The sequence below is a fragment of the Piscinibacter sp. HJYY11 genome (assembly GCF_016735515.1).
In the GTDB taxonomy this organism is placed as follows: domain Bacteria; phylum Pseudomonadota; class Gammaproteobacteria; order Burkholderiales; family Burkholderiaceae_C; genus Rhizobacter.
In genome coordinates, this window is record NZ_JAERQZ010000002.1 from 511970 (window position 1) to 556868 (window position 44899).

The window sequence follows — 44899 nt, forward strand, 5'->3', positions numbered from 1 at the left end:
GGGCACCAGCGAGCCCATGGGGAAGAGGTCGATCAGCCCACCGCGCACCGCGTATTCACCCGGCGACACGACCTGGCTCACATGCTGGTAGCCGGCGAGCGTGAGCTGCGCCTTCAGCGCCGCTTCGTTGAGCTGGGTCTTCTGCTTGAAGTGGAAGGTGTAGCCGGCGAGGAAGCTCGGCGGTGCGAGCCGCACGAGGGCGGTGGAGGCCGGCATCAGCACCACGTCGACCTCGCCCTGCTGGATGCGCCAGAGTGTGGCCAGGCGCTCGGAAATCAGGTCCTGGTGCGGCGAGAAGGTGTCGTAGGGCAGCGTCTCCCAATCGGGGAACACGGCCACCCGCAGTTCGGGCGCGAAGAAAGGCAGCTCGCCTTCGAGCCGCTGCGTGTCGGCCGGCTCGGCGGTGACGATGGCGGTGATGTGCCCTTGTGCCTTTTGCGCCTGCGCGAATCGCGCCAGCAGCAAGGCATCGGCCGAGCCGAGGGGGCGGGGCAGGGTGAAGCGTTTTCCAGGAGCGAGCGAGGGAATCTGCATGCAGGGACACGACACAAAACGAACACGCCCCGGTTGGGCGGTCCCCCGGGGCGATGCGAGGCCGAATTATAGAATTCGCACCCTTTTCAGCCTGCTGACATGAGCGCATCTCCTGCCGATCTGTATGCCTTGGTGCCCTGCGCTGGAATCGGCGAACGGGCCGGTGCGGGCGGGCCGAAGCAATACGCCGAGGTCGCGGGCAAGCCGATGGTGCAGCACACACTGGATGCGCTGGCACGGGTGACGCGACTGCGCCAGACCCTCGTGGTGCTGAGCCCGCGGGATGATCAGTTCCAACAGCACCTGTCTGGCACGACCGCCTGGGTCGCCAAGGTCGGCGGCACGAGCCGCGCGATGACCGTGGCCAACGGCCTGACCCACCTGCGCGAGCGCGGTGCACAGGCCGAGGACTGGGTGCTGGTGCACGACGCCGCGCGTTGCCTGGTGCAGCCCGCCTGGATCGATGCGCTGATCGATGCCTGCGTGAACGACCCCATCGGCGGCCTGCTCGCGCTGCCGCTCGCCGACACACTGAAGGCCGAGACGGCCGGCCGCGTGAGCGCCACCGTGGACCGCGCCCGCAAGTGGGCCGCACAGACTCCGCAGATGTTCCGCATCGGCCTGCTGCAGGACGCGCTGGCGCATGCCGGCGACGCCGTCACCGATGAAGCGAGCGCCATCGAAGCCCTCGGCCACGCGCCGCTGCTCGTGCCGTGCTCGATGGAAAATTTCAAGATCACCTGGCCGGCGGACTTCGCCCTGGCCGAACGTTTGTTGAGGACACGCCCATGACGCTCAAACCCCAAGTGCCGCGCTGGCGCATCGGTGAAGGTTGGGACACGCACGCGCTCGTGACGGGCCGCAAGCTCATCCTCGGCGGCGTGGAGATCCCGCACACGCACGGGCTGCAAGGCCATTCGGATGCCGATGCGCTATGCCACGCGATCACCGACGCGCTCTTCGGCGCGGCGGCACTGGGCGACATCGGCCGCCACTTTCCCGACACCGACCCTCAGTTCCGCGGCGCCGATTCGCTGGCGTTGCTGACCGAAGCAGGGCGGCGCGTGAAGGCCGCCGGCTGGATCATCGGCAACGTCGACAGCACCATCATTGCCCAGGCGCCCAAGATGGCGCCGCACATCCAGCCGATGCGCCAGCGCATCGGCATCGCGCTGGGCATTCCGGTGGAGCAGGTCAACGTGAAGGCCAAGACGGCCGAGAACATGGGCCCGGTCGGGCGCGGCGAATCGATCGAGGCGCGTGCGGTGTGCCTGATCGTGAAGGCCTGATCAGGGCCTCAGCTCAGAGCGACAGCACGTCGATCGTCGGCGGCACGAAGAAGCGCAGGGGCAGCAGGTCCATGCCCACGCCAGGCGTGACGAACACGCGTGCGTGGGGCAGCGTGTAGAGGCCTTGCTCGAAGCCTCCGCGGTTGTTGCGCTTGAGCATCTGCGTCGTCAGCAGCGGGATGTGGACCTGGCCGCCGTGCGTGTGGCCCGCCAGCACCAGTGCCGCCGTGCCCGGCGTCATGCGGATGGCCACGTCGGGGTTGTGCGTGAGCAGCACGCGTCGCGCGGTGGGGGCGGCGGGCGGGTCGATCTCCACGTGGCGCAGGTGCGTGACCGCCAGGCCGGCGTAGAGGTCGCCGATGCCGGCGAGCGTGCAGCGGCCGAGCGGCACGTAGCGGCTTTCGACGAGCTGCACGTTGGCAGCGCGCAGGGCTTCGCGCAGCTCTTCGGCCAGGGGCGGCCCCGGCATCTGCTCGTCGTGGTTGCCGAGCACGCCGAACACCGGGTACTTGATCTGCCGCAGCGGGGCGAAGGTCTTGGCCAGGTCGCGGGGCGGGCCGAAGGTCCAGTCGCCGGCGACCAGCACCGCGTCGATCGGCAGCGTGTTCAGGCGGTCGATCAGCCGCTGCAGGTCGTCGGCCCGGGTGAACTTGCCGAAGTGGATGTCGGAGATGAGCGCCACCTGCGCACCGCATTCGCGGCCGAGCACGGTTTCGCGCACTACCAGCCGCTGTGGCTCGATGAAGCGCGCCCAGGCCAGGGCGGCGCAGGCCAGCAACGCGGCGGCGCTCAGGAGGGCCAGCCGCTTGCGCCCGACGCGCAGTGCGCGAACCGCGTGCCAGGCCAGCCAGCCGATGAGCGGCCACAGCGCCCACAGGCCCCAGTACAGGCTCAGGTGCCACAGCGAGTGGCGCTCGTAGCCGCGCGAGTACCAGGTGTCGCGGAAGTCATTCCAGACCAGCAGCACGAAGAGCGTGCCCACCGCGGCGAGCGCCACGATGGCCGCGCGCCACTGGAGGCTGATCGGGGAAGGCTCGGCCCGTGGGTGTGTCAGACGGCCCGCTCGCCTCATGGCGCCTTTTTCAAGCGCACATGGGCCACGAGCCCCCCGTCCATCGCATTGGCCAGCTCGAAGCTGCCGCCCATGCGCGCGACCGATTTCTCCACGATCGCGAGGCCCAGGCCGGCGCCGGTGGCCGCCGTGCGCGCCGCGTCGCCGCGGAAGAAGGGCGTCGTCAGCTGCTTGAGCTTCTCGGGCGCCACGCCTGGGCCATGGTCGCGGACCGACAGGATCACCCACGGCCCGGTGCGCGCATAGCTCACCTGCACACGGGCGATGCCGGTGTCGGTGGAGCGGCCGTAGCGGCGCGCGTTCTCGAAGAGGTTCTGGAACACACGCCCGAGTTCCACCTCGTCGGCCATCACCTTGGCATCGATCGCCACGCGCGAGCTGATGCGGATCTGGCTCGGGTCGCGGAAGCCCTGCATCTCGCGCTCGACCAGGCTCGACACGTGCACCGGCACCAGCTTGGTCTCGCCAGGGCGGGCGTAGTCCATGAACTTGTCGATGATGGCGTCGAGCTGGTCGATGTCCATCGCCATGTTCTTCTTGGCTTCTTCGTCCTGCACGCTCATCTCGGCTTCGAGCCGCAGGCGCGCCAGCGGCGTGCGCAGGTCGTGCGAGATGCCGGCGAGCATGACCGCGCGGTCTTCCTCCACCTTGGCCAGCTCGCGCGCCATGCGGTTGAAGCCCATGTTGACCTGGCGGATCTCGCTCGTGAGCGTGTTCTCGTCGAGCTGCGATTCGTATTCGCCGTCGCGGATGCGGCTGGCGGCAAACGACAGGTCGCGCAGCGGCTGGTTGATGAGGCGCGCGATCGCGGCCGAGCCGAGCACGGTGGCGAGCAGGGCGATCGTCACCCACAGCGCCCAGCTGCTGCCGGCCATCATGCGGACCTTGGTCGGGTCGGCCTGCAGCCAGTAGGCGTCTTTCTCGACCGAGAAGCCGACCCACAGCCCGGCGATGCCGTTGACCGAGCCGGCCACCACCGTGTCGGCGCCCAGGCGCGAGTGCAGCTCGTCGCTGATGGTCTTGGAGAAACGGTCGCCCTCGAAGGGCTCCCATTTGTCGTTGGGCTCGCGCGGCACGATCTTCACCGCCTCCGACGTGGCCATGGTCTTGACCAGCGTGACGCGGTTGATGTCGTCCACGTACTTCATCGAGGCCCGCGACAGGTTGACGAGGCTGGCCACCTGCTGCGCCTGCTGCACCGCGCGGGGCTCGAATTCGAGCGCGCGAAAGGTTTGCACCCACGCGAACACCCCACCCAGCAGCAGGATCGCGAGCAGGAAGAACGTGCGCCAGAAGAGGCTCAGCGCAACGGCCTTGCGTGGCACGAGATCCGGCAGCCCGTCGGGTACCGTGGGCGCAAAAAAAGGCCCCGACTTGGAGCCTTTGCCCGGCTTTTTCCGGTCAGGCCGCGCCATCAGGGACGAAGACATAGCCCACGCCCCACACGGTCTGGATGTAGCGAGGTTGAGAGGGGTCCGGTTCGATCATCTTGCGCAGGCGCGAGATCTGCACGTCGAGGCTGCGGTCGAAGGGCTCGAACTCGCGGCCGCGGGCCAGCTGGGCCAGCTTGTCGCGGCTCAGGGGCTGGCGCGGGTGGCGCACCAAAGCCTTGAGCATCGAGAACTCGCCGGTGGTGAGCGCGATCTGCTCGCCGTCCTTCGAGAGGCGGCGCAGGGCCAGGTCGAACTCGAAGGGGCCGAAGGTGACCGTCTGCGCGTCTTTCGCCGGTGCGCCCGGTGCTTCCATCGCCGGGCGGCGGCGCAGCACGGCGTGGATGCGGGCGAGCAGCTCGCGCGGGTTGAAGGGCTTGGGCAGGTAGTCGTCGGCGCCGACCTCGAGGCCGACGATGCGGTCGACGTCTTCCACCTTGGCGGTGAGCATGATGATGGGCGTCACGTCGTTGGCGGCGCGCAGGCGCCGGCAGATCGACAGGCCGTCTTCGCCGGGGAGCATGAGGTCGAGCACGATCAGGTCGACGGTCTCGCGGGTCAGCACGCGGTTGAGCGCCTTCGAGTCTTCGGCCAGCAGCACCTCGAAGCCTTCCTGCGTCAGGTAGCGGCGCAGCAGGTCGCGGATGCGGGCATCGTCGTCCACCACGACGACGCGGTCGGGGCGGGCATTGGGCGTAGGCGTCATGGTGGGGCGTCTCCGTATTTGTAACAGCGGCGATTGTGATCAGGTTTACCTATGGTTTTCGGGGCGCCTGACCACCTGTTACAAATCTATGACGCCCGGGCCGAGAGGGGAAGCAAAGCTTTGTGAAGCCCTTGCGGCGTGTCGGCCAACACACGGCGGGCAACGTTAGGCGGCACATGAGCACGACCCTTCCCGCTCGACTCTCGTCGGCCGATGCCCGGCACTTGTTGGGGCGCACCGGCTTCATGCCGTCGCCGGCTGAAGTCTCGGCGTGGGTTGGGCTCGCGCCGGCCGATGCCGTCGATCGCTTGCTCACCGGCGCGCGGCGCAGCACACCGCGGCATGCGGCGCCCGCCTTCACGCGAGAGCCCATCCGCACGCCCTATGGCCGGCTGCCCGACGAAGACGCGCGCCGTGCCGCCCGCCAGCAGGCGCGGGCGGACATCGTCTCGCTTGCCGCGTGGTGGCTGCAGGAGATGCGCGAGAGCCCCGCGCCGCTCGCCGAGCGGATGACGCTCTTCTGGCACAACCATTTCGCCACCTCGATGCAGAAGGTGCAGCAGGCACAGGGCATGTTCGTGCAGCACCAGCTGCTGCGGCAGCACGCGCTCGGGTCCTTCCGCGAACTGCTGCATGGCGTGGCGCGCGACCCCGCGATGCTGGTCTACCTCGATGGGGCGGCCAACCGTGTCGAAGCGCCGAACGAGAACTTCGCGCGCGAGGTCATGGAGCTCTTCACGCTCGGCGAGGGCCACTACGTCGAGCAGGACATCCGCGAGGCAGCCCGTGCCTTCTCGGGCTGGACGGTCAACCGTGAAGAGTGGACGGCGCAGTTCCGCCCGCGCCTGCACGACAACGGCGAGAAGACGCTGCTCGGCCGGCGGGGCCGTTTCGACGCCGGCGCCGCGCTCGACGTGATGCTCGACCAGGCCGCGGCACCCGCCTTCATCGTTGGCAAGCTGTGGCGCGAGTTCGTGTCGCCGACGCCCGATGCGGCGGCGGTCGAACCGATCGCGCAGCGGTTTCGCAGCAGCGGCTGGCGCATCGATGCAGCCGTGCGCGAGCTGCTGTTGAGCGACGCGTTCTGGGCGCCGGCCAACCGGGCGGTGCTCGTCAAATCGCCGGTCGAGCTGGCGATCGGCGCGCTGCGCCAGTTCGAGATCCAGCTCGACAGCGCCTTGCCGCTGGTGGCGGTGACCTCGCGCCAGGGGCAGATGCTCTTCGACCCGCCCAACGTGAAGGGCTGGCCCGGCTACACCGCGTGGATCACGAGCACGAGCCTGCTCGACCGCAAGCGTTTCACCGAGCGGCTTTTCCGCGCGCTGGAAGCCGGCGACGAGGGCGCGATGATGAACGCCAACGCAAGCCCCATGGTGCGCGAGCTGATGCAGGAGGCGCGGGCCCGCGAACGCCGTGCCTTGCGCCAGGCGCGCATGGAGGCTCCGGCCGGGCAGAGCTTCGGCATGCGATTCGATGCCGAGTCGTGGCTCAAGCCGCTGGGCGCGTCGCCCGACCGCGAACCGGACGGTGCGGCGCGCGAGAAGCTCGTCGAGGCCGTGCTGTCGGCGCCACCGGTGCAGCCGGTCCCGGCCGGCACGGTCGGGCTGTCCTACCTGCGGGCGCTGAGCCTCGACCCGGTCTACCAATTGAAGTGAGGCTGCCAATGATCGATCGACGACAACTCCTCGCGCTCGGCGGCCTGGCGTTCCCGGCACTGGGCTGGGCCCAGTCGGCCGCGTCAGCCGCCGGCCGGGTGCTGGTGCTGGTGGAGCTGAAGGGCGGCAACGACGGCCTCAACACCGTCGTGCCCTACGCCCACCCGACCTATGCGCAGCTGCGCCCGAGCCTCGCGCTGAAAGCCGATGAGGTGCTGCGGCTCGACGGTGCGCTCGGCCTGCACCCGTCGCTCGCGCCGCTGATCCCGATGTGGGAGAAGCGTGAGCTCGTCGTGCTGCTCGGCTTGGGCTACCCGCAGCCGAACCTGTCGCACTTCCGCTCCATCGAGATCTGGGACACCGCCTCGCGCGCCACCGAGTACCTCGACGAAGGCTGGGTCGCCCGCGCGATGTCGGCCGGCCTGCGGCAGAGCCAGCGCCACACCACCGAGGGCGTGGCCATCGGCAGCGCGAGCCTCGGGGCGTTGAGTGGTGCCAACGCGATCTCGCTCACCAACGCCGAAGCCTACGTCAACCAGGCCCGGCTGCTGCGGCCGGCGAATGCGCAGGGCAACGCGGCGCTCGAGCACGTGCTGCGTGTCGAATCGGGCGTGTTGCAGGCGGCCGATGGCCTGCGCGGCCAGGCGGTGACGATGGCGACCGAATTCCCGCCGCACACCTTCGGCCAGGCGGTGCGCGCCACCTGCCAGATCGTGGCCGGACAGAAGGGCCGGGGCGGCGTGCCGGTGTTCCACCTCACGCACGGGAGCTTCGACACGCACCGAGGCCAGCTGGGCACGCATGCCAACCTGCTCAAGCAGCTGGCCGAAGGCCTGGCCGCGCTGAAGGCCGGGCTCGAGCAGGCAGGCGCGTGGGAGCGCACGCTCGTCGTCACGTATTCCGAATTCGGCCGGCGCGCGCGGCAAAACCAGAGCGGCGGCACCGACCACGGCACCGCCGCGCCCCACTTCGTGCTAGGCGGGGCGGTGAAGGGCGGCACGGTGATCGGCACCATGCCCGACCTCGACCGGCTCGACGGCAGCCAGAACCTCGTCCACACCGCGGACTTCCGGCAGCTCTATGCGACCATCGCGCGCCGCTGGTGGGGGGTGAACCCCGAGCCGGTGGTGCGCGGCACTTTCGACCTGTTGCCCTTCCTCGAAGTTTGATGAAAAGGAGCTTTTTGCATGACCCGCACATCCGTCCTCGCCATGACCCTTGCCGCTGCGCTTGCGACCTCCACGGCATGGGCCGACCAGCCCGCGCCGCAGAACGTGGTGGGCTTGTCGGCGAGCTCGAGCATCCAGGTCAACAACGACGTGCTGAGCGTCACCCTGTCGACGACGCGTGACGGCGCCGAGGCAGGGGTTGTCCAGTCACAGCTCAAGCAGGCGCTGGATGCGGCGCTGGCCGAGGCCAAGAAATCCGCCAAGCCGGGCCAGATCGAGCTGCGCACCGGCAACTTCTCGCTCTTCCCCCGCTATTCCAACAAGGGTGTCATCACCGGATGGCAGGGCACGGCCGAGCTGTCGATCGAGGGCAGGGACATCCCCGGCATCGCGCAGCTCACCGGCCGCATCACCACGATGACCATCGCGCGCGTGGGCACGTCGCTGTCGCGCGAGCAGCGCGAGAAGGTGGAAGGCGAGGCCACGGCCGAAGCCGTGGCGCGCTACAAGGCGAAGGCCGCCGAGTCGGCACGGCTCTTCGGCTTCACCGGCTACACCCTGCGCGAGGTGCAGGTCAGCAGCAACGAGCCGCCGATGTATGCGGCCGCGCCGATGATGCGGGCGAAGGCGATGTCGGATGCGTCCGAGTCGCTGCCCGTCGAGCTGGGCAAGGGCACCGTAACGGTCACTGTCAACGGTACGGTGCAACTGACCAAGTAGAGCCAGCAACGCGGCGCTCACATCAATTAACACCCTTGGAGCCGGCTTGCCGGTCCAACGGGTGGCGCCCGTTGGGGGCAGGAGCGAAGCGACTGGGGGGCTCGGTTACTGGGCGACCCAGCCGCCGTCGACGTTCCAGGCCACGCCGCGGATCTGGTCGGCGGCCGGTGAGCTCAGGAACACTGCCAGCTCGCCCAGCTGCTCGGGCGTCACGAACTGCAGTGACGGCTGCTTTTCGCCCAGCAGCTCGACCTTGGCCTTCTCGACCGAGATGCCTTCGCGCGCGGCGCGGTCGTCGATCTGCTTCTGCACCAGTGGCGTCAGCACCCAGCCCGGGCAGATGGCATTCGACGTGATGCCCGTCGTGGCGGTCTCCAGCGCGATCGACTTGGTGAAGCCCACGATGCCGTGCTTGGCCGCCACGTAGGCCGACTTCTGAGCCGAGGCCACGAGGCCGTGCGCCGAGGCGATGTTGATCACGCGGCCCCAGTTCTTCTTGCGCATGCCGGGGATGGCGAGGCGCGTGGTGTGGAAGGCGGAGCTGAGGTTGATGGCGATGATGGCGTCCCACTTGGCGACGGGAAAGTCTTCCACCGGCGCCACGTGCTGGATGCCGGCGTTGTTGACGAGGATGTCGACGCCGCCGAAGTCTTTCTCCGCGTAGGCCATCATGGCCTCGATCTCGGCGGGCTTGCTCATGTCGGCCCCGTGGTAGCCGGCCTTGACGCCGAGCGCGGCGACCTGGGCCTTGGCCGTCTCGTACTCCCCGAAACCATTGAGCACCACGTTGGCGCCCTGGCGCGCGAGGCACAGCGCCACACCGAGGCCGATGCCGCTGGTGGAGCCGGTGACGAGAGCAGTTTTCCCTTTCAGCATGGTCGAACCTCCGATTGAAATACAGTGCGTCGAATCTTAGAGCCGCAACACCATGCATGAACCACGCCTGAACCATGTGCAATGCCTGGACACCCAGGGCCTGCACCGCATGGCCTACTGGGAGTGGGGCGACCCGGCGAACCCGAAGGTGCTGGTCTGTGTGCACGGTCTTTCGCGGCAAGGGCGTGACTTCGACACGCTCGCCCAGGCGATGTGCGACGAGTACCGTGTCGTCTGTCCGGACGTCGTGGGTCGCGGCGAGTCTGACCGGCTGGCAGATCCGTCCGGATACCAGATCCCCGCCTATGCGGCGGACATGGTCACCCTGCTGGCCCGGCTGAACGCCGGCACCGTGCACTGGGTGGGCACCTCGATGGGCGGTTTGATCGGGCTCGTGGTGGGCGCGCTCAAGAACTCGCCGATCTCTCGCCTGGTGCTCAACGACGTGGGGCCGGTGGTCGAGCTCGACGCTCTCGCACGCATCGGCACCTACCTCGGCGCTCCGTCGCGCTGGAAGAGCCTGGAAGAAGCGGCCGACGCGCTCTGGGCCATCTCGCAGGGCTTCGGGCCGCACACCCGAGAGCAGTGGCTCGCGCTGACGCGGCCGATGATCAAGCCAGATGGCGATGGGTTCGTTCCGCATTACGACCTCAACATCGCGGTGCCTTTCCGCGGCCTCACGCCTGAGATCGTCAAGGCCGGTGAAGCGCAGATCTGGGCGATGTACGACAGCCTGCGCTGCCGCGTGCTGCTGCTGCGCGGGGCAGAGTCCGACCTGCTGTCACCCGCCACGGCCAAGTCGATGACCGAGCGCGGCCCCAGGGCGGAGCTGCGCGAGTTCGCCGGCGTGGGCCACGCGCCGATGCTCCATGCGGCCGACCAGGTCGCGGCGGTGCGGGAGTTCCTTCTCCGCCCATGAAGCGCGCATGAAGACCGGTCCGTCGGACGGCCGCGTGCCGGCTGCCGCCATCGTCCAGCTCGCCGACGTCGACCCCGACGACACCCGCGAGGCCGAGGTTTCGCAACTCGCCCGGGCCCGTGCGTTCGCCGAGCCGCTGCTCAGTGGGCAGGTGCTCGACACGGGCGAGGACGCGTTCACGCACGCAGAAGGCGTGGCCGGCATCCTGCTAGGCATCGGCGCGGCGCCGTCCATGGGCGCGGCGGCCTACCTCGTCTACGCCGGCGACTACCTGTCCAAGCCGGACGAGATGGTCAGCAAGGCCTTCGGGCCGTCGTATGCCGGCCTTGTGACCCACACGCGCAAGCTGGTGCAGATCCAGCGCGCGGCGCGTGAAGCGAAGGTGCAGGACGAAAAGCGCGCCGAGCAGACGGAGCGTGTCCGCAAGATGCTGCTGGCGTTTTCGCGCGACCTGCGAGTCGTGCTGCTGCGCCTGGCCTCGCGCCTGCAGACGTTGCGGCACTACGCGCTCAGCAAGCAGCCGTGCCCGGTGCTGCTCGCGCGCGAGTCGATGCAGGTGTTTGCGCCGCTCGCCAACCGGCTGGGCATCTGGCAGATCAAGTGGGAGCTGGAAGACCTGGCCTTCCGCTTCCTCGAGCCCGAGTCGTACCGCATGGTGGCCAAGCTGCTCGACGAGAAGCGGGTCGAGCGGGAGCAGGGCGTCGAGGCGTTTCGCCTGCGGCTGAGCGAAGAGCTTGCGCGTGCCGGGCTCAAGGCCGAGGTGCAGGGCCGGCCCAAGCACCTCTACAGCATCTGGAAGAAGATGCGCGGCAAGGGACTGGACATCGACCATGTGTTCGACGTGCGCGCCGTGCGCGTGATCGTGGGCGACGTGCGCGACTGCTACGCCGTGCTGAGCCGCGTGCACGAGGTCTGGCGGCCGGTGGCGGGCGAGTTCGACGACTACATCGCCAAGCCCAAGCCCAACGGCTACCAGTCGCTGCACACCGTGGTGCTGGACGCGCTGGAGCGGCCGGTCGAAGTGCAGATCCGCACGCGTGCCATGCATGAGCATGCGGAGCACGGCGTGGCGGCACATTGGGCCTACAAGGAGGCCGGGGCGAAGGGCTATGCGGGTGTCAGTGCCGCGGGTGACTTCGACGCCCAGGTGGCCGAGGCGCGCAAGGCCGTGCTGCGCCAGCTGCTCGCGTGGGAGCGCGACTTCGTCGAGGCGGGTGAGGATGCCGAGCTCAAGGAAGGTGTCTTCGACGACCGCATCTACGTCTTCACGCCGCAGGCGGCGGTGATCGAGTTGCCCGTCGGTGCGACGCCCATCGACTTCGCCTATGCGGTGCACACCAACCTGGGCCATCGCTGCCGTGGCGCCAAGATCGACGGCGTGATGGTGCCGCTCAACACCGCGCTGCAGAGCGGCCAGACGGTCGAAGTGAACACGATCAAGGAAGGCGGGCCGTCGCTCGACTGGCTCAACCCCGAGCTCGGCTACCTGCAGAGCCAGCGCTCAAAGGCGAAGGTGCGCGCCTGGTTCAACGCGCTGGCGCTGCAAGACACCATCGCGCGGGGGCGAGAAGCAGTGGAGAAGCTGCTGCAGCGCGAAGGCCGCACGGCGATGAAGCTCGATGACCTGGCCACGCAGCTCGGCTTTCGCAATGCCGATGCCTTGTTCGAGGTGGTCGGCAAGGACGAGTTTTCGCTGCGCAACATCGAGAACCTGCTGCGCCCCGCCGAACCGGCGCCGCCAGCGGATGACACCATCACGCTGCGCAAGCCGCAGGCCGATGCGGCGGGCAAGGGTGGGGTGCTGGTGGTGGGCGTGGAAAGCCTGCTCACGAGCCTGGCCCGCTGCTGCCGCCCCGCGCCGCCCGACGCCATCAGCGGCTATGTGACGCGCGGCAAGGGCGTGGCCATCCATCGGAGCGACTGCATCAACTTCCGCCAGATGGCCGCACGCACGCCGGAGCGCGTCATCAGCGTGGCCTGGGGCGCGCCGCGTGGCGACAAGCCGGCGCTGTACCCCGTGGACGTGCTGGTGGAAGCGGCCGACCGGCAGGGCCTGCTGCGCGACATCTCCGAAATCTTTGCCAAGGACAAGATGAACGTGACCGGCGTCAGCACGCAGACGATCAAGGGCCCCCTCGGCCTCACCGCATGGATGACCTTCACCGTGGAGGTGGCCGACTCGGCGCGGCTTGCGCAGGTGCTGGCGACGGTGGCGAGAATTCCCGGTGTGCGTGGCGCCCGTCGCAAATGACGGCCTTTGGGCGGGCCAAGACCAGTGCTATAGTCACGGGCTCGGGCGATTAGCTCAGTGGTAGAGCGCCTCTTTGACGTGGAGGATGTCGGGAGTTCGACCCTCTCATCGCCCACCAAACACGTCAGACCTGAAGAGCCCGTTCCGCAAGGAACGGGCTCTTTCCTTTTGGGCCCAGGAGCTTGCGCATGGAAATGACGCCTCGCCGCCAGCAGATGATCGACGCGCACGTGGCCGAGACCCGCGCGCTGATGGCCGACTACGCCTTCCAGCTCAACGACCTGGTGCGGTTTGCACTTTCTGCTGCACAGGACAAGCCGCTCAAGGTCTACTACCCGATGGACCCGGTCAACGAGGCCATCCGCAACTGGCGCGGTCTGAGCCAGAAGCTGGCGCGGTTGGCCGCAGAGGTCGAAGCCACGACGCAGCGCCTGGGCGTCCAGCCGTTCGACCCTGAAGCACCGGCGGCCGGCGACCCACCGCAGCGCTGAAACGCGGGCGGGAAAACCCTCCGCAGGGTGAAGGGGTGGCCTCCTAGAATCTTTTCGCACACCTGCACACTGGATTGACAGGAGTTTTCTGAATGGCCTCATCCCGCCGCGCTTCGACCACCGACGACGGCAGCGCCGAGAGCACCAGCCAGCGCATTCTCAAGAAGTACCCCAACCGCCGCCTGTACGACACCCGGACCAGCAGCTACATCACGCTGGCCGACGTGAAGAAGATGGTGCTCGACGGCGAAGACTTCGTGGTGCGGGACGCCAAGACGAGCGACGACCTCACCCGCAGCATCCTGCTGCAGATCATCCTGGAGGAAGAGACCGGCGGCGTGCCGATGTTCTCGTCACAGATGCTGGCGCAGATCATCCGGTTCTACGGGCACGCCATGCAGGGCATGATGGGTTCCTACCTCGAGAAGAACCTCCAGACCTTCACCGACATCCAGAAGAACCTGGCCGAGCAGTCCAAGGGGCTGTACGACGCCAACATGATGAACCCCGAGGTCTGGACGCAATTCCTCAACGGCCAGGCCCCCGGCGTGCAGAACCTGATGGGCAACTACCTCGAGCAGTCGAAGAACATGTTCGAGAAGATGCAGGAGCAGATGGCCAAGCAGGCCGAGACCTTCTTCCCTGGGATGCCCGGTTTCGGCGGCCCCAAGCGCTGACCCGGCTGTCGTTTCGGGGGAAAATCCCCGGATGACAGAAGACACCCTCGCCACGCCGCCAGGCGTGGCCCCCAAGATCGGATTCGTCTCCCTCGGCTGCCCCAAGGCGCTGACCGACTCCGAACTCATCCTCACCCAGCTGCGCGCCGAGGGATACGACACCTCCAAGACCTTCGCGGGGGCCGACCTCGTGATCGTCAATACCTGCGGCTTCATCGACGATGCGGTGAAGGAAAGCCTCGACACCATCGGCGAGGCGCTGGCCGAGAACGGCAAGGTGATCGTGACCGGCTGCCTCGGTGCGAAGGCGGGCGACGGCGGCGGCAACCTGGTCCAGCAGATGCACCCGAGCGTACTGGCCGTGACCGGGCCGCATGCGACGAACGAGGTGATGGACGCCGTGCACAAGCACGTGCCCAAGCCCCACGACCCCTTCGTCGACCTGGTGCCGGCGCAGGGCGTGAAGCTCACGCCCAAGCACTACGCGTACCTGAAGATCAGCGAGGGCTGCAACCACCGCTGCAGCTTCTGCATCATCCCGAGCATGCGCGGCGACCTGGTGTCGCGGCCCATCGGCGACGTGCTTTCGGAGGCGCAGCGCCTCTTCGAAGCCGGCGTGAAGGAACTGCTCGTCATCAGCCAGGACACGAGCGCCTACGGCGTCGACGTGAAGTACCGCACCGGCTTCTGGGATGGCAAGCCGGTCAAGACCCGCATGCTCGACCTGTGCGAGAACCTCGGTGCGCTGGCGCAGCAACATGGCGCGTGGGTGCGGCTGCACTACGTCTACCCGTACCCGCACGTCGACGAGGTGCTGCCACTGATGGCCGAGGGCCTGATCCTGCCGTACCTCGACGTGCCGTTCCAGCACTCCCACCCCGACGTGCTCAAGCGCATGAAACGCCCGGCCAACGGCGAGAAAAACCTCGACCGGCTGCTGCGCTGGCGCGAAGCCTGCCCCGAGCTCGTGGTGCGCAGCACCTTCATCGCCGGCTTCCCCGGCGAGACCGAGGCCGAGTTCGAGCACCTGCTCAACTTCATGCGCGAGGCGCAGATCGACCGCGCCGGCTGTTTCGCCTATTCCCCGGTCGAAGGCGCAACAGCCAACGAGCTGCCGAACGCGGTGCCCGTCGAAGTGCGCGAGGAGCGCCGCGCACGCTTCATGGCCGTGGCCGAGGAAGTCTCGGCTGTCAAGCTGCGTCGCCGCGTCGGTGCGACGATGCAGGTGCTCGTGGATTCCGCACCGGCCATGGGCAAGAAGGGGGGTGTGGGCCGCAGCTATGCCGACGCGCCCGAGATCGACGGCACCGTGCAGTTGCTCGCGCCGCAGAAGCTGTCGAAGACGCTGAAGGTGGGCGAGTTCACGCAGGCCCGAATCGTCGACACGCGCGGCCACGACCTGGTTGCGCAACCGATCTGAGCTCATGAGCCAGGACAAGCGCACCCAGCTGATCCACCACGCTTATGTGCCGCCGGAGGGCTTCGGCGGCGTCGCACCGGGCGTCCACAAGGCCTCGACGGTCCTCTTTCCGAATGTCGCGGCCCTGCAGGCGCGCAACTGGCGCTCCAAGTCCGGCTACACCTACGGCCTGCACGGCACGCCGACCACCTTCACGCTGGAAGAGCGCATTGCCACGCTGGAGGGCGGTCTGCAGACGCTGCTGGTGCCCAGCGGGCTCGCCGCGATCACCTTGGTGGACATGGCGCTCCTGAGGCAGGGCGACGAGGTGCTGATCCCTGACAACGCCTACGGTCCCAACAAGGAGCTGGCCCGCAACGAGTTGGCGGGCTGGGGCATCACGCACCGCTTCTACGATCCGATGGACGCGCGCGGCTTGGCTGCGCTGATCGGCCCGCACACAAAGCTGCTCTGGCTCGAAGCGGCAGGCTCGGTGACGATGGAGTTTCCGGATCTGCCAGCGCTGGTGAAGGTGGCACGCGAGCATGGCCTCACCGTGGCGCTCGACAACACCTGGGGCGCTGGCATTGCGTTCGACCCGTTCGAATTGACCCACGAAGGCGAGCCGCTGGGTGTCGACGTTTCCGTGCAGGCGCTGACGAAGTACCCCTCGGGTGGCGGCGACGTGCTGATGGGGTCGGCCACCACCCGTGACGAAGCCTTGCACTTGAAGCTCAAGTTCTGCCACATGCGCATGGGGTGGGGCGTGGGTGGCAACGATGTCGAACTCGTGCTGCGCTCGCTGCCGTCGCTCGCCCTGCGCTACGAGGCCCAGGATGCGGCCGCGCGCACGCTGGCTGCCTGGTGGTCACAGCGGCGGGAGGTGGTGCAGGTGCTGCATCCGGCCTTGCCCGGCTCGCCCGGGCATGAATGCTGGAAACGCCTGTGCACGCGCGCTGCGGGGCTGTTCTCGGTGGTGTTCAACGAGCGCTACAGCCCCGAGCAGGTGTTTGCCTTCATCGACGCGTTGCGCGTCTTCAAGATTGGCTATTCGTGGGCCGGCCCGGTGAGCCTGGCAGTGCCGTACAACCTGAAGATCATGCGCGACGTGCCGGCCTACAGCGGGACGCTGGTGCGCTTCTCGATCGGCCTGGAGGCCGCTGCAGACCTCATCCACGACTGCCAGCAGGCGCTGCAGGCCCTCGGGCCCTGAGGGATCATTCCTTCGGGCCTGACGAGACCTTGTGCCGCATCAAGCGGCCTTTCTCCCGGTCCCAATCACGCTTCTTCTCGGTGTTGCGCTTGTCGTGCTCGGCCTTGCCCTTGGCAAGCGCAATCTCCGCTTTCACGCGCCCGCCCTTGTAGTGCAGGTCGAGCGGTACGAGGGTGAAGCCTTTCTGTTCCACCTTGCCGATCAGGCGCTTGATCTCGGCCTTGTGCATCAGGAGTTTCTTCGTCCGGTCGGCCTCAGGGTGCACATGGGTCGACGCGCTGCGCAGGGCGTTGATGCGGCAGCCGATCAGGTACAGCTCGCCATCACGGATCATCACGTAGCCGTCGGTCAGCTGCACCTGGCCGGCGCGGATGGCCTTGATCTCCCAGCCCTGCAGGACCATGCCCGCCTCGTACTTCTCTTCGAGGTGGTAGTCGAAACGGGCGCGGCGGTTTTCGGCAATGGACATGGGGCACAGGTGGGGCGAGAGGCCCTCAATACAATCCCTGGATTCTATGAAGCAGGTTCGGAAGTCCGTTCTCCTCACGTATTCAGCCCCCGAGATGTATGCGCTGGTCGTGGACATCCCGTCGTACCCGAAGTTCTTGCCGTGGTGCGAGAAGGCTGAGGTGCTGTCGCGTGACGACGCGGGAATGACAGCGAGGCTGCACCTCGCCTATGGGGGCCTGCGCCATGCCTTCACCACGCGCAACACGCACGTGGTCGACAGCAGCGTCACGGTGTCGCTGGTCGACGGGCCGTTCTCGGTGCTCGACGGCTCCTGGCGCTTCGTGCCCCTTACGCTGCCCGGCGCGCAGCCCGCATCGGCCTGCAAGATCGAGTTTGAGTTGCGCTATGCGTTTTCGAACCGGCCGCTCGAGATGGTGCTGAGCCCGGTGTTCGACAAGGTCGCCAACACCTTCGTCGACGCGTTCGTGAAGCGCGCGGCACAGGTCTATGGCGAACGCTGAGCCGCTGGCGATCGAGCTGGCCTACAGCCCGAAGCCGGGGAAGGTGGAGCGCTGGGCGCTGAGGCTTCCAGCGGGCAGCCGTGTCGAGGATGCCATCCTGCAGAGTGGCGTGCTCACCGTGCATCCCGAGCTGGTGCTCGAGACGCTGTCAGTCGGTGTGTGGGGTGCGCTGCGCGCACTGGACCATCCGTTGCGCGACCGCGATCGCGTCGAGGTGTACCGGCCGCTCAAGGTCGACCCGAAGGAAGCGCGGCGCTTGCGATACCGCAGCCACCGCGCCAAGCAGGCGCGCTGAGGCAACCTTACTTGCACTCGCTCGCGATGATGTCGCGGGTGCGCTTCGCTTCTTCGGCGCGGCCCTTGTCGTCGAGGATCTCGCGCTCGCCCTTTTCGTTCATGCGGGCCATGCGCATGCCTTCATCAAGCGCACGCAGGTTGGCCTTGGCGCGCTGGCAGTTGTCGGCCCGGGCGACTTTCTGCTTTTCTTCCTCGGCACGGCGCTTGGCCGCGTCTTCCTCGGCCGCCTTGCGGCGCTTGGCTTCTAGTTCGGTCTCGACCCCCTTGGGCTGCCCGCCCTCGGGCGCCGATGCGGCCGAAGCAGCCATGGCGGCAGCGGCTGCCTGGGCGCTGTTGGCAGCGAAGGGCGGCGGCTTGCGAGCCGCGGCGCCGCTTGGGCGCTGAAGGATCTCGGACTCGCTCACGTTCGGCGGCGGCGGCAGGTCGCTGTATTGCACGCGACCGGATTTGTCTTTCCATTTCCATTGGGCTGCCGCCGGCTGGCTCAGACCAATGGCAAACAGGGCTGCAGCGGTCATGGCTGCGAGCCGAACAATGCGAGGCGAACGAGCGAGTGTCATCCTGAAAGTGTAGTCCTGCGAAACCTCCCTAACGCCCGACGAGGCGTCTCGGTACGGCCTTTGTCGCCAATGGTTTCAATGACGCCGCGGATTCCGTGAACTATTGCCGCGGACCGGGCCAAGTCGGCGTTGCAACGAGGCCGCGAGGCGCCGGGCGAGGCGATCGCCCGGGCGTCCGTATAATTCGCTTTTGCGTCAGGAGCTTCCTCATGCGCCTTCTCGGCAAAGCGCTCACCTTCGACGATGTGTTGTTGGTGCCGGCGTTCTCCCAGGTGTTGCCGCGCGACACCTCGCTCTCCACCCACCTCTCCCGCAACATCCGCCTGAACCTGCCCCTGGTGTCCGCCGCCATGGACACGGTGACGGAGGCGCGGCTCGCCATTGCCATCGCCCAGGAGGGCGGCATCGGCATCGTGCACAAGAACCTGTCGCCCAAGCAGCAGGCGGCCGAGGTGGCGCGGGTCAAGCGCTACGAGTCGGGCGTGCTCCGTGACCCGATCACCATCGCGCCCCGGGTGCCGGTGCGCGACGTGATCAACCTGTCGCGCCAGCACGGCATCTCCGGCTTCCCGGTCGTCGACGAAGGCAAGGTGGTCGGCATCGTGACCGGCCGAGATTTGCGCTTCGAGACGCGCATGGACATTCCGGTCAGCGAGATCATGACGCCGCGCGAGCGGCTCATCACCGTGGGCGAAAACGCGACGCTCGCCGAGGCGAAGACGCTGATGCACAAGCACAAGCTGGAGCGTGTGCTGGTCGTCAACGACGCCTTCGAGCTGCGCGGCCTCTACACGGTGAAGGACATCACCAAGCAGACCAACTTCCCCAATGCCGCGCGTGATGCGCAAGGCAAGCTGCGTGTCGGCGCGGCGGTCGGCGTGGGCGAGGGCACCGAGGAGCGCGTCGAGTTGCTGGTCAAGGCCGGTGTCGATGCCCTGGTGGTCGACACCGCCCACGGCCACAGCGCCGGCGTCATCGAGCGCGTGCGCTGGGTCAAGCAGAACTATCCGCAGGTCGACGTGATCGGCGGCAACATCGCCACCGGCGCGGCGGCATTGGCGCTCGTCGAAGCGGGTGCCGATGGCGTGAAGGTCGGCATCGGCCCCGGCTCCATCTGCACCACCCGCATCGTGGCCGGCGTGGGCGTGCCGCAGATCACCGCGATCGACAACGTGGCCAAGGCACTTGCCGGCACCGGCGTGCCGCTGATCGCCGACGGTGGCATCCGCTACTCCGGTGACATCGCCAAGGCCATCGCCGCCGGCGCCCACGCGGTGATGATGGGCGGCATGTTCGCCGGCACGGAAGAGGCGCCGGGCGAGATCGTGCTGTTCCAGGGCCGCAGCTACAAGAGCTACCGTGGCATGGGCTCCATCGGCGCGATGCAGCAGGGCTCGGCCGACCGTTATTTCCAGGACAACACTGGCGCCAACCCCAACGCCGACAAGCTCGTGCCGGAAGGCATCGAGGGCCGCGTGCCGTACAAGGGTTCGCTCGTCAGCATCATCTTCCAGATGGCCGGTGGCATCCGGGCTTCGATGGGCTACTGCGGTTGCGCGACCATCGACGACATGCGCAACAAGGCCGAGTTCGTCGAGATCACCTCGGCGGGCATTCGTGAGAGCCACGTGCACGACGTGCAGATCACCAAAGAAGCGCCCAACTACCGCATGGAATGAGGGCGGCAACGCCCTCTGGAAGATGAGTCTGAACACGACCGAAGTCGCCGCGGCCCGCCCCGCGGCGATGCGCTTCATCTTGCTGACGGTCCTGATCGACATGGTGTCGATCGGCTTGATCATCCCCGTGCTGCCCGAGCTGGTCGGGCGCTTCACCAGCGATCGCGCCGAGCAGGCCTTCTGGTTCGGCGCGATCATGTTCACCTTCGGCGTGGCGAACTTCTTCTGCGCACCGATCCTCGGAGCGCTGTCGGATCGCTATGGCCGCCGCCCGGTGCTACTGCTCGGCTTCTGCGGCTTCGCGTTCAGCTACTTCGGCACGGCCCTGGCCGCGACACTGGGGCAACTCGTCGCGATCCGCCTCGTGAGCGGCGCGTTGCAGGCCAATGTCAGCGTGGCCAACGCCTACGTGGCCGACATCACCGCCCCCGAAGACCGCGCCCGGCGCTTCGGCCAGATGGGCGCGATGTTCGGACTCGGCTTCATCCTCGGCCCGGTGATGGGCGGGCTGCTGGGTGACATCGACATCCACCTGCCGTTCTATGCCTCGGGCGTGCTCGCGCTGCTCAACCTGGTCTACGGCTACTTCGTCTTGCCCGAATCGCTGGCGCAGGCGAACCGCAAGCCGGTGACCTGGGGCGCGCTCAACCCCATCCAGTCGTTGACGCAACTCACCCGCCTTGAAGGCGTGGGCCTGCTCGTGCTGGTGGTGGCCTTCGGCGCGCTGACCGATTCCATCCTGCGCAGCAGCTGGGTGCTCTACACCGGCTTTCGCTTCGGTTGGGGGCCGATGGAAAACGGCTGGTCGCTGTTCGCCGTGGGCGTGCTGTCGGTGCTGGTGCAGGGCGTCTTGCTCAAGCGCCTGCTGGGGCGCTTCGGCGCGCGCCGGTTGGCCACGATCGGCCTCCTTTCCGCGAGCGTCTGCTACGCGCTGTGGGCGCTCTCCACGCAAGGCTGGATGATGTACGTGGTGATGGGCCTGAACCTCTTTGGCTTCACCGTGCAGGCGTCGATCCAGTCGCTGGTGTCGAACGCGGCCGATGCCACCACGCAGGGCCGCACCATGGGCGCGGTGGCGGCGCTGACGAGCCTGATGTACGTCATCGGCCCGGTGATCGGCACCTCGCTGCTGGGCGCCGTGTCGCACCTGCCGGCGGGCGACTGGCGCGCCGGCGCGCCGTTCTTCTTCTGCGCCATCCTGATGGCCTCGTCCACGGCGGTCGCGCTGTGGCACTTCTCGCGCCGGCCGCCCGAGCTGGCGCCACAACCGAACGTCTGAGCCCCACCGACAGAGCTTCACCATGCACGACAAGATTCTCATCCTCGACTTCGGCTCCCAGGTCACGCAGCTCATCGCGCGCCGAGTGCGCGAGGCGCATGTCTACAGCGAGATCCATCCCAACGACGTCAGCAACGAGTTCATCCGCGAATTCAAGCCGAAGGGGATCATCCTCTCCGGCAGCCACGCGAGCACGTACGAAGACCACGAACTGCGCGCCCCGCAAGCCGTGTGGGACCTGGGCGTGCCGGTGCTGGGCATCTGCTACGGCATGTTCACGATGACGGTGCAGCAGGGTGGCGAGGTCGAGGCCAGTACGCACCGCGAGTTCGGCTATGCCGAGGTTCGCGCGCATGGCCACACCAGGCTGCTGCAGGGCATCGAGGACTTCTCCACCACCGAAGGCCACGGCATGCTCAAGGTGTGGATGAGCCACGGCGACAAGGTCACCAAGCTGCCGCCCGGCTTCAAGCTGATGGCCTCGACCCCGAGCTGCCCGATCGCCGGCATGGCCGACGAGTCGCGCGGCTACTACGGCGTGCAGTTCCACCCCGAGGTCACGCACACCGTGCAGGGCCGCGAGCTGCTCAACCGCTTCGTGCTCGACATCTGCGGCGCCAAGGCCGACTGGGTGATGGGCCACTACATCGATGAAGCCGTGGCGCGCATCCGCGAGCAGGTGGGCGACGAAGAGGTGATCCTCGGCCTCTCGGGCGGTGTCGATTCGAGCGTGGCCGCGGCGCTGATCCACCGCGCCATCGGCGACCAGCTCACCTGCGTGTTCGTCGACCACGGCCTCTTGCGCCTGAACGAAGGCGACATGGTGATGGACATGTTCGCCGGCAAGCTGCACGCGAAGGTCATCCGCGTCGATGCCAGCGAGCTGTTCCTCGGCGAACTGGCCGGCAAGCCCGAGCCCGAGCAGAAGCGCAAGATCATCGGCAAGCTCTTCGTCGACGTCTTCAAGGCCGAAGCCGAGAAGCTCAAGGCCAGCGGTGGCGGGCACAAGGGTGCGACCTTCCTGGCGCAAGGCACGATCTACCCCGACGTGGTGGAAAGCGGCGGCACCAAGACCAAGAAGGCCACCACGATCAAGAGCCACCACAACGTGGGCGGCCTGCCCGAGCAGCTGGGCCTGAAGCTGCTGGAGCCGTTGCGCGAGCTCTTCAAGGACGAAGTGCGCGAGCTGGGCGTGGCGCTCGGCCTGCCGCACGACATGGTCTACCGCCATCCGTTCCCCGGCCCCGGCCTCGGCGTGCGCATCCTCGGCGAAGTGAAGAAGGAATACGCCGACCTGCTGCGCCGCGCCGACGCGATCTTCATCGAGGAACTGCGCAACTTCCGCGACGAGCCGAGCGGCAAGACCTGGTACGACCTGACGAGCCAGGCCTTCACCGTCTTCCTGCCGGTCAAGAGCGTGGGCGTGATGGGCGACGGCCGCACCTACGACTACGTGGTGGCGCTGCGCGCGGTGCAGACCAGCGACTTCATGACCGCCGACTGGGCCGAACTGCCGTATGCGCTGCTCAAGAAGGTGTCGGGCCGCATCATCAACGAGGTGCGCGGCATCAACCGCGTGACCTACGACGTCTCGAGCAAGCCGCCCGCGACCATCGAGTGGGAATGAGCCAAGATCGTCCAGCGGTGTCTTAGGTCATCCCAGAACAATCCGATTTCGCTGTGCGGACAAGGACTTAGCGTCCAGAGTCGTCCCAGCCGATCTCGCGACGTCCCAGGCGTCCTGACGGTTGATTTGGCGGTATCCGAGCACCTACGCTAGCAGGTCCTCGGCGATACCGTCAGCCCTCGTGACGGTATCGCGATCCTGCGTCGTGCAAAGTATCGGAGCCTTCATGGACACCTCGACAGATCGCGCCCGCAGCGGGCACGCGAGCGCCAAAGCTCGCCAAGGTTTGACGGAAGCCAAGCTGCGCGACCTTCAGCCTCGTGAGCGGCCGTACAAAGTCGCCGACGGTGGCAATGGCCTGTACGTCGTCGTTTCGCCAAGCGGCAGTAGGTCATTCCGCTACGACTACCGGCTGGGTGGCCGGCGGGAAACCTTGACCATCGGCCGCCACGAGCCGGTGGCGCGTCACGCGCAGCGTTCCCACTTGGCCTACGGCATGGATTTGACGCTGGAGGAAGCGCGCCTTCTTCTGGCGCGGGCGCGTGTCGATGTCAGTTCCGGCCGCTCGCCGGCTCGTGCCAAGGTCGAGCAGCGCAGCGAGGTCGCGGATGCCTTGAGCTTCGGACGGTGGGCAACTCGGTACTTCGAGTTCAAGTCCGACTCCAAGAGCGGCGGCGAGCGGCTGGCCGACAGCACCCTTGCGTTGCGCAAGTCGATTTACAACCGTATCCTCGCCGGCCCGTTCGCGAAGCTGAACCTCAATGAGATCAAACCGGTCGCGCTGGCTGAGTTGCTTGATCGCGTGAAGAGCGAACGCGGGCCTGGTCCTGCCGTGCACGCCAGGGAACTGGTGTTGCAGGTTTACCGATTCGCCACCGGCAAAGGCGTCGAGGTCAGCAATCCTGCCGAAGCGCTCGCCCGCAAGGCCTACGCGACCTTCATGCCCCGCGAGCGCAACCTCAGTCGCCACGAGATCAAGGCCTTGCTCGATGCGCTGGAGCAGACCGGTACCGCCCCGACGTTGAGACTGGCGGTCCGGTTCATGCTGCTGACGGGTGTTCGCAAGGGCGAGTTTGTTGGGGCCACCTGGTCGGAAGTGGATTGGGAACGGGCGCAGTGGTTGATCCCGGCCGAGCGAATGAAGGCCGGCAAGTCGCACACGGTCTACCTAGCGGAGCAGGCGCTCGACATCCTGACGACGCTCAGGACCTGCTTCCCGTCGAGCAAGCACCTCCATCCGAGCCGCTATGACTCTGTCGAGCCTCTCAGCCAGGCCACGCTTAACCGGACGATCACCGCGGCGGTGGACCGAATCAATGAGGACCGAAAGCCAGACCAGGAGCGTTTTCTGCCGGTCTCCGTCCACGACCTCCGTCGGACGTTTTCTTCACGGCTCAACGACGCTCTTTTTCCGGAGGTTCTAATTGAAGCCTCCCTTGCGCACCAGAAAAAGGATCAGGTTGCGGCCGCATACAACCACGCGCGCCTGTCGGGGCCGAGGCGCGCACTCATGCAGGCGTGGGCCAACATGTTGGACTGCTGGATGCGGGGCGAGACCGCGAGCCAGGCGGTCGCCCGAGGCAGGGCCATGATCGACGAGGCCTCCAGCGACGAGCAGGACATGGACCTGTAGACGTCGCTGGCGCCGCGGCTATGGTTGTCGCAATGCGGACGTCCCGAGCAGAAACTGCGCGCTTTGCCCCCCTCTCGCCAATGACCGGCCGCGTAGGCCGTTCAGGCGAAAATCGCACAGAACACTCGACAGTGCGTCTTACGTCCGGCATAGAGGACGGCCTCGCAATGCGTGCGTCATTCAAACTGCGTCGTCGAATGTCCGCTTTCGCTGTCACCGATCAAGAGGACTTCGCACCCCGATGCCCGGCTGCTTCATGACGTGCGTGTAGATCATCGTTGTCGCGACGTCCTTGTGGCCAAGCAGCACCTGCACAGTGCGGATGTCAGTTCCGGACTCCAACAGATGCGTGGCGAAAGAATGCCGGAAGGTATGCGGCGTGACTGGGCGAAGAATCTGTGCTGTCCGTGCGGCCTGAGAGATGGCTCGTTGCAGTGTCTTCGGGTGAGCGTGATGACGTACCTGCTGACCTGTGTAAGGACTCGTGCAAACGCGACCGGAAGGGAAGACGAACTGCCACGCCCACTGCAAGCCCGCCCTCGGGTACTTGCGCTCAAGGGCATACGGCAATGCGACTCGACCGAACCCGCCACGCAAGTCTTGCTCATGCAACGTTCTTACCCGTGCAAGGTGATCCTGGAGCGGGCCGCTCAACGAGTCCGGTAGGACGGTGATTCGATCCCGGCCGCCCTTGGCGTCGCGAATCACAAGCTGACGTCGCTCAAAGGCCACGTCCTTGACGCGTAGGCCCAGGCACTCCAAGAGGCGCAGTCCCGCACCGTACAGAAGTGAAGCCATCAGCCAGCGTGACCCCTCCAAGGCCCCCAACACTCGCCTCACCTCAGTTTCCGTGAGAACCGTGGGCAGCCGGGCAGGGCGCTTCGCGCGCTCCAGATTGTCCAACCATGGCAGAGGTGCACTCAAGACATGGCGGTACAGGAACAGCAATGACGACAGTGCTTGATTCTGCGTCGAGGCGGCGACCTTTTCATGGCGAGCCAAGTGGCTGAGGAACGCATCGACCTGCTCCGGCCCCATGTCCGCGGGGTGTCGCTTCCCGTGAAACAAGATAAAGCGGCGGATCCATCCCACGTAGACCTTCTCCGTCCTCAGGCTGTAGTGACGACGGCGCAAGCAGTCACGCACCTGATCCAGCAGGCGTGGCTTGAGGACGAGTTCGCACTGCGCTGCAGGGATAGACGATTCGGACAAAGTGCTCTCCAATGTGGGCACCGGGACGTTCCGGCACCGACGATTGAAGGGCAGGGGGAACACATTGAGGGCAAAAGACTTTTTGAGCGCCGGGTGGATAACGTCGCTTTGCAAAGCGACATTTCGGCCGTCTACTTCTCGTTAGAGCGCACTATGGATGACGCAGGCGTAGTCGGGCTAGTCACCGCATACGAGCACTCACTAGCGGCAGGAATCTCCGTGGCAATGCGAGAACCACGCCTGATCAACGAACGCACTTCACTCGGGGAAACAGCGCTTCACCTCCTAGTGCTAAGCGAGTCAAACAGTGCAATCGTTTCCATATTGGAGTTGGGAGCACAAGTAAACGTCGTTTGCCGCATGGGTGAAACACCATTGTGTTTCGCTGCTTCACATGGGGAAGCTGAAACGGTGAAGATTCTGCTAGGCGCCGGAGCAGCACTCAAAGTAGACGGCCAACTTGAACCTACGTTGCACAAGGCCGCACGAAGCGGAAACGTAGAAGTCGCCCGCCTTCTGATCGATGCAGGTGCAGACGTCAACGAACAGGCCAATTTCGCAGAGGCTCCAATTCACATAGCCGCGGAAGAGGGTCATTTGGAAATGATTAAGTTGCTTTTAGCCAGAGGCGCAGACAGTCAGCTCAAAAGCACTTTTGGTGGCACGGCACTAGATGTGGCACAAGCTGCAGGCAAGGAGGCGTGTGTTGCACTACTTGCTTCAAGACACTGAGTCGCAGTGCGGCGCGGTGCGCTCTAACCCTTCCATCGAGAGGACGCTGCCCGGCAAGCCGGTCAGCGCCTCTCATGTCAAACGTTAGGCGCCGCAGGAGGCAGTCCACCGTGCATCATTCAAAGATCAGCCACGATTGGCCCAATCCTCTGCGGTGGTTCCTATGCCAGGACCTCGTTCATTTCGCACCGTGGCACTTCTTCACAGAGCCAGATCAGTTTGCTTTCGCTGCTCGAGCCTTTGCACGGGAAGATGTGAGTCGCGGTCAAGTCTTGGTATTCGCACAGCGCCAAGACTGCGATGATTTCGCGGGGTTGGAGATTCAGGATGGAAAGGTGATGAATCGCGTCATTTGCTTCCACCCGGTATTCGATTCAGGGTCGAGCGAGTCACCACGAACCTGGAATATCGTGTCCGAGACATTCGATGACGTCTTTGACTTTGTTGCCAATCGCGTCGTCGTCGATATGAAAGACTGGGCATCAATCGAAGATGCACGAGACCTCGATGGCGGCGCCTAACCCTTCCATCGAGAGGACGCTGCCCGGCAAGCCGGTCAGCGCCTCTCATGTCAAACGTTAGGCCTCAACAAATGCGCCGCAACATCCTCTCTGTCTTTGCACTTGCCGGCCTGTCCTTCGCTGGCGGGTCGGCTCTTGCCTCCAAACCGCAGCGAAGAATTGACAAGCGCCTTCTTGGCACTTGGAAGTCTGACAAGGAGCGAACCATCGAACGGTGGCGATACGAAAGGCCGCTAGACAGCGTGCAACGAGAGAAGTTCGAAAGCATCTTCGGCAAGCTTGTACTTCGAGTCACGGAAACGCATTACTACGGCACCTTTGACGAAGACAAGTTTTCTGGTCAGTACACGGTTCTAGCATCTGACGAACGGTCTGTCTGCATCTCTCACAAACTCGCCGGCACCCAAGAGTTGAAGCAGTACTTTTTTGAGGGGAACCACATGTATGTACTCGTCGGCTACAACATCGAGTTCTTCAAGCGAGTTGAGGCCTAACCCTTCCATCGAGAGGACATGCCCCGGCAAGCCGGGTCATGCCTCTCATGTCAAACGTTAGGCGTCGCAGACATTGCGCCGTTGCGTTGCTTCAATACACTGGCGAAATGACCTCCTCTGCTGACCAACGCCTTCGAGACCTAGGCCTAGTGCTGCCCGCAGTCACCAAGCCACGCGGCAACTTCCGGTCATACGTAGTCTCAGGCCCGATGTTGTACTTGTCGGGTAAGGGCGCGCCACTGCGGGAAGACGGACACCCCGTCCCCAAGGTGGGACAAGAGATCACTGTTGAGCAGGCACGAGCCTATGCACAAGAAGTGGGTCTATACCTTCTTGCCAGCATCAAAGATGCCCTGGGGGATCTTGATCGAGTAAGCCGAGTGGTCAAGGTCTTTGGCATGGTCAATGCGCACCCGGACTTCACCTCTCACACCGAGGTCATCAACGGCTGCTCTGATCTTCTGGTTTCGGTCTTTGGCGAGAAAGGTGAGCACGCTAGGTCCGCCATCGGCGTTGGCTCTCTCCCCAAAGGTTTCGCGGTTGAAATTGAGGCGGTCGTTGAGTTCTCGTAAGGCAGCGACGCCTAACCCTTCCATCGAGAGGACGCTTTCCGGCCTACGGCCTCCAAGCGCCTCTCATGTCAAACGTTAGGCGCTTGAAGATGCTCCGCAAGATTCTCTCAGTGATGCTCTTCGCCGCGTTCCCGGCGGCCGCCAGTGCTCAGACCTGGGCCATTGCGACATCGAAGCACTCCTCTGAAGACAAGGCAATCGTCTTTCGGTATCTAGACGAACCTCCGCCAAAGCAGAATCGCGAGACTTTTCCAGTTCGCGTAGTTGTCGTTTGGCGCTATCAAGGTAACAAAGGAATGCCCGTCACGCCGGAGCGCGAGCGCATGGAAAGGTTCGAAGACCTTCTTGAGCCAACTGTCGAAAAATCAGGGCTTGCAGCGCTGGTCCTCGTATCCACGGGAAACGGCAGTCGCGAGTGGACCTACTACACAAAGTCGGAAGAGCAATTCTTTACAGCACTCAATCGAGCACTTGCAGGTGAGAAGAAGTTTCCGGTCGAAATACACGTTGGCGCTGATCCGACTTGGAGCACATACGAGAGATTCAGGAAGCAGGTGCGCAAGTGAGACAAGCGCCTAACCCTTCCATCGAGAGGACGTCACAAGGGCTACGCCCTTGCGCCGCCTCTCATGTCAAACGTTAGGCGCTTGAAGATGCTCCGCAAGATTCTCTCAGTGATGCTCTTCGCCGCGTTCCCGGCGGCCGCCAGTGCTCAGACCTGGGCCATTGCGACATCGAAGCACTCCTCTGAAGACAAGGCAATCGTCTTTCGGTATCTAGACGAACCTCCGCCAAAGCAGAATCGCGAGACTTTTCCAGTTCGCGTAGTTGTCGTTTGGCGCTATCAAGGTAACAAAGGAATGCCCGTCACGCCGGAGCGCGAGCGCATGGAAAGGTTCGAAGACCTTCTTGAGCCAACTGTCGAAAAATCAGGGCTTGCAGCGCTGGTCCTCGTATCCACGGGAAACGGCAGTCGCGAGTGGACCTACTACACAAAGTCGGAAGAGCAATTCTTTACAGCACTCAATCGAGCACTTGCAGGTGAGAAGAAGTTTCCGGTCGAAATACACGTTGGCGCTGATCCGACTTGGAGCACATACGAGAGATTCAGGAAGCAGGTGCGCAAGTGAGACAAGCGCCTAACCCTTCCATCGAGAGGACGTCACAAGGGCTACGCCCTTGCGCCGCCTCTCATGTCAAACGTTAGGCGTCGTCAGTCCACTCATGAACCGCCCGCGCATCAATCAACCGTCTGACTTGAGGTTCGTCGATGGATCACTTAGAGACGTATACGTCTTCAACACCACCATCGAGGACTGGGAGACGCTAATCGCGTTTGCGCGAGCGCACAAGCATGAATACACAAAAGATGGTGTGGTCGCCGTGTTGCCAAACGCCAAAGCTCTCCTTGGCGATCGAGAACATTCTCACTTGTTATCCGTGCAGGCCGGCAATGTCTCGATCAACTGCCACTTCTTCATCCTCGAAGAGATTGAGTTGGACATAGATCCAAGAGAGATAGCAGGACCGGAAGAACATGCTTGTGTCCTGCGGTTCATTGAGCAGTTGGCAGAGGCCACTCAAAAAGATGTCGTCATTACCGCTGAGAACAGTCCCGATGCCGCGCTTCTTCGCTATGTGCATCTCCGTCATGTCTGGCATATCTATGAGCTTGGCGCACACAACGACGCCTAACCCCTCCATCGAGAGGACTCGCCCCGGCAAGCCGGGTCGAGCCTCTCATGTCAAACGTTAGGCGCCATCAGAGCGTGTACTTTTCATATGCGAACCCCAGTCATCGTTGCTTCGATCTCACTACTATTTGGTGGTTGCAACGCAGCGGTAAGCGCCAACCCTGATGACTACTACGCTCCGAAGCTCCTCTCGGATGAAAAGCTTTTGACTTTTGTTATCCCGGTCGAGATCGACGAGAGAGCGGGAAAGAAGTCTTTCGTCAAGCTCTTTGAACTCTATGGCTTCAGCGGCAACGGCCCTTCCATCGAGCAAGTCGTTAAGCACAACGTGCCGCGAATCGCCGGGAGGTTCGATAGTGAAGGCGACGCGTTCGTCCTCATCGTCTCAAGTAGGTCTGACTTCGAGGCCACTCGAACAAAACTGAGATGCGTCGAAGATGTCAAATGCCTTTCCAATTGGCTTGCAGGGGCGAAATCCATCCTTCTTAAGGAGTAGGCGCGAATGCCGCCTAACCCTTCCATCGAGAGGACCAGTCCCGGCAAAGCCGGGCCTGGCCTCTCATGTCAAACGTTAGAGCGCACTATGGATGACGCGGGCTTAGTCGGGCTAGTCACCGCATACGAGCACTCACTAGAGGCAGGAATCTCCGTGGCAATGCGAGAACCACGCCTGATCAACGAGCGCACTTCACTCGGGGAAACAGCGCTTCACCTCCTAGTGCTAAGCGAGTCAAACAGCGCAATCGGTTCCATATTGGAGTTGGGAGCACAAGTAAACGTCGTTTGCCGCATGGGTGAAACACCATTGTGTTTCGCTGCTTCACATGGGCGAGCCGAAACCGAGAAGATTCTGCTAGGCGCCGGAGCAGCACTCAAGGTAGACGGCCAACTTGAACCTACGTTGCACAAGGCCGCACGAGGCGGAAACGTAGAGGTCGCTCGCCTTCTGATAGATGCAGGAGCAGACGTCAATGAACAGGCCGACTTCGCAGAGGCTCCAATTCACATAGCCGCGGAAGAGGGTCATTCAGAAATGATCAAGTTGCTCCTAGCCAGAGGCGCAGACAGCCAACTCAAAAGCACCTTTGGCGGCACGGCACTAGATGTGGCGCAAGCTGCAGGCAAGGAGGCGTGCGTTGCACTACTTGCGTCAAGACACTGAGTCGCAGTGCGGCGCGGTGCGCTCTAACCCTTCCATCGAGAGGACGTCACAAGGGCTACGCCCTTGTGCCGCCTCTCATGTCAAACGTTAGGCGGCACCGAAACAGCCCATGCTTAGAACATCGCGTCTTTGGAAAGCTGCTTATGTTTGGGTGGCCTCTCTTCTGCTTGGAGTTGGCGCAATGGCTCCGCTCGCGTCGCGTTCATCGATTCTCTTCGTAGGCTGTGTAGCCGCCGCTATGGCATCGCTGGCCACCTTTGTGTTCTGGCGCCGCGCGTCGAATCGTTTAAATGCACAAAGGGAACTAGATCGGTTCAACGAAGCAATTTCGGACTCTGATGATGCTTAGCTGTAGAGCGGTCGTGCATACAACACGCCCGACTGCTTTCCCGGTGCTGACTGTTCGTGGTTCATTGGCTAGCCGACCCGCACGCCCGGGACCATCCGACTCACGCCGCGAGCCGAAGCGGCCCAAACTCAAACGCCGGCTAAAGTTTCTCCTCCGGCGGCGCCGTTCTACACCGGCCGAAGCGCCGCCTAACCCTTCCATCGAGAGGACGTCACAAGGGCTGCGCCCTTGCGCCGCCTCTCATGTCAAACGTTAGGCATCGCATGTCACTTCCATCGAACTTCATCGATTCCTTGCCATGCCCGCATCCGAAGGTGGTCTTTGAAAGACTTATCGAAGGCAAGAAGGCAAAGAGAGCAACTGTGTGGGCCTGGAAGAACGAAGTCAGCCCTGCGGACCTCTATTGCTACTTAGGCGCCCGATTCGGTCGCCCGAATGGGCCTCAAAATTTCTTTCGTGCGGATGACTCTGACAACCTCATTCACTGGGATTGGGTTCTTGATCATCCGGAAGGAGATCTGCACATCCTGGGAATGAACTTCAGAACGGAACTCTGGCTGAGCGGCGTACCAGATCTTTCTGAGGCCGCAAAGTTAGAGCTCGCGAGCGCAATAAAGGCTGACTTCAAGAACTATGGGCCTCAAATTGCAAAGGTTCGCGCATCACTTGAGAAATGGACTGAGTTTGCGAATCCGTATCAGCGCTTGAGCCGTTCGGTAGAGAAGATGCTGGCAGACATCCGCGGATTAGATCTAAAGCCAGAAACCGAGAAACTTCCTGACCCTACAAGCGCAGACGATCCGCCCATCGGGGACTGGTCAGAGATTCTGAGCCGCTACAGCAAAGGCCTCGGCCTCTGCTTTGGTGTTCGCTCCATGCTTCCAGTGATGGCAGAGGCCTATGTCAACTTTCTGCTCTTCATCCTCATGAGGGCTGAGTACAAGAGCGATGAACGCTTAAAGGAAAACGCTCTCCGTCAGCCCATCGATGTTCGAGTAAAGAGCCTACACATGACTTGCGTTGGCTTTGCAAGGCCCGTTGACTACGCAAGTGCCGAATGCAAGGCGTATCACAGCTTGGTGAACGAAAGAAATGATCTCTTGCATGGGAACGTCGTGCTTGAGAAGCTGCGATTCAATGAGGTCTACTTCCATGGCAAGGTGCCAGTCTTCAAGGAGTATCGAAGCATGTGGGAGCGATCAGTCGGGGTGGAAACTGGCGCGGTTGGGCTGCATCGCCTCGAGCAAGAAGTTCAGACCGTCAAGTCGTTTATTGGGTACCTAAGCACCTGCTTGGAGCCTGAGATCAAGAAGAAGATCGATTTCATGGCTGAAAAGCGAGAACTCGGGTGGAATCAGCAGACAGGCCGCGCTGGCGTTCTGTTCCCTGATCACCTCGTCGACATGCACATGTCGTTCAAGCAAGCCGCAGCAAGCGATGGTCCGCAAGGCAATGCCTAACCCTTCCATCGAGAGGACGCTTTCCGGCCTACGGCCTCCAAGCGCCTCTCATGTCAAACGTTAGGCGTCATGGACGATCTCGACTACGTCCTTCAAGTCATAGATCCTTGGCTCGACAAATACATTGAGCGCGGCGCAAGCTTTCTGCTTCCGCTCGAGGCCTTGGGAGTTGGCGTTTGGCTACTCGAAGCAGAAGTCAACAACGGCGGGTTCCATCAGTACTACTTCAACAGCCACGGTGCTCTCGCCGAGCAAACCGTTGAGGCGCTCGATGCAATCGGCGCTCACGAAACAGCTGCGATTCTTTCGGCGGCAAATATGGATGTCGGCGAACTTCCACTGCCGGACGAGGAAGGAGATCGAATAGCCAAGCTAGACGAAATCTCAATGTCCTCCAGATTCAGCGCCCTCGAAACTGAGTTCTTTGAGGAGCGCGAGGACAGAATTTCACTGCTTGCGGCCTACCTGAGGCGTGCACAGAATGACGCCTAACCCTTCCATCGAGAGGACTCGCCCCGGCAGGCCGGGTCGAGCCTCTCATGTCAAACGTTAGGCCGCAACAAGGAGCACCCACGCATGGCCGAGATGTCGAAATACTTCGTACCCAAAGACGATGCGCACTTGCTGGGTAAAGAGCGCGAAATTGCTGATGCGTTCTGGAACGTTGGACTATTCATCACCACCGAAGACCAGTTCATATATCAGCGAATCAAAGACTGCGAAAAGGAAGGCCGCCCTCCGCCTGAATCGCTTCACGACTTTACTTTCGCTGAAATGGGTCTCGGAGGCTCACCATCATTCGAACCAGTGCCAAACAGCATCAACGACTTAGCTTGCCCAAAATGCGGGAGCGATCTGCTCTCGGAAGCCTATGAAGAGTGGGAAGACGAGGACTCTGAAGTAGCTCTTCCACTACGAACAGTCACATGCCCAAGCTGCAATACACATTCAAAGTCTGCCGAGCTGAAATCTGAAGATCCGTTCACGTTCTCTCGCTTCTACCTCTGGGTTTCAGATATCGAATCCGAGGATTGGGATGAAAGCTTCAAGGCATCTGTTGAGAAAATCCTCGGCCCATGCCAAGAGATAACAGCCTGGGAAATATAACCTTGCACCCCCAGAAGCGCGGGTTGCCGCCTAACCCTTCCATCGAGAGGACCAGTCCCGGCAAGCCGGGCCTGGCCTCTCATGTCAAACGTTAGGCGTCGCAGTCACTTCGCGGAGATGTCGATGGGCGAGAAGCTGAGTCCAGCCGACCTGGAGCTGTACCAAAGAACTGATGAAGTCTTGCACAACGTATGGGACCCAATCGGAGTTGCCAATGCGCCGATGGCCAGGGACGAATATCACGGCTATCTTCCGCAAGTCTTTCGCCTTCTTAAAGAAGCGGCATCAGCCGAAGAAATTTCGACCTACTTGGAATCAATCGCAACCGAACGAATGGGCTTCAATGCCAATCCCCTGCAGGCAAGAGAGGTGGCCGAGTTGCTCCTAGAGTGGAAGGAAGTAGTTGATGCAAAGCACACCTCTAGCAGCGGTCGCAGCTAGAAAACTCGACTTTCGCTTCGTTTGGTGGTGCCATGCATAAAGCGCCGCCTAACCCTTCCATCGAGAGGACGTCACAAGGGCTACGCCCTTGCGCCGCCTCTCATGTAAAACGTTAGGCGGCACGAAAATGGCCAACCCGAGCCCACCCCCTTTCGATGAATCAGTTCCATGCTTCCGCGAGTTGGCCGATTGGCCAATTCAACCGAAACGCCCCGGCCGCATCGTCGAATTTGGACGGTATCGAGACGGCGGACCAAGAGGTGGAACCTTCTATGTAGTCCTGGCTGGAGTCAATGGAATAGACATTCCCTTGTTCTTCGATCGATTTCTGGGTCGGCTGTGCTATGGAAGCAAAGCAGAGAGCGGTTCTGATGCAGCCTTTCTCACGCGCGGAAGCAGGATCGAAAAAGAGGCGTTCGAACTGTTGGAATCAACCTCGCGAAGCTCAACCAAGTTCAAAGAAATACTTGATTGCCTTGGGCATGCCAGAACCTGGATTCCATAAGTCGACAAGTACGAATGCCTGTGCCACAAGTGCCGCCTAACCCTTCCATCGAGAGGACCCGCCCCGGCAAGCCGGGGCGGGCCTCTCATGTCAAACGTTAGGCGCTTAAGAGTGGAGAGCACATGAGCACAGGCAACAAAGGAGTGACCAAGCGAGCCTGGCTGTGGCTGGTTGTCGCCTCGCTCGTCGCCCCCGCAGCGTACGCGCTGATTCAGGGCTACTTGGCATTGCTCTTGGTTCCAGCATTGCAAGCGTTCAGCATCCATTCACAGAGCGGAAAGGAAGCAACTTTTCTGCTTTTCTCGGTTGTCGGTGCAGCACTGGCAGCGGTTCTGCTCAGCTTCCTGTTCACACTCTTAGCCAAGCAAGGGTCTGCACTTCTCGGCTTCCTACTGGGTGTCGCTACAGTCATTGCGCTCTTAGCGCTTCAGTCATCGTCAGTCGGTATCTCTGCCGCACGAGCAGCTGCTGAGTACGCAGTTTTCGTTTTAGTCTGCGCTGGTGTTTCTCACATGGTTGGGCGCAAGCATGTGCACGCAAGCGCCTAACCCTTCCATCGAGAGGACGTCACCCGGCAAGCCGGGTACCGCCTCTCATGTCAAACGTTAGGCGTCCATGAAGCGACTCATCCTGGCTCCGTTGTGTTTGGTTCTGTGCCTTACCGGGTGGCTCCTACTTTCGATGGCAGAAACGCATGCGTCCTACAAATGGGAGCGCGCTGCCTATCAACCGCCCGTGGAAGTTGACCTTGTCCGTAGCCCTGAACAAGGCGTCGGCACCCAGTCTTCCTATCGAGACTACCTATATCGGCACAGAGCTGAGATCAAGTGCCATCTCATGCCCTGCCTTACCGGGCGGCAAACCTGGGTATCGATGGCACCGGCTTATGCAATCCTGCTCGTGGTCATAGTCGGGCCGGCAATTGCTCTGTCAGTTTCTACACACCAATGGATCCGCATCGCTTGCCTACTGGTTACCGCCGCATTCGTTGGGCTCTCACTGGATGTATTCATTTCCTTTTCCGGAACTGACAGAAAGGGATGCGAGTCATGCGTGGGAGTAATGATCTTTCAATCCGGGTTCGCAACGGCTCTTCTCCTTGCCGCTGCAGTTAGTAGAGTTTTTGCCTCGAGCAACCAGACGCCTAACCCTTCCATCGAGAGGACGTCACAAGGGCTACGCCCTTGCGCCGCCTCTCATGTCAAACGTTAGGCATCGCTGATGCAAAGTCACCCTGTCCCAGCCAGACTGACTAAGAAAGAGGCCAACAAGCTTCGTAGGCTTCTTGAGAAGAGATTGGTCAATCTGATGGGCGATCCGACTGCCGTGATAGTCGAATGCCGAAGAGTCAGAAGGCGATTTCTGAACGAACTGGGCACAACAGGAACTGCCTTCACCTTCCCTTTTGAGTTTGATGCTCTCGTCGCACTTAAGTCCAGCAAGTTGGCCTGGCGGCAGCTGCTACTTATGGAGAGAAGTCTGGGCAATCGACGTCTTGACACTGTCAATGAAGATTTCTCGCCAGAAGAAGCATGGCGAGCGCTGCATCTCTATGGACCGCTCTTGTATCTAGATGGGCGCTACGCTGAAGCGCGGCGGATGATGGAGGTAGGGCTGAACTGCTGGCTTGACGGATCACTTCCCCGCTACAGAAATCTGTTCATCTACGTCGGCAATGCCGATCAACCACCCCAGGTCAGGCAGCGGGTTACTCTCCTGCACGTCTATCAGGCACTCGGCGAATCACTGGCTTCATGGCCTTACTGGTCTGAGTTTGTCCGCAGTGTTCCCATTGAAGTTTTGCGCAATGAAGCTGTGTCGAGGAAGGAATTGCTTGAAGATCCAACCCAAACTGCCCGTTTGCGAAGTCGCAGTCCTAGCGATGCCTAACCCTTCCATCGAGAGGACGTCGCCCGGCAAGCCGCGCGCCGCCTCTCATGTCAAACGTTAGGCGTCCCAGAAATGATTCATCGCCGCACCCTCCTGCTCTCGATTGGTCTGCTGCCTGGCTACCGCGTAGGGGCTCAGCCGTCTTCATTGCTCGCTCAGGGAAGTCAGATACTGCAGGACGCGACAGGTCAGCCCGTTCGCGAGTTCTCTACCCAAGACTTTGGGCGAGAGGTGTATTCGGACGGGCGATCCGTTCTAGTTGCTGAGAAGCAAGCGGAGCGCCTACTCAATCTAGTCAGAACCAAGCTTCCAGTAGGGCTAGTGGCCTTCGTCGGCGTAACCAGCAGCCATGCAACGCCAAAGCCGAACGGGGTCGAGCTTGTCGTGGCAGCAGGGAAAGACCAGTTCGACATCCTTCGCGTCGCAGCTACAGATGGGGTGAACCATGGGCTAAGTACCGAAGATGTCATCAAGGAGCTTGTGAAGTGGAACGATGAGTTCGGAATCGACATATGGCAAGCTGAAACCGATGTTGTCCAACTGAGACTCAAGACACTGCCAAAGAACCTTCGTGCGTTCGCCAACCGCGTGTACAAGTTTTGCCCAGACATCGTTGACCAAGGTACCGGTGACGTTAGGAAGCTAGAGAAGTTGCTTGCGCAAGAGAAGGCGGTGCTTCTGTGGTGGGATTGAGCGCGACGCCTAACCATTCCATCGAGAGGACGTTGCCCGGCAAGCCGGGCGCCGCCTCTCATGTCAAACGTTAGGCCGCTCTAAGGAGAAGCATTGCAATGCCATTTACGCTAAACGGAACTGGTACAAAGTACTACGGCGCAAGGGAGCATGACATTGGCGGCACATACGTCACCACCAAATGGATTGTGGTGCTCGGTATCCCGTTGCTGCCCCTGAGTTCTTGGCGGGTCTACCCACTCAATGAAGAGCGCTTTCATGACCATAGGCCGCTTTTGGACCGAGACGCCTCACACACAACGCAGTCCTTTGAAGAAACGCGAGTGCCATTGAATTGGAAGCAAATCATCAATGTCTACGCAATAACAATTCCTCTTCTCGCCCTGGCGTTCTGGGCAGTCAAACGAGCCTTCCCCGGGTTCAGCATCAAGTGGTAGTCAGGTCCATGGTTTTGCGAGAGCGGCCTAACCCTTCCATCGAGAGGACTCGCCCCGGCAAGCCGGGCCGAGCCTCTCATGTCAAACGTTAGACCTCACATGCACGAGTTACTTACTCTCGCCGCTGCAGTCAGGGGACGGTACGTTGAGGCTCTGCTTGAGTCTCTCGCCAGCTTCATGTCTGAGCATCAGCCCTCCGCGTCAGAGGTCCTATTGGAGATCCAGCGACCAGAGTCCTTGCCGTATCGGCTCTATCGCGCAGACATGGCAACTAACGCTGATGGTTCGGCGAAGCTCCAAGACGTCAATCCATCCACGCACTTAAGCTTCGAGCCATTTGGTATCGAATTCGACGATGGCACTACTATCGCTGTTCAGCCTTTTACCTGGAACGATGTTGCACTCCAGATAAACATCACCTTGCCAGCGGAGCCGGTTGAGGAATGGGCCATGCGTTGGCTTGATGCGGATGATTCGTTCGCTCAAGATGAGCATGGCCTTCAAGGCGTCATTCACTCAATCGTCAGAAGCGATGGCTCAGATGGGGGCACCCTTCTAACGATTGATTTCGGTTCTTCGCCTGTAGAGGCGCTTAGAGAACTTGTTGAGTTGGCAGTTGCTTCCGGCGCTTCGCACCTGTCGATCTATTCCGAGACGCTCCAGTGAGGCCTAACCCTTCCATCGAGAGGACGCTTTCCGGCCTACGGCCTCCAAGCGCCTCTCATGTCAAACGTTAGGCCGCACGAAAGTCACCATCCGCGAAATCAGGAGTACAGCGTGTCATCCGAGAAACAGGTCCAGTTTGTCGTCACGATCAACGCGCCAGTCCCTACGGTTTGGCGACTCATGATCGGCCCGGAAAGCTACAAGCGATGGGCGGCTCCTTTTGCTGAGGGAACGTACTTTGAAGGCTCGTGGGAACAGGGAACCAAGATCAAGTTTCTCTCTCCTCCTTCGGGAGATGGGATGCTCTCAGAAATTGCTGAGCGCCGTAACAACGAGTTCATCTCCATTCGCCACCTAGGCATGATTTCCAATGGAGTGGAAGACACGACAAGCGAGTCCGTTCTTGCCTGGGCGCCCGCATACGAGAACTACACATTCATCAGTGTTCCGGAAGGCACGAAGCTTGTAGTTGACTTGGACATACCTGGCGAATGGGTCGAGTACATGAATGAGGCCTGGCCAAAGGCGCTGATGGCGCTCAAGCAGTTGAGCGAGTCCGAACGTGCGGCCTAACCCTTCCATCGAGAGGACGTCACCCGGCAAGCCGGGTGCCGCCTCTCATGTCAAACGTTAGGCGTCACAGTGGAAACTTGGTGGGATCTTTCAGTCGAGCTTCTTGCCAACGGCCACAAGAAGGAGGCCATTGAAGTTGCTCGAATGGCCATGAAGCCGGCAGCCTCGGTGCCGCGGTGTGCTTGGCAAGGTTCGGAGAAGATGCCGGGCTGCAGCGTGAAGATGCTGATGCGATCATCGAAGACGTCATTCGCATAGTGAAGGACGATGACGAAACGGCGCACTGGAACCTCTACTCCGCGTCTGAGCTCCTTCTTGGCTCTGTCGATCCTGAGGAGAAGTACTGGCGGATCGAACGTCATCTTCAGCTGTACGCCAAGGCGTCCGGTAATCCACACGCCGTGCTCATGGTTGCTCGGCGCTTTATGTTCGGCACTGCTGTGCTTGACGCTGACGTAGCAGAAGCCGTTGACTGGTACTACTGCGCTGCAGCACTCGGCTCAGCGGAAGCTCATGCAGAGCTCGAAGCGATCGTCGGCGACGCCTAACCCTTCCATCGAGAGGACGCTTTCCGGCCTACGGCCTCCAAGCGCCTCTCATGTCAAACGTTAGACGGCGGAACCCACGCAGCGCAGCCCAAGGTGCTGCTCAAAGGCATCGAAGTCACGATCGCTGTGAAGCAGTTGATGACCACTGACGATGCACCTAGTGGCGAGCACCACATCAATGGTGCCTCGCACGGTCAAACCGAGATGGCGCAGCTTTCTGTAGTTCTTCGCTGCCTCCACGATCACATCTTCGCCACCAAGAACCACGAGATCCAAGCGGCCCAAAAGACGCCGAACTTCGTTGAACTCCTTGTCGAACTTGCACCCCTGGAGAACCTCCGTGAATATGAGGTCACCAATTGCGAGTTCTTGGGAGTCAAGAAGTCCTTCAAGCAGGTCAGTCTGCGCCGTTGGTCGCCCTCTGAAGTAGTCGATCCAAACGCTCGAATCCACAAGAATCACTTGTCACGCCTCATGGCATCGAGATCGCCTTCCCAGGTAATCTTGCCGCGAAGCTTCCTAATCTCAGCTTGCTGCTTAAGCCGAAGCAAAGTCTTCAATCCAAGCTCCACGGCTTCGCGCTTGGTCCGCAAGCCAGTGGCACGCAGGGTGTCAGCCATGAGCTTGTCGTCGATCACGATGTTGGTTCGCATGATGTGCATACTTTCATTTCGGCATACACACTATACTTTGGCCGCGCGGTTAGAGCAAGGCACACCGCCGTCTAACCCTTCCATCGAGAGGACGTCACAAGGGCTACGCCCTTGCGCCGCCTCTCATGTCAAGCGTTAGGCCTCACGGATCCTCCCGATATCCGTGCGATAGCAACGCCGATGGGCAATGGCTATATCAAAGGCGCACTTCTGCTCGCTGAGCAAGCTAAGGGAATCGAGAGAAACCCACCACCAGATGTCTTTGATCGTCTTACCGTTCATCACGCGCTAGTGACGAGCAGTCTGTTGAATAGCGCATGCGCCCTCGAAGCGACTATCAACGAGTGGTACACCTTCTCCGATGAAATCGAAGGCACTCAAGACGATAGCGTCAAAGACCGAATCAGAAGGCTTTGGGATGCAGGCATCCCAAGAACCGCCTCCTTTCAGATTCTTCAGAAGTAGCAGGTGGGCTTGGCGCTTATGGGAACGGAAGCTTTCTCCGAGGGAGAGGAACCTTTCCAAAGCGCTCGTCTTGTGGTCGACCTGAGGAATTGGCTAGTTCACTACGAACCCACCTGGGAACCAATGGCTGAGCATGAGGAAGCCGGAGACTTCCCACCCCATAAGCTGGTGCGGCGCCTGAGAGGAAAGTTCGAGTCGAATCCACTAAGTCAGCCTGGCGTTCCCTTCTGGCCCTACAAGTGCCTTGGTTCTGGTTGCGCCATATGGGCTGCAGAATCAGCAATCGCATTCATGGATGAGTTCTTCTCTCGCTGCGATCCAGATAGTGTTCTGCGGCCCGAGAAAGCATGGCTCGCTAGAGTTCGCAAGTTGGGGGCCGAAATGTACTGGCAAAGACGTGAGGCCTAACCCTTCCATCGAGAGGACGTCACAAGGGCTGCGCCCTTGCGCCGCCTCTCATGTCAAACGTCAGGCCTCTTTGTTCACACTCGCAAAGACATGAATCCGGTCGCATTCGAAAAGCAACTCAGCGCGGTGAACCCATCAGCAGATGGGCTGCACATCGATGCGCTTTCTGAACTCATAGAGTTCAGCGGAGTCGAGTCATCCGTTGAAGAGATTCAGCGCGCGATCTTCTCCTATATGGAACGCCATCCGATTGCAGATCTCGGCTCCCCGGGGCCACTCGTTCATTTCCTTGAGAAGGCTCATCCAAACACATCAGTGAACTGCTTTCCTCTCTGGAAAGGCTGCCGGTCTTCTACACCATCTGATGGTCAATCGCATCCTCAACTCCAAACCAGCGGCAAACATGGAAGAGAAACTGATAGAAGCTTTGCGCTACTCCACCGTGCACCCAAACGCATCTGCAGTCGTCAGAAGTCAAGCACTCGAGTTCCTACAGGCTCATAGGCCAGCAAAGGCCTAACCCTTCCATCGAGCTGACATGCCCCGGCAAGCCGGGTCATGCAGCTCATGTCAAACGTTAGACGCCGCAGGAACAAAATGCCGCGCTATCTGCTCGCGATCTTTGCTTTTGCAGCCATCACTCAAAGCGGGTGCGCGATCCACGGCCAGGCTCGCTGCCCTTCTGGAGAACAGGCCTCCACGAACGAACTCACCTACTTCGGCACAGCCAAACCGGGAGGTGTTGTGTCGCCAGAAGAGTGGGCTTCGTATCTGGCCAAGTCCGTCACACCGCGCTTCCCGGCCGGCCTATCGGTCTGGCCCGCCGCTGGTCAGTGGCAGTCCGCGCAAGGTTCAATCGTCAAAGAAGCCTCATTTGTCCTTAGCCTCGTCTACACACCAAGCGAGGCCAATGAAGTTGCGATTCGAGCGCTCGTGTCCGAGTACAAACTTCAGTTTCAGCAGGAAGCAGTTCTAAGAGTCAAGTCGCATGTCTGCGTTTCACTGTAGGTCTGGTAGCGGTTGCGCAGCGGCGTCTAACCCTTCCATCGAGAGGACGTCACAAGGGCTACGCCCTTGCGCCGCCTCTCATGTCAAACGTTAGACGCCATGAGTCCGCTTGTCGTCGCAACACAAGAAGCGCATCTGCCCGACCTTTACTCGGTCATAGATTCTGTCGCACGTGAGGGCAAGTACCTTGCATTCACGAAGGCGCCAGCGTGGGAGCAGTCCGTGGCGTTCTACCGAGGCTTATTGAAGGCCGGCAACCCATACTTCGTGGCCGTTGCAGGCACGAAGGTCGTTGGCTGGTGCGATGTCTCGTTTCTCGTAGGCGAATCCAGAGCTCACATCGGCGTTCTGGGCATTGGGCTTTTGCCTGAGTTCCGCCACCAAGGCCTCGGTCGCAAGCTCATGGAGGCAGCCATTGCAAGGAGCTGGGCTGTTGGCCTCACACGCATAGAGCTCAACGTACGAGAAGACAATCACAACGCCAAGGCTCTCTACGAAAGGCTCGGCTTCGAGACGGAAGGTCTGCGTCGCAAAGCCAGCGTTATTGGCAACGAAGTACACAACGTCTGGGCGATGTCACTGCTCCGATAGCATGGCGTCTAACCCTTCCATCCAGAGGACGTCGCCCGGCAAGCCGGGCGCCGCCTCTCATGTCAAACGTTAGGCGGCGCAACAAGCGTTTTCGAGAACCAACCTTTTGGAAGCTAGCCATGAAAAGACTACTAGTGGCCGCTGTCGTCCTTCAACTTCTGGCAGGCTGTCAGGCAATACGAGACTCGATCGCTCCTCCGGGAGAGATGGGTAGCAACGGAAGGGTCAACAAGTGCAACGACTGGAGCACGAACCCTCAAGCTTGTGGAGAGGCACGCTACAACGCACCGCGTGTTGCCAAGATCAATCTCGGTCAAAGCCTCGCTGAAGTTCGTCAAATAATGGGTCGAGACCCGGAGCAAAGATCGCTCCGCGAAGAGGGTGGCCAAGCTATCGAAGAGTGGCAGTACCTGACAGACTACAAGCAATCCATCACCTCTGTCATCTCGTTCAAGAACGGCAAGGTCAGTTCCCTTCAAGCAGTACGCAAGTAGCCCTCAACATGAAGGCGCCGCCTAACCCTTCCATCGAGAGGACGTCACAAGGGCTACGCCCTTGCGCCGCCTCTCATGTCAAACGTTAGGCGCCTCATGTACGCATGCCCACACTGCAAGTTTGAAGGCATAGGCCTTTCCGCTAAGTGGCGCTCGTCTATTGCGTATCCAATCTCTTGCAGACACTGCCACAAACTCAGCCTAGTCCCGGTTGCGACCTCAAGCGGAATACTTGTGGCGTGCATTGTCGGCTACGTACTCATCGGTCTCGCCGCTGCACTCCTCAAGTCTGGGCCGGTGCTCTTACTCGGCGGTTTTGGAATCCTTTGCTTTTATGTGTGGCGCTGGCACAAGGCTGAACTTCTCCCAACTACGCCGAGAGGATCAGAACAAGCAAAGAAGGCAAACTGGCTACTTGGCTTGTACTTCGCCGTTCTAAGTCTGTTTCAGTAGGCGCCGAACGAATGCTTCTCGTATCAGCGGCCCATTCCAGATCTGCCTTCCGAGAGGCGCCTAACCCTTCCATCGAGAGGACCCGCCCCGGCAAGCCGGGGCGGGCCTCTCATGTCAAACGTTAGGCGCCGCACGGATTTCCAATCGCTTGTCGGATTGCCAAAATTACCGCCCTCGGCACAAGGACGAAGAGATCATCAAATGAAAGCGAATCTTCATGGGCTCCTAGTTCTTGCAGCACTCGTAAGCTGCTCCTCCGCGTTTGCGAACGAACCGATCAAGTGCTACGAAATGGCTTGGGGAAGCCGAGAAAAGCAGGGCCTCGGCCTAACCGCTGGACAGGCGGTAACGCTATGCAGCGGAACGACCGACGCTGCCAAAACGATTGAGTGCTTTGTAAGGGCCTGGGCACACCGAGACGATGGTGGCCTGGGGCTAACTGCCGGCCAAGCCATTACGCTCTGCAAGTCCAACTCGCTGCCATAAGCTTCACGACTAGGCGGCCCCGACTTATGCAGGCTCTCATGTGCTTCGTAGCTAGCCTTCGGGCATACCGGGCCAAAAGCTCCTACGTTCAGGGCGAGGCGGCGCCTAACCCTTCCATCGACAGGACGTGCCCCGGCGAGCCGGGTCACGCCTCTCATGTCAAACGTTAGAGCGCATTTATGCAACGCCGCACCATCCTCTGGTTCCTCCTCGCTTCGGTCGGGTCCTTTGCACTCGGCGCTGCTGTTTGCTTTTGGTTCGCTTTTGCCTACTTCAGCTCGTACGTTGACGGGTTAGCAGACCGCTCCCTTGCTGATCGAACGCTGATCCTTCAGAGTCTTCGTGAAGGCAACTCAAAGTTTGTTGAGCAACACGCAGAGTCAACCGCCTGGACACAGATAGTGCTCATTGGCAATCGCAGCCAAAGCGGCAGGCCAATCAGCCGCGAGGCAAAAGAAGCAATCAAATACCACTGCGACCATTTCCTGAAGGTCAAGGACTCAATCGGCGAAGGTTTGGCCAAGCACCATGAGGCTTGGTGCGTCCAGCTTTCCAAATAGGCGCCAAGAATGCGCTCTAACCCTTCCATCGAGAGGACATGCCCCGGCAAGCCGGGTCATGCCTCTCATGTCAAACGTTAGACCGCATTTGGTTCGATGCTTCGATACGCTTCTCTTCTCTTTGCCGCGCTCAGCGGGCTATCGGTTCAAGCGGCAGGCGCGGAGAGCCAGTGCTACGGCACAGTCAGCAACGGGCGCATCGAAAACAGCGTGAAGCTGCCAGAAAGTGGAAAGAACTTCAGCGCCTACAGTTCTCTAGGCACAACCGCCGGTCGAAC

52 protein-coding genes, 1 tRNA gene and 1 pseudogene (1 of these 54 only partly in view) are annotated in these 44899 nt (G+C 62.1%); 44 read left to right on the forward strand and 10 right to left on the reverse strand.

Going from position 1 to position 44899, the window contains the following annotated elements; translation table 11 throughout:
- A protein-coding gene (gene mfd, locus JI745_RS25940) for a transcription-repair coupling factor (protein ID WP_201813409.1) crosses the window boundary here: on the reverse strand, positions 1-534 show its start. 2907 nt of this gene lie to the left of the window's left edge; the window shows 534 of its 3441 coding nt (coding positions 1-534); its start codon is at positions 532-534; its stop codon lies beyond the left edge, outside the window.
- Between the two features lie 99 nt (positions 535-633).
- On the opposite strand from mfd, the gene ispD reads away from it, so the two are divergent.
- Positions 634-1326, forward strand: a complete 693-nt coding sequence (ispD, locus tag JI745_RS25945) for a 2-C-methyl-D-erythritol 4-phosphate cytidylyltransferase (RefSeq protein WP_201813410.1) — start codon at positions 634-636, stop codon at positions 1324-1326.
- Complete coding sequence (ispF, locus tag JI745_RS25950; RefSeq protein ID WP_201813411.1) at positions 1323-1823, forward strand: 2-C-methyl-D-erythritol 2,4-cyclodiphosphate synthase; 501 nt, start codon at positions 1323-1325, stop codon at positions 1821-1823. Before ispD ends, ispF begins: the two co-directional genes overlap by 4 nt.
- Before the next feature lie 13 nt (positions 1824-1836).
- On the opposite strand, the gene JI745_RS25955 is transcribed toward ispF, so the two are convergent.
- The 3 genes from JI745_RS25955 to ompR all read right to left on the reverse strand — a co-directional run bounded on the left by JI745_RS25955 (position 1837) and on the right by ompR (position 5031).
- Positions 1837-2895 carry a metallophosphoesterase gene (locus tag JI745_RS25955; RefSeq protein ID WP_201813412.1) on the reverse strand — a complete coding sequence of 353 codons (1059 nt, stop codon included), beginning with the start codon at positions 2893-2895 and terminating at the stop codon, positions 1837-1839.
- A complete protein-coding gene (locus JI745_RS25960) occupies positions 2892-4220 on the reverse strand; it encodes an ATP-binding protein (protein WP_310738777.1) in 1329 nt (442 codons plus the stop codon). The genes JI745_RS25955 and JI745_RS25960 overlap by 4 nt, the downstream gene beginning before the upstream one ends.
- A gap of 76 nt (positions 4221-4296) precedes the next feature.
- The gene (gene ompR, locus JI745_RS25965; RefSeq protein WP_201813413.1) at positions 4297-5031 is read right to left on the reverse strand and encodes a two-component system response regulator OmpR; all 735 of its coding nucleotides are present in this window, start codon (positions 5029-5031) and stop codon (positions 4297-4299) included.
- Positions 5032-5207: 176 nt separating this feature from the next.
- Between ompR and JI745_RS25970 the strand changes: the two genes are divergently transcribed.
- Genes JI745_RS25970 through JI745_RS25980 form a run of 3 tightly spaced genes read left to right on the forward strand, consistent with a single transcriptional unit; the run spans position 5208 to position 8575 of the window.
- Positions 5208-6686: a DUF1800 family protein gene (locus JI745_RS25970; protein WP_201813414.1), complete on the forward strand. Its 1479-nt coding sequence runs from the start codon at positions 5208-5210 to the stop codon at positions 6684-6686.
- An 11-nt stretch (positions 6687-6697) separates the two neighbouring features.
- Positions 6698-7855: a DUF1501 domain-containing protein gene (locus tag JI745_RS25975; protein ID WP_404932867.1), complete on the forward strand. Its 1158-nt coding sequence runs from the start codon at positions 6698-6700 to the stop codon at positions 7853-7855.
- An 18-nt stretch (positions 7856-7873) separates the two neighbouring features.
- Positions 7874-8575, forward strand: coding sequence for an SIMPL domain-containing protein (locus tag JI745_RS25980; protein ID WP_201813416.1), 702 nt, complete (start codon positions 7874-7876; stop codon positions 8573-8575).
- Positions 8576-8680: 105 nt separating this feature from the next.
- Here the strand turns inward: JI745_RS25980 and JI745_RS25985 are convergent, their stop codons facing one another.
- Complete coding sequence (locus tag JI745_RS25985) at positions 8681-9451, reverse strand: 3-hydroxybutyrate dehydrogenase (RefSeq protein ID WP_201813417.1); 771 nt, start codon at positions 9449-9451, stop codon at positions 8681-8683.
- Between the two features lie 52 nt (positions 9452-9503).
- Here JI745_RS25985 and JI745_RS25990 point away from each other — a divergent pair, with 52 nt between their 5' ends.
- The 7 genes from JI745_RS25990 to JI745_RS26020 all read left to right on the forward strand — a co-directional run bounded on the left by JI745_RS25990 (position 9504) and on the right by JI745_RS26020 (position 16401).
- A complete protein-coding gene (locus JI745_RS25990) occupies positions 9504-10370 on the forward strand; it encodes an alpha/beta fold hydrolase (protein WP_201813418.1) in 867 nt (288 codons plus the stop codon).
- 7 nt (positions 10371-10377) lie between these two features.
- Positions 10378-12621: a bifunctional (p)ppGpp synthetase/guanosine-3',5'-bis(diphosphate) 3'-pyrophosphohydrolase gene (locus JI745_RS25995; protein WP_201813419.1), complete on the forward strand. Its 2244-nt coding sequence runs from the start codon at positions 10378-10380 to the stop codon at positions 12619-12621.
- A 43-nt stretch (positions 12622-12664) separates the two neighbouring features.
- A tRNA-Val gene (locus JI745_RS26000) sits at positions 12665-12739 on the forward strand.
- Positions 12740-12809: 70 nt separating this feature from the next.
- Positions 12810-13112 carry a hypothetical protein gene (locus JI745_RS26005; RefSeq protein ID WP_201813420.1) on the forward strand — a complete coding sequence of 101 codons (303 nt, stop codon included), beginning with the start codon at positions 12810-12812 and terminating at the stop codon, positions 13110-13112.
- A gap of 92 nt (positions 13113-13204) precedes the next feature.
- The gene (gene phaR / locus JI745_RS26010; RefSeq protein WP_201813421.1) at positions 13205-13789 is read left to right on the forward strand and encodes a polyhydroxyalkanoate synthesis repressor PhaR; all 585 of its coding nucleotides are present in this window, start codon (positions 13205-13207) and stop codon (positions 13787-13789) included.
- A 31-nt stretch (positions 13790-13820) separates the two neighbouring features.
- Complete coding sequence (gene rimO / locus JI745_RS26015) at positions 13821-15209, forward strand: 30S ribosomal protein S12 methylthiotransferase RimO (RefSeq protein ID WP_201813422.1); 1389 nt, start codon at positions 13821-13823, stop codon at positions 15207-15209.
- A 4-nt stretch (positions 15210-15213) separates the two neighbouring features.
- Positions 15214-16401: a PLP-dependent transferase gene (locus JI745_RS26020; RefSeq protein ID WP_201813423.1), complete on the forward strand. Its 1188-nt coding sequence runs from the start codon at positions 15214-15216 to the stop codon at positions 16399-16401.
- A gap of 4 nt (positions 16402-16405) precedes the next feature.
- Here the strand turns inward: JI745_RS26020 and smpB are convergent, their stop codons facing one another.
- Positions 16406-16870 (reverse strand): SsrA-binding protein SmpB, encoded by a 465-nt coding sequence (gene smpB, locus JI745_RS26025; protein WP_201813424.1) that lies wholly within the window; start codon positions 16868-16870, stop codon positions 16406-16408.
- A gap of 46 nt (positions 16871-16916) precedes the next feature.
- Here smpB and JI745_RS26030 point away from each other — a divergent pair, with 46 nt between their 5' ends.
- Together JI745_RS26030 and JI745_RS26035 are read left to right on the forward strand one after the other, a co-directional pair.
- Positions 16917-17372 (forward strand): type II toxin-antitoxin system RatA family toxin, encoded by a 456-nt coding sequence (locus JI745_RS26030; RefSeq protein WP_201813425.1) that lies wholly within the window; start codon positions 16917-16919, stop codon positions 17370-17372.
- The gene (locus JI745_RS26035; protein WP_201813426.1) at positions 17359-17667 is read left to right on the forward strand and encodes an RnfH family protein; all 309 of its coding nucleotides are present in this window, start codon (positions 17359-17361) and stop codon (positions 17665-17667) included. The genes JI745_RS26030 and JI745_RS26035 overlap by 14 nt, the downstream gene beginning before the upstream one ends.
- 7 nt (positions 17668-17674) lie before the next feature.
- Here the strand turns inward: JI745_RS26035 and JI745_RS26040 are convergent, their stop codons facing one another.
- Entirely contained in the window at positions 17675-18187 is a 513-nt protein-coding gene (locus JI745_RS26040) for a DUF4124 domain-containing protein (protein ID WP_236675447.1), read from the reverse strand.
- Positions 18188-18438: 251 nt separating this feature from the next.
- On the opposite strand from JI745_RS26040, the gene guaB reads away from it, so the two are divergent.
- From guaB to JI745_RS26060, 4 genes are all read left to right on the forward strand, one after another.
- Positions 18439-19908 carry an IMP dehydrogenase gene (gene guaB / locus JI745_RS26045; RefSeq protein ID WP_201813428.1) on the forward strand — a complete coding sequence of 490 codons (1470 nt, stop codon included), beginning with the start codon at positions 18439-18441 and terminating at the stop codon, positions 19906-19908.
- A gap of 22 nt (positions 19909-19930) precedes the next feature.
- Positions 19931-21187, forward strand: coding sequence for an MFS transporter (locus tag JI745_RS26050; RefSeq protein WP_236675448.1), 1257 nt, complete (start codon positions 19931-19933; stop codon positions 21185-21187).
- A 22-nt stretch (positions 21188-21209) separates the two neighbouring features.
- Positions 21210-22814, forward strand: a complete 1605-nt coding sequence (gene guaA, locus JI745_RS26055; protein WP_201813429.1) for a glutamine-hydrolyzing GMP synthase — start codon at positions 21210-21212, stop codon at positions 22812-22814.
- A gap of 226 nt (positions 22815-23040) precedes the next feature.
- The gene (locus tag JI745_RS26060) at positions 23041-24447 is read left to right on the forward strand and encodes a site-specific integrase (protein WP_201813430.1); all 1407 of its coding nucleotides are present in this window, start codon (positions 23041-23043) and stop codon (positions 24445-24447) included.
- 213 nt (positions 24448-24660) lie between these two features.
- On the opposite strand, the gene JI745_RS26065 is transcribed toward JI745_RS26060, so the two are convergent.
- A complete protein-coding gene (locus JI745_RS26065) occupies positions 24661-25644 on the reverse strand; it encodes an integron integrase (RefSeq protein WP_201813485.1) in 984 nt (327 codons plus the stop codon).
- A 240-nt stretch (positions 25645-25884) separates the two neighbouring features.
- Here JI745_RS26065 and JI745_RS26675 point away from each other — a divergent pair, with 240 nt between their 5' ends.
- The 19 genes from JI745_RS26675 (at position 25885) to JI745_RS26160 (ending at position 39503) form a co-directional block, all read left to right on the forward strand.
- Positions 25885-26391: an ankyrin repeat domain-containing protein gene (locus tag JI745_RS26675; RefSeq protein ID WP_255545792.1), complete on the forward strand. Its 507-nt coding sequence runs from the start codon at positions 25885-25887 to the stop codon at positions 26389-26391.
- A gap of 110 nt (positions 26392-26501) precedes the next feature.
- On the forward strand, positions 26502-26912 hold the full coding sequence (locus tag JI745_RS26075) for a hypothetical protein (protein WP_201813432.1): 411 nt from the start codon (positions 26502-26504) through the stop codon (positions 26910-26912).
- A 71-nt stretch (positions 26913-26983) separates the two neighbouring features.
- On the forward strand, positions 26984-27406 hold the full coding sequence (locus JI745_RS26080) for a hypothetical protein (protein WP_201813433.1): 423 nt from the start codon (positions 26984-26986) through the stop codon (positions 27404-27406).
- Positions 27407-27513: 107 nt separating this feature from the next.
- Positions 27514-27978, forward strand: a complete 465-nt coding sequence (locus tag JI745_RS26085; protein ID WP_201813434.1) for a RidA family protein — start codon at positions 27514-27516, stop codon at positions 27976-27978.
- An 89-nt stretch (positions 27979-28067) separates the two neighbouring features.
- Positions 28068-28544 carry a DUF695 domain-containing protein gene (locus JI745_RS26090; protein ID WP_201813435.1) on the forward strand — a complete coding sequence of 159 codons (477 nt, stop codon included), beginning with the start codon at positions 28068-28070 and terminating at the stop codon, positions 28542-28544.
- 87 nt (positions 28545-28631) lie between these two features.
- Positions 28632-29108 (forward strand): DUF695 domain-containing protein, encoded by a 477-nt coding sequence (locus tag JI745_RS26095; RefSeq protein WP_201813435.1) that lies wholly within the window; start codon positions 28632-28634, stop codon positions 29106-29108.
- A 94-nt stretch (positions 29109-29202) separates the two neighbouring features.
- A complete protein-coding gene (locus tag JI745_RS26100) occupies positions 29203-29673 on the forward strand; it encodes a hypothetical protein (RefSeq protein ID WP_201813436.1) in 471 nt (156 codons plus the stop codon).
- Between the two features lie 87 nt (positions 29674-29760).
- Complete coding sequence (locus JI745_RS26105) at positions 29761-30168, forward strand: hypothetical protein (RefSeq protein WP_201813437.1); 408 nt, start codon at positions 29761-29763, stop codon at positions 30166-30168.
- 159 nt (positions 30169-30327) lie between these two features.
- Positions 30328-30834 (forward strand): ankyrin repeat domain-containing protein, encoded by a 507-nt coding sequence (locus JI745_RS26945; RefSeq protein WP_404932868.1) that lies wholly within the window; start codon positions 30328-30330, stop codon positions 30832-30834.
- Positions 30835-31446: 612 nt separating this feature from the next.
- The gene (locus JI745_RS26115) at positions 31447-32643 is read left to right on the forward strand and encodes a hypothetical protein (RefSeq protein WP_201813439.1); all 1197 of its coding nucleotides are present in this window, start codon (positions 31447-31449) and stop codon (positions 32641-32643) included.
- 69 nt (positions 32644-32712) lie between these two features.
- On the forward strand, positions 32713-33135 hold the full coding sequence (locus tag JI745_RS26120) for a DUF4375 domain-containing protein (RefSeq protein ID WP_201813440.1): 423 nt from the start codon (positions 32713-32715) through the stop codon (positions 33133-33135).
- A gap of 84 nt (positions 33136-33219) precedes the next feature.
- The gene (locus tag JI745_RS26125) at positions 33220-33750 is read left to right on the forward strand and encodes a hypothetical protein (RefSeq protein WP_201813441.1); all 531 of its coding nucleotides are present in this window, start codon (positions 33220-33222) and stop codon (positions 33748-33750) included.
- Positions 33751-33873: 123 nt separating this feature from the next.
- On the forward strand, positions 33874-34191 hold the full coding sequence (locus JI745_RS26130; RefSeq protein WP_201813486.1) for a hypothetical protein: 318 nt from the start codon (positions 33874-33876) through the stop codon (positions 34189-34191).
- Between the two features lie 627 nt (positions 34192-34818).
- Positions 34819-35244: a hypothetical protein gene (locus JI745_RS26135; protein ID WP_201813442.1), complete on the forward strand. Its 426-nt coding sequence runs from the start codon at positions 34819-34821 to the stop codon at positions 35242-35244.
- 748 nt (positions 35245-35992) lie between these two features.
- A complete protein-coding gene (locus JI745_RS26140; protein ID WP_201813443.1) occupies positions 35993-36586 on the forward strand; it encodes a hypothetical protein in 594 nt (197 codons plus the stop codon).
- A 72-nt stretch (positions 36587-36658) separates the two neighbouring features.
- Positions 36659-37279, forward strand: a complete 621-nt coding sequence (locus JI745_RS26145) for a DUF4253 domain-containing protein (protein ID WP_201813444.1) — start codon at positions 36659-36661, stop codon at positions 37277-37279.
- Positions 37280-37980: 701 nt separating this feature from the next.
- On the forward strand, positions 37981-38382 hold the full coding sequence (locus tag JI745_RS26150; protein WP_201813445.1) for a hypothetical protein: 402 nt from the start codon (positions 37981-37983) through the stop codon (positions 38380-38382).
- 111 nt (positions 38383-38493) lie between these two features.
- On the forward strand, positions 38494-38955 hold the full coding sequence (locus tag JI745_RS26155; RefSeq protein WP_201813446.1) for an SRPBCC domain-containing protein: 462 nt from the start codon (positions 38494-38496) through the stop codon (positions 38953-38955).
- 182 nt (positions 38956-39137) lie between these two features.
- Positions 39138-39503, forward strand: a complete 366-nt coding sequence (locus JI745_RS26160; RefSeq protein ID WP_201813447.1) for a hypothetical protein — start codon at positions 39138-39140, stop codon at positions 39501-39503.
- A gap of 60 nt (positions 39504-39563) precedes the next feature.
- Here JI745_RS26160 and JI745_RS26165 read toward each other — a convergent pair whose 3' ends face one another.
- Together JI745_RS26165 and JI745_RS26170 are read right to left on the reverse strand one after the other, a co-directional pair.
- Positions 39564-39965: a PIN domain nuclease gene (locus JI745_RS26165; RefSeq protein ID WP_201813448.1), complete on the reverse strand. Its 402-nt coding sequence runs from the start codon at positions 39963-39965 to the stop codon at positions 39564-39566.
- Complete coding sequence (locus JI745_RS26170) at positions 39962-40156, reverse strand: type II toxin-antitoxin system VapB family antitoxin (RefSeq protein ID WP_201802832.1); 195 nt, start codon at positions 40154-40156, stop codon at positions 39962-39964. Before JI745_RS26170 ends, JI745_RS26165 begins: the two co-directional genes overlap by 4 nt.
- A gap of 180 nt (positions 40157-40336) precedes the next feature.
- Here JI745_RS26170 and JI745_RS26175 point away from each other — a divergent pair, with 180 nt between their 5' ends.
- From JI745_RS26175 to JI745_RS26600, 7 genes and pseudogenes are all read left to right on the forward strand, one after another.
- Entirely contained in the window at positions 40337-40621 is a 285-nt protein-coding gene (locus tag JI745_RS26175) for a hypothetical protein (RefSeq protein WP_201813449.1), read from the forward strand.
- Positions 40622-41119: 498 nt separating this feature from the next.
- The gene (locus JI745_RS26180) at positions 41120-41533 is read left to right on the forward strand and encodes a hypothetical protein (RefSeq protein WP_201813450.1); all 414 of its coding nucleotides are present in this window, start codon (positions 41120-41122) and stop codon (positions 41531-41533) included.
- A 54-nt stretch (positions 41534-41587) separates the two neighbouring features.
- Positions 41588-42037, forward strand: coding sequence for a DUF3574 domain-containing protein (locus JI745_RS26185; RefSeq protein WP_201813451.1), 450 nt, complete (start codon positions 41588-41590; stop codon positions 42035-42037).
- 99 nt (positions 42038-42136) lie between these two features.
- Positions 42137-42628: a GNAT family N-acetyltransferase gene (locus JI745_RS26190; RefSeq protein ID WP_201813452.1), complete on the forward strand. Its 492-nt coding sequence runs from the start codon at positions 42137-42139 to the stop codon at positions 42626-42628.
- A 119-nt stretch (positions 42629-42747) separates the two neighbouring features.
- Positions 42748-43122, forward strand: coding sequence for a hypothetical protein (locus tag JI745_RS26195; RefSeq protein WP_201813453.1), 375 nt, complete (start codon positions 42748-42750; stop codon positions 43120-43122).
- Between the two features lie 1118 nt (positions 43123-44240).
- Positions 44241-44621 (forward strand): hypothetical protein, encoded by a 381-nt coding sequence (locus JI745_RS26200; RefSeq protein WP_201813454.1) that lies wholly within the window; start codon positions 44241-44243, stop codon positions 44619-44621.
- 96 nt (positions 44622-44717) lie between these two features.
- Positions 44718-44899, forward strand: a pseudogene (locus JI745_RS26600) (replication initiation protein); the annotation flags it as partial.

Excerpts from the sequence above, each read along its gene's own strand:
- ispD (WP_201813410.1), top strand. The coding sequence starts at position 634 with ATGAGCGCATCTCCTGCCGATCTGTATGCCTTGGTGCCCTGCGCTGGA.
- ispF (WP_201813411.1), top strand. The coding sequence starts at position 1,323 with ATGACGCTCAAACCCCAAGTGCCGCGCTGGCGCATCGGTGAAGGTTGG.
- JI745_RS25955 (WP_201813412.1), bottom strand. The coding sequence starts at position 2,895 with ATGAGGCGAGCGGGCCGTCTGACACACCCACGGGCCGAGCCTTCCCCG.
- ompR (WP_201813413.1), bottom strand. The coding sequence starts at position 5,031 with ATGACGCCTACGCCCAATGCCCGCCCCGACCGCGTCGTCGTGGTGGAC.
- JI745_RS25970 (WP_201813414.1), top strand. The coding sequence starts at position 5,208 with ATGAGCACGACCCTTCCCGCTCGACTCTCGTCGGCCGATGCCCGGCAC.
- JI745_RS25980 (WP_201813416.1), top strand. The coding sequence starts at position 7,874 with ATGACCCGCACATCCGTCCTCGCCATGACCCTTGCCGCTGCGCTTGCG.
- JI745_RS25985 (WP_201813417.1), bottom strand. The coding sequence starts at position 9,451 with ATGCTGAAAGGGAAAACTGCTCTCGTCACCGGCTCCACCAGCGGCATC.
- JI745_RS25990 (WP_201813418.1), top strand. The coding sequence starts at position 9,504 with ATGCATGAACCACGCCTGAACCATGTGCAATGCCTGGACACCCAGGGC.
- JI745_RS25995 (WP_201813419.1), top strand. The coding sequence starts at position 10,378 with ATGAAGACCGGTCCGTCGGACGGCCGCGTGCCGGCTGCCGCCATCGTC.
- JI745_RS26005 (WP_201813420.1), top strand. The coding sequence starts at position 12,810 with ATGGAAATGACGCCTCGCCGCCAGCAGATGATCGACGCGCACGTGGCC.
- phaR (WP_201813421.1), top strand. The coding sequence starts at position 13,205 with ATGGCCTCATCCCGCCGCGCTTCGACCACCGACGACGGCAGCGCCGAG.
- rimO (WP_201813422.1), top strand. The coding sequence starts at position 13,821 with ATGACAGAAGACACCCTCGCCACGCCGCCAGGCGTGGCCCCCAAGATC.
- JI745_RS26020 (WP_201813423.1), top strand. The coding sequence starts at position 15,214 with ATGAGCCAGGACAAGCGCACCCAGCTGATCCACCACGCTTATGTGCCG.
- smpB (WP_201813424.1), bottom strand. The coding sequence starts at position 16,870 with ATGTCCATTGCCGAAAACCGCCGCGCCCGTTTCGACTACCACCTCGAA.
- JI745_RS26030 (WP_201813425.1), top strand. The coding sequence starts at position 16,917 with ATGAAGCAGGTTCGGAAGTCCGTTCTCCTCACGTATTCAGCCCCCGAG.
- JI745_RS26035 (WP_201813426.1), top strand. The coding sequence starts at position 17,359 with ATGGCGAACGCTGAGCCGCTGGCGATCGAGCTGGCCTACAGCCCGAAG.
- JI745_RS26040 (WP_236675447.1), bottom strand. The coding sequence starts at position 18,187 with ATGACCGCTGCAGCCCTGTTTGCCATTGGTCTGAGCCAGCCGGCGGCA.
- guaB (WP_201813428.1), top strand. The coding sequence starts at position 18,439 with ATGCGCCTTCTCGGCAAAGCGCTCACCTTCGACGATGTGTTGTTGGTG.
- JI745_RS26050 (WP_236675448.1), top strand. The coding sequence starts at position 19,931 with ATGAGTCTGAACACGACCGAAGTCGCCGCGGCCCGCCCCGCGGCGATG.
- guaA (WP_201813429.1), top strand. The coding sequence starts at position 21,210 with ATGCACGACAAGATTCTCATCCTCGACTTCGGCTCCCAGGTCACGCAG.
- JI745_RS26060 (WP_201813430.1), top strand. The coding sequence starts at position 23,041 with ATGGACACCTCGACAGATCGCGCCCGCAGCGGGCACGCGAGCGCCAAA.
- JI745_RS26675 (WP_255545792.1), top strand. The coding sequence starts at position 25,885 with ATGCGAGAACCACGCCTGATCAACGAACGCACTTCACTCGGGGAAACA.
- JI745_RS26080 (WP_201813433.1), top strand. The coding sequence starts at position 26,984 with ATGCGCCGCAACATCCTCTCTGTCTTTGCACTTGCCGGCCTGTCCTTC.
- JI745_RS26085 (WP_201813434.1), top strand. The coding sequence starts at position 27,514 with ATGACCTCCTCTGCTGACCAACGCCTTCGAGACCTAGGCCTAGTGCTG.
- JI745_RS26090 (WP_201813435.1), top strand. The coding sequence starts at position 28,068 with ATGCTCCGCAAGATTCTCTCAGTGATGCTCTTCGCCGCGTTCCCGGCG.
- JI745_RS26095 (WP_201813435.1), top strand. The coding sequence starts at position 28,632 with ATGCTCCGCAAGATTCTCTCAGTGATGCTCTTCGCCGCGTTCCCGGCG.
- JI745_RS26100 (WP_201813436.1), top strand. The coding sequence starts at position 29,203 with ATGAACCGCCCGCGCATCAATCAACCGTCTGACTTGAGGTTCGTCGAT.
- JI745_RS26105 (WP_201813437.1), top strand. The coding sequence starts at position 29,761 with ATGCGAACCCCAGTCATCGTTGCTTCGATCTCACTACTATTTGGTGGT.
- JI745_RS26945 (WP_404932868.1), top strand. The coding sequence starts at position 30,328 with ATGCGAGAACCACGCCTGATCAACGAGCGCACTTCACTCGGGGAAACA.
- JI745_RS26115 (WP_201813439.1), top strand. The coding sequence starts at position 31,447 with ATGTCACTTCCATCGAACTTCATCGATTCCTTGCCATGCCCGCATCCG.
- JI745_RS26120 (WP_201813440.1), top strand. The coding sequence starts at position 32,713 with ATGGACGATCTCGACTACGTCCTTCAAGTCATAGATCCTTGGCTCGAC.
- JI745_RS26125 (WP_201813441.1), top strand. The coding sequence starts at position 33,220 with ATGGCCGAGATGTCGAAATACTTCGTACCCAAAGACGATGCGCACTTG.
- JI745_RS26130 (WP_201813486.1), top strand. The coding sequence starts at position 33,874 with ATGGGCGAGAAGCTGAGTCCAGCCGACCTGGAGCTGTACCAAAGAACT.
- JI745_RS26135 (WP_201813442.1), top strand. The coding sequence starts at position 34,819 with ATGAGCACAGGCAACAAAGGAGTGACCAAGCGAGCCTGGCTGTGGCTG.
- JI745_RS26145 (WP_201813444.1), top strand. The coding sequence starts at position 36,659 with ATGATTCATCGCCGCACCCTCCTGCTCTCGATTGGTCTGCTGCCTGGC.
- JI745_RS26150 (WP_201813445.1), top strand. The coding sequence starts at position 37,981 with ATGGCAACTAACGCTGATGGTTCGGCGAAGCTCCAAGACGTCAATCCA.
- JI745_RS26170 (WP_201802832.1), bottom strand. The coding sequence starts at position 40,156 with ATGCGAACCAACATCGTGATCGACGACAAGCTCATGGCTGACACCCTG.
- JI745_RS26175 (WP_201813449.1), top strand. The coding sequence starts at position 40,337 with ATGGGCAATGGCTATATCAAAGGCGCACTTCTGCTCGCTGAGCAAGCT.
- JI745_RS26180 (WP_201813450.1), top strand. The coding sequence starts at position 41,120 with ATGAATCCGGTCGCATTCGAAAAGCAACTCAGCGCGGTGAACCCATCA.
- JI745_RS26185 (WP_201813451.1), top strand. The coding sequence starts at position 41,588 with ATGCAGCTCATGTCAAACGTTAGACGCCGCAGGAACAAAATGCCGCGC.
- JI745_RS26190 (WP_201813452.1), top strand. The coding sequence starts at position 42,137 with ATGAGTCCGCTTGTCGTCGCAACACAAGAAGCGCATCTGCCCGACCTT.
- JI745_RS26195 (WP_201813453.1), top strand. The coding sequence starts at position 42,748 with ATGAAAAGACTACTAGTGGCCGCTGTCGTCCTTCAACTTCTGGCAGGC.
- JI745_RS26200 (WP_201813454.1), top strand. The coding sequence starts at position 44,241 with ATGCAACGCCGCACCATCCTCTGGTTCCTCCTCGCTTCGGTCGGGTCC.